Below are 57,050 nucleotides of genomic sequence, written 5' to 3'. Positions count from 1 at the left end.
GCCGGCGCCGCCGACGCCTGGGCCGCGTCGCCCACGAGCGCCGCGGGCCGCCGTACCGTCGAACTCCGCGACGGCTGGCGCTTCGCGCTGGTGAACCCGGGCGGCATCACCGACCCCACAGGCGCCTACGCCGACGCGGCCGAGCCCGGTTACGACGACACGGCATGGCGCGAAGTCGCCGTACCGCACGACTGGAGCATCGAGCTCACGCCGACCACCGAGCACGGCACCACCAGCGGCACCGGGTTCTTCCCCGGCGGCCTCGGCTGGTACCGCCACGCCTTCACCCTGCCGCCCGTTCTCGCCGGCAAGCGGATCTCGGTGGAGTTCGACGGCGTCTACATGGACTCGTACGTCTACTGCAACGGCAAGCAGGTCGGCCGGCACCCCTACGGCTACACCGGGTTCGCCTTCGACCTGACCGGCCTCCTGCACACCGACGGCAAGACCGCCAACGTCATCGCGGTCAAGGTGCAGAACCGGCTCCCCAGCAGCCGCTGGTACTCGGGCAGCGGCATTTACCGCGAGGCGCGGCTCGTCGTCACCGAGCCGGTGCACGTGCGCCGCTGGGGCACCTGTGTCACGACACCGGAGATCACCGCGGAGCGGGCGCTCGTGCGGGTCCTGACCTCGGTGGCGAACGAGTCGGGCACCGCGGGCGAGGTGGAGGTCCGCTCCCGGATCGTCGACCCCGCCGGCCGGGTGGTGGCCCGCACCCAGTCCACGGTCACCGTCGACAAGGAGCGGACGGAGACCCACGAACTCACCGTGCCCGAACCGCGGTTGTGGGACTTCGCGACCCCGCACCGCTACACCCTGGAGACCGAACTCCGCGTCGGGGGACGGATCACCGACACCTACCGCACCACCTTCGGCATCCGCTCGTTCCGCTTCGACCCCGACGAGGGATTCCACCTCAACGGCACCCACGCCAAGATCAAGGGTGTCGACCTGCACCACGACCAGGGCGCGCTCGGCGCCGCGATCAGCGTCGACGCCGTACGCCGCCAGATGACCATCATGAAGTCGATGGGCGTCAACGCCTTCCGCACTTCCCACAACCCGCCCTCGCCACAGATCATCCAGGTCTGCGAGGAACTGGGCATCGTGATGATGGTGGAGGCCTTCGACTGCTGGAAGACCGGCAAGACGGCCTACGACTACGGCCGGTTCTTCACCGAGTACGCCGACCAGGACGCCACCGAGATGGTGCTCGCGGCCCGTAACTCGCCCGCCGTGGTCCTGTGGTCCATCGGCAACGAGATACCCGACTCGACCTCCACCGCCGGGCTCGCCATGGCCGACCGGATCATCGCCGCGATCAAGGCGGTGGACGACACCCGCCCGCTCGTCATCGGCTCCGACAAGTACCGCCGCATCCCCGCCAAGGGCTCCGCGGCCGACCTCATGCTCGCCAAGCTGGACGGGCTCGGCCTCAACTACAACACCGCCGCCTCGGTGGACCAGCTGCACGCTGCCTACCCCCACCTCTTCCTCTTCGAGTCCGAGTCGTCGTCGGAGACCTCGACGCGCTCCACGTACCAGGAGCCGGAGCACCTCAACACCGGCGAGAACCACACCCCGGGCAGGCGCGCGACATCCAGTTACGACAACAACCTCGCCTCCTGGACGATGAGCGGGGAGTACGGGCACAAGAAGGACCGGGACCGGAAGTGGTTCGCCGGGCAGTTCCTGTGGTCGGGCATCGACTACATCGGGGAGCCCACGCCCTACGACGTGTTCCCGGTGAAGGCGTCCTTCTTCGGCGCGGTCGACACCGCCGGGTTCCCGAAGGACATGTACCACCTCTTCAGGAGCCAGTGGACGAGCGAGCCGATGGTCCATCTGGTGCCGATGAGCTGGAACCACCAGGAGGGCGACACGATCGAGGTCTGGGCCTACACGAACGTCGACACCGTGGAGCTCTTCCTCAACGGAAAGTCCCTGGGGACAAGGGCGTTCGACACCAAGAAGACCACCGACGGCCGCGCCTACCTGGAGACCACGGAGGCCACCGGCGACGACAGGACCGTCACCACCGGCCCCTACCCCGGCAGTTACACCAGCCCGAACGGCAGCGCGGGCAAACTGCACCTCACCTGGAAGGTGCCGTACGCGCCCGGTGAGCTGAAGGCCATCGCCCGCCAAGGCGGCCGCAAGGTCGCCACCGACGTCCTGCGCACCGCCGGGGCACCGCACGCCGTGCGGCTCACCGTGGACCGCAAGTCACTGGCCGCCGACGGCCGTTCGCTCTGCTTCGTCACCGCGGAGATCGTCGACGCGCGCGGCGCGGTCGTGCCCGACGCCGAGCACCTGATCGCCTTCGAGGTCGACGGCGGCTCGCTGGCCGGACTCGACAACGGGCGGGAGGAGAGCGCCGAGCGCTACCAGGCGAGCACCCGGACGGCCTTCCACGGCAAGGCACTCGCCATCGTCCGCGCCGGCACCAAGGCGGGCTCCCTGAGGGTACGGGCCCGCTCGGACGGGCTGCGCTCGGCAACCGCCACCGTGCACACCACCTCCGCGCGCGCGAAGGCGACCACCCCGGCCGCCGTGTTCGTCCCCGACCCGGGTCCGGGCACCCCCGGCTACCCGCTCGCCGACGCCAGTTACTCGGGCCGTACGGACACCCTCCCCGCCGCCATGGTCGACGGCGACGCGGCCACCGGCTGGTCCAACGCGTTCTTCAAGTCGGCCACCGCGCTGTTGCCCGCGTTCAACGGAGCCCGCCCGAAGGACTGGGTCTCGCTGACCTGGGCGCGCTCGCGCACCTTCGACCGCGTCGAGGTCTCCTTCACCGTCGACGCGACCCACACCCTGCCCGCCTCGATCGAGGTCGCCGTGTGGGACGGCACGGCGTACGTGCCGGTGACGGGCGCCGCCGTCGACTGGGCCACCACGTCGGACGCGCCCACGGTCGTCACCTTCGACGCGGCCCGGGGCACAGCACTCCGGCTCACCCTGACGAGCGCCCACCCGGGCGCGGCCGACGGCGCCCAGCGCATCAGCCGGCTGGAGGCACCGGTGGCCTGAGCCGGCAGTGCCCAGGACGCCCGCGCCCGCCTGGCGCGGGCGTCCCCTAATGGCGCCGTGCCTCCTCGTACTCCTCGGCCGTCGGCTTCTCGACGCGGGCGGCCTCGCCGTGGAGCCTGCGCGACAGGGCGGCACGCAGACGCAGGGAGCGGGACGCCCCGTTCGGAAGGCCGTTGGTGTCCTGGGCGGGGCCGAGTTCGAGCGGGCGCGGCTGCTCGTGCGCGGTGAGGGTGTGGAGCTCGGCGGGGGAGAGGGGCCGGTGCGCCTCGACGTACTCGCCGTGCGGCAGCCGCTTGATGACGCCGGTCTCACGGCCGTGCAGCACCAGCTCGCGGTCGCGGCGCTGGAGACCGAGGCAGAGACGACGGGTCACCACGAAGACGACGGCCGGGACCACGAACACGGCGATCCGCACCGACCAGGTCACGGTGTTGATCGACAGGTGGAAGCGGGTCGCCACGATGTCGTTGCCGCCGCCCGCCAGCAGGATCAGGTACAGGCTGACCCACGCCGTGCCGATCGACGTCCGGACCGGCCGGTTGCGCGGGCGGTCCAGCAGATGGTGCTCGCCCCGGTCGCCCGTGATCCAGGACTCCAGGAAGGGGTAGACGGCGATGAAGACCAGGAGGAGGGGGAAGACGACGACCGGGATGAGCACGCCGAGGTTCAGCGTGTGCCCCGCCGCGGTGATCTCCCAGCCAGGCATCACACGCACCAGACCTTCCGCGAAGCCCAGGTACCAGTCGGGCTGGGCGCCCGTCGACACCTGGTCCGCGCGGTAAGGACCGTACACCCAGACCGGGTTGATGGTGGCGATCGCCGAGATGAGCGCGATGACGCCGAAGACCAGGAAGAAGAAGCCGCCCGCCTTCGCCAGGTAGACCGGCATGAACGGCGCGCCCACGACGTTGCGTTCGGTCTTTCCGGGCCCCGCGAACTGGGTGTGCTTGTGGTAGACGACCAGCAGGATGTGGGCGACCACGAGGGCGGCCATGATGCCGGGGATCAGCAGGATGTGCAGCGAGTAGAAGCGGGCCACGATGTCGTGGCCGGGGAACTCCCCGCCGAAGGTGAAGAACGACAGATAGGTACCGATGATCGGCATGGACAGCAACGCGCCGTCCACGAACCGCAGTCCGGTGCCCGAGAGCAGGTCGTCGGGAAGCGAGTAGCCGAAGAGGCCCTCGAACAGGCCGAGCAGCAGCAGCGTCCAGCCGAACAGCCAGTTCACCTCACGGGGCTTGCGGAACGAGCCCGTGAAGAAGTGCCGCATCATGTGCATCAGCATGGCGGCGAGGAAGATCAATGCCGCCCAGTGGTGGATCTGCCGGATCAGCAGTCCGCCGCGGACGTCGAAGCTGATGTCGAGGGTCGAGGCGTACGCCTCCGACATCCGCACACCGTTGAGCGGGACGTAACCGCCGTGGTAGATCACCTCGTTCATCGACGGATGGAAGAACAGCGTCAGATAGACACCCGTGAGGATCAGTACGACGAAGCTGTAGAGGCAGATCTCGCCGAGGAGGAAGGACCAGTGGTCCGGGAAGACCTTGCGCAGGTACTGCCTGCCGAGGGTGTACACGCCGAGGCGGCCGTCGACCCAGTCGGCGACCCGCTCGCCCGAGGACGCCTTCCCCGCCGCTCGCGAGGCCGGTTGCGGGACAGGGGCCGGAGTCGGGGTCGCAGTCGAGGCCGGGCCAGTGCCCGGCCGGTCGGTGGTCGTCATGCCTGCCGCTCCTCCGCTTCCTGGGCCCTGCCGTCCTCCCCGCGACGCACATGCGCGAGCTTCTCGGGATTGGTGACGATGTAGACGTCGGACACCTGATCGCCGTCCGGGGTGAGGTCCATGACCATGACCGCGTACGGCGACTCGCCCTCGAACACCACCGCGGAGTCGTCGCCGTTGACGCGCCGGTAGCGGACCTCCAGGCCAGCCCCGCGGTGGGTGGCGTAGCCGGCCAGCAGGCGAGCCGCCTTGTCGCGGCCGTGCACCGGGCGCAGCCCGGCCCCACGCGCCTTGCCGCCGCCGTCCGTCCACACCGTGACGTCCGGTGCCAGGATCTCCATCAGCGCGGCGATGTCACCGCCGAGCGCGGCCTCCACGAAACGTTCCGTCGCCTGCTGCCGTACGCGCGGATGGGCGCGGTAGAGCGGACGGCGGGCGTGCACGTGCTGCCGGGCCCGGTGCGCGAGCTGGCGCACCGCCGCCGGGCTGCGGTCGAGGACCTCGGCGATCTCGGTGTGGGCGTAGCCGAACACCTCGTTGAGGACGAAGACCGCCCGCTCCAGCGGGGTGAGCGACTCCAGGACCACGAGCATCGCCAGCGACACCGACTCGGAGCGCAGAGCACGCTCGGCGGAGTTGTCGGGGGCGGCTTCGTCGAGCAGGGGCTCCGGCAGCCACGGGCCGACGTACGTCTCGCGTCGGCGGGTGATGACCGCGCGCCGCGCGAGCGCGTGGTTCACCGCGATGCGGACGAGGTAGGCGCGCGGGTTGGTGATCCCGTCGAGGGGCGAGCCGTGCCGTCGGCCCGTCCACGACAGCCATGTCTCCTGCAGAACGTCCTCGGTGTCGGCGACGCTGCCGAGCATGTTGTAGACGATCGCGAAGAGCAGCTCGCGGTGGTCGACGAACACCTGGGTCGCGGTGTCGGTCCCCTCGGACATGCCTTGCCTCCCTGGGTGGGCTCACTACTCCGAGCCGAACAGGGGGTCCGAATGTGACATCGCACGGCCAAGAGTGACGTACGTCTCACGGCGTCACGCCGCCCGCGACCGGCGCCCTCTTGAACGCGAGTCCGACCACAAGGAGACCGGCATCGTGTTCAAGAAATGGCACGGCAACCCCTGGGCGATCCTCATCACGCTCTCCCTCGGGTTCTTCATGACACTGCTCGACCTGACGATCGTGAACATCGCGATCCCCGACCTGGGGGAGGACCTGGACGCCTCCCTCGACGAGATCCTGTGGGTGGTCAACGCCTACACACTCGCCCTGGCCGTCCTGCTGATCACCGCCGGCCGCCTCGGCGACCTGCGCGGCAAGCGGAACCTGTTCATGTCCGGCGTCGCCCTGTTCACCGTGGCCAGCCTGGCCTGCGGCCTCGCGCAGGACCCGGCCCAGCTGATCGCCTTCCGCGCGGTGCAGGGCCTCGGCGCCGCGCTGCTCATGCCGCAGACCCTGTCGATCATCGCCGAGGTGTTCCCGGCCGACCGGCGCGGCGTGGCCATGGGCGTCTGGGGCGGCGTCGCGGGCATCTCCGGCGCGCTCGGTCCGATCATCGGCGGCGCGCTGATCACCCACCTCGACTGGCGGTGGATCTTCTACGTGAACCTGCCGCTCGGCGTCCTCGTCCTGGCCCTCGCGGCGGCGATCATCCCGGGCGGGCAGCGCCGCACGGTAGGCCACCGCTTCGACACCCTCGGCGTGGTCCTCGCATCGGCCGCCCTGTTCTGCCTGGCCTTCGGCCTCACCGAGGGGCAGCGCTACGACTGGAACGGCGGGATCCTCGCACTGTTCGGCGCGGCGGCGGCGCTGTTCGCCGGGTTCCTCCTCCACGAGCGCCGCCGGCAGGCCGACGAGCCGCTCGTCCCGTTCTCCCTCTTCAAGGACCGCAGCTTCACGCTCCTCAACTTCGTCGGCATCACGGTGTCGTTCGGTGTCATCGGGATGTTCCTGCCGCTGACGATCTACCTTCAGTCGGTGCTGGGCTTCAGCGCCCTCAAGTCCGGGCTCGTGCTGCTGCCCCTCGCCCTCGGTTCGTTCGTGACGGCCGGCCCGGCGGGCGTCCTGTCGGACAAGGTCGGCGGCAAGTACATCCTGATGACCGGGCTGCTGGCCTGGGCAGCGGCGCTGATCTGGATCGTCGCCGCCGTCGACACCGGTTCGAGCTGGACCGCCGTCGCCTTCCCGCTCTTCCTCGCGGGCCTGGGCGCCGGCTGCACCTTCGCACCGATGGCCACGGAGGTCATGCGCAACGTACCGGCACGTCTGTCCGGCGCGGCCTCGGGTGTCAACAACGCGCTGCGACAGGTCGGTTCGGTGCTCGCGGGCGCCCTCGTCGGCGCCGTGCTGCAGGCGCAGCTCGCCGACTCGCTGAGCGACCAGGCAAGGCAGCGTGCCGGGCAGCTGCCGGCGGCCTACCGCGACGGCTTCGTCGACGCCTTCTCCCACGCGGAGTCCGATGTCAACGCCCGGCAGTCGGGCGGCGTTCCGGCGGGTGTGCCGCACGACGTCGCCGACCGTATGAGCGCCCTCGGCGGCCAGGTCTTCGGCCATGGCTTCGTGGACGCGATGGGCCCCGCGGTCCTCGTCTCCGCCGCGGCCCTGCTGGCCGGCGCGCTCGCCTGCCTGGCCGTACGCCGCCACCGCGGGCCGTCCGCCAACCCGCACGCCCTGCCCGTGTACGAACCCGAACTGGAGGAAGCCACCTCATGACGATCGACTTCACCCCGATGTACGCCGCCCACGACGCCTTCCGGCGCGACCTGGAACGCCTCGGCAAGGCGGCGGCGGACGGCACCGCCGCCACCCCCGCGGTCCGCGCGGGATGGGACAACTTCCTGCACCAGCTGCACATCCACCACACCGCCGAGGACAGCGACCTGTGGCCGCGCGTGCAGCGCAGGGTCACCGAGCGGCCCCAGGACATCACCCTCCTCGCCGAGATGGAGGCGGAGCACGCCCGCCTCGACCCGCTGCTCACCTCCGTGGACGCGGCGCTCGCCGGCCGGTCAGGGAACCTGCCCGAACGGGTCGAGGCGCTTTCGAGCGCCCTCGACGAGCACCTCCGGCACGAGGAGGAGAGCGCCCTGCCGCTGATCCAGGAGGCGCTGACGGCCGCGGACTGGGGCGCCTTCACCGGCCGTATCCGTCGGCAGCAGGGACTGCGCGGTGCGGCGCTCTTCGTGCCGTGGATCGTCGACGGCATCCCGTCCGCCGACCGCGCCCGGTTCCTCGGGGTGCTGCCGCCGCCCGTCCGTGTCCTCAACCGGCTCTTCTGGGAGGCGGGTTACCGCCGGCGCGGGCTGTGGCGGCAGAGCTGACGGCGTGGCGCGCGGGCCCGCCGGCGGCGGGCCCGGGGCGCCCTCGTTCTCCCCGTCCCAGGACGGTTGTACCGGACTTCCACGAGATGCAGGCTCCAGACTCCGAGAGGACATCCGATGGCCGACATAGCCATGCAGCTGACCATCGAGGCCGAGGCGGACACCGTCCGGGACGCCGTCGCCACCGAGACCGGCATACGCAGCTGGCTGACCCCGGAGGCGGTGGTCGGGGAAGGCGTCGGCGCGGCACACGCGCTGACCTTCCCGGGGGAGCCGGAGTCCTGGCGCCTGCTCGTCACGGAGTCGGGCGACCGGCGCCTGGTGCTGGAGGGCGGGAACGGCCCGTGGACCGGCACCGTGCAGACGTACGAGATCGTCGACGTCCCCGAGGGCGGCGTGCTGCTGCGCTTCACCCACGCGGGCTTCCCGGACCAGCACGACGCCTACCGCAACTTCACCTACGCCTGGGCCGCCAAGTTCACCGCCCTCAAGGCGTACGCGGAGACCGGCAGGCCCGTCACCTTCTCAGGCTGAGCAAGGCGTCGGGCGTCACGCCGCGTCGTGGAAGACCAGGCCCAGCGCGTGCCGGCGGCCGGAGCGCACGGTGCTCACGCCGTGCCGCATCGCGCCGGCCGACCAGCCGCGCCGGGTGCGCACCGGGCGGTCCCGGGTCGTGAAGACCAGGCCGTGGCCCTGCGCGAGGACGGCCGTGGTGCCCCGGGACTGGGCGCGGGGGCGCTGCTCGACGAGGAGGAACTCGCCGCCCGTGTAGTCGGTGCCCTGGGCGTCCAGGCCGATCACGACCTGGAGCGGGAAGACCATGTCACCGAAGACGTCGCGGTGCAGGGCGTTCCAGTCTCCCGCCCCGTAGCGCAGCAGGATCTGTGCGGAGCGGTCCTGGCCCGCCCCGTGGCACAGGGAAAGCCACTCCTCCAGGGAGTCCGGCCATGGCGCCGGGCGGCCGAGCCGGGTCGCCCAGTCGCGGGCGATCGGCAGCAGCCGCGGGTACAGCGCGGTCCGCAGGGCGGCGACCCGGGGAGGCAGGTCGTGGGTGAAGTAGCGGTACTCGCCCGAACCGAACCGGTGCCGTGCCATGTCGACGGTGGTCCGGAACAGCTCCGGCCGCTCGTACAGTCCGACGAGGTCACGGCACTCGGCCGGGGTCAGCAGCGGGGGAGTGGACGCGCAGCCGTAGGCGTCCAGTTCCTCCGCCAGCGCCGCCCAGTCGGTGGCGTCGACCCGGCGGGCGGCCTGTGCGGGGGTGAAGGTCATGACGTGGTCCTTGGGTCGGCTCCATGGGTCGCGAGGGTCGGTCGCAACGGTCAGCCGGTGGTGAGCATCGGCTGCAGCGCGCCCTCGTGGGTGAGCAGCCGGACCTTGCGTTCGACACCGCCGGCGTAACCGCGCATCGAGCCGTCCGCCCCGATCACCCGGTGGCAGGGGCGTACCAGCAGCAGGGGGTTGGCCCCGATCGCCGCGCCCAGCGCCCGCACCTCGGCGCGCGGCACGCCGAGACGCGTGGCGAGTGCGCCGTACGTGGTCGTCGTGCCGTACGGGATCTCTTCCACCGCGCGCCACACGCGCCGTTGGAAGTCGGTGCCGGTGACGGCGAACTCCAGCTCGAAGGCGGTGAGCCGCCCCGCGAAGTACGCGGAGATCTGCCGGGCGGCCTCGGCGAACACGGAGTCGTCGCGCCGCCAGGTCCCTTGGACGGCGGGTGCATTGCGCTGCCCCGGCATGGACACCGTGGCGAGGGCGACCCCCGCGGACGCCGACCCCCGGCCGACGAGAAGCAGCTCACCGAGGGGGCTGTCGACTGTCGTGTACCTCGTGATGGTTGCGTGCGTCGTCATCGTCGCGTCCGTCATCGCTTCTCACCTCTCGTGCTGCGTGCCTCTTGACGCCTACGAGTCTGGTCCTGCGACGCGGCGGTGACCGGCGGGAATCGGACATCGCGCTCACACCCTTGCGGTACCGCAACGAATGCCCGTTGAGCTGGGAGTATTTACGAGTAAGTACCCGCGCGGTACCGTGAGGGCATGCCAGCTCTCAATGTGGAGTTCAGTGAGCGTGAGCTAGAGGACCTGCGGCAGATCGCCAAGGAGCGAGGAACGTCGATGAAGGCTCTGGTGCGCGAGGCGGCAGCCGCCGACATCGTCCGGCACAGGGCGCTGCAGGAAGGCGCGGAGGTCTTCCGGCAGTTCTTCGCCGCGCACGCGGACGAGTTCGCGGCCGCCTTCCCCGAGGACGAACCACCGGGCACGGGCGAGGGGCGGGCCGCCTGACCCATGGCCCCTGTCATCCACATCGACGTGCCCTGGCTGCTCCAGCGCCACGAAGAGGTCCTGCCCGACCAGCCCACGGTCAACGACTTCTCGGCCCTCGTCGCCGCCGTCGCCCGCCACCGCGTCGACCCGCCCAAGCTCGGCGTCGACTCCGACCCCGCCTGGCGTGCCGCCGCCCTGCTGCACACCCTCGCCCTGCTGAAGCCGCTGCCCTCGGCCAACGCCCGGTTCGCGTGCTCCACGGCGGTGGCGTACATGTTCGTCAGCGGCGTCGGCATCGACCCGCCGTACGGAGCTCTCGTGGACCTCGCCCGCGACCTGATCTCCGGCAAGGTCGACGTCTACGCAGCCGCCGACCGGCTGCGGTCCTGGCAGATCTGAGGCCTGCCGGGCGCGCGACATGACACGGTGACCGCATGCCCCTGCTCACCCGATCCGCCGCCCGGCTCTGGACGTGCGCTCCCGCGCCCGCCGACGTCCGTGTCTTCCACGCCTCCCTGCCCGGCTACGCCCCCACCCCGCTGACCGAACTCCCCGCGCTGGCCGCCGATCTGGGTGTCGCTCGGGTCTTCGTCAAGGACGAGTCGAACCGGCTCGGCCTGCCCGCCTTCAAGGTGCTGGGTGCCTCCTGGGCGATCCACCGCCTCCTCGCCGCGGCCGACGGTCCGCTCACCCTGGTGACCGCCACCGACGGCAACCACGGCCGGGCCGTGGCCCGCACCGCCCGGCTCCTCGGGCAGCGCGCCCACGTCCTCGTGCCCAAGGGCGTGCACCCGGCCGCGGCGGACGCCATCGCCACCGAAGGGGCACGCGTGACCCACGTCGACGGCCCCTACGACGAAGCGGTCCGCCGGGCCGCCGAGGTCGCCAAGGAGCCGGGCTCCGTCCTGGTGCAGGACACCGCCTGGCCGGGCTACGAGGAGATCCCGGGCTGGATCGTCGAGGGCTACTCCACCCTGTTCGCCGAGGTCGACGACCAACTGGCCGCCGCGGGGGCCGAGTCGCCCGACCTGGTGGCCGTGCCGGTCGGCGTCGGCTCGCTCGCCCAGGCGGCCGTCACGCACTACCGCAGCCGTCCCGCCCCGGGCCCGTCCCTGCTGTCCGTGGAGCCCGACGCGGCCCCCTGCGTCCTGACCGGCCTCACCCACGGCCGGCCGCTGAGCGTCCCCACCGGGGACACCGCCATGGCGGGCCTGAACTGCGGCACCCCGTCCGGCCTCGCCTGGCCCTTCCTCAGGGACGGACTGGACGCGGCCGTCGCCGTCAGCGACTCCGGGAGTGCCCGCGCGGCCCGCGACCTCGCCGCACTGGGAATCTCCAGCGGGCCATGCGGTGCCGCGTCCCTGGCGGGCGTCCGCGCCGCCGTCGCCCAGGGGCTCGTACTGGAATCCGCCGCGACCGTCGTCCTGATCAGCACCGAAGGCGCGGCCGCCAACCCCCGTTCGCACGGGACGGGGTGACGGGCGACCCGCCCTCGGGGCCGCCGACCGAGGGCGGGAGGAATCGGGGTCGGCGGCCCGTTTCGCGCGGGAGAGCCGCCGTCCTGCGCGGGGCCTCCGAGAAGGGCCGGTTCCAGTGGACTACGGGGTTGTGTGCGCCGGGAGCGTGCGCGAGGCACCGGCGCGTGCGCACGGTTCACACGGGGCGCATGGAATTTCGAAAGCCGGTGCGACGCGACCGAGTTGCCGCAGTGTCTGACTTTCTTTCAATGAGGCGGATGTTGCCCAAGTGCCTTGTTGGTCATGAGCGTGTTGTGCAAGGGTGACCTGCGCATGGTCAATGGCACGGCCCGAATCGCTGGTCGCAATTCCGGACCGCCGACGAGCTCAGAAAGCTCTTGGCCGATGGCCGTCGAGCGGCCTTCGTGGCCCGCCGTTTTCCTGGCGCACCGCCAAAAAGGTACGCACCAATCGGAAGCCCCTTTTCGGCGGGCGAACTTCTGTGTGCCACCTTGCACCTTGGAAGGACTCCGCTCTTGCACACCCCCCACCCCCCTCGTCCCCCTTATGCACCGGGCCCCGGTGCCGCTGCCGGGGAATCCGACGAAAGCCTCGCGGCCCAGCTGCGCGGCCGCCCGGAGGGAGAGGCCGCTCATCCCGTCGCCCTGCTCATGGCGCGGCACTGGCAGTCGGCGCACGACTACGCCGTCATCTGCCTCGCCTCGTCGGCGAACGTCGCCTCGATGGTCACCGCGGCCTCCTTCCACCAAGTGATCGACCACCTCGGGCAGGGGGACACCGGAGCCGCCGTGCGGCCCGACCTCCTCGTCGCGGTGCGGGACACCGTCCGTCGCTGGTCCGCGGAGGAGCGGATATCCAGCGTTCTGCCGGACTTGAGGAAACCCGCCGGAGGGCGCGGGATGCGCGCGGCGAAGTCCATGACGGCGGAAAATCGGAAGCTCACCGAGCGTTCATTCCACGCGCTCCCCGGGCTTGCCCGCTGCCTGCTGTGGCACACCGAGGTCGAGGCCGAGCACATATCCGTACCAGCTGGTCTGTCGGGCATGGATCCCGACGCGGCGTCGGTCGCTCTGGAAGGGGCCCGGGAGCAATTCCGGGAGGCCTTGGTGCGCTCCCACCGGGAACTCGCACCGACCAAGGAATGCCGATTCAACAACCGGTTGCTGGACGTCCCGATTCGCCGGGGCGGTGCCCTGCTCCCCGATGTCCAGCAGCATCTGCTGGACTGCCGGTACTGCCGTTCCGCCGCTGAGCAACTCAGCCATTTCGAGGGCGGGTTGGGTGTTCTGCTCGCCGATGCGGTGCTCGGCTGGGGCGCGCGACGGTATCTCGAATCACGCCCCGGGCGCGCACGGCAGGGAATGCGCCCCCGAGGAGGGGGGCCTTTCACCGGCAAGCGTTCGCGCGGCGGAGGCCGGTCGGGGGGCAGTGGCCGTCCCGGTGGCGGGGGCCACGCCAGTGGCGGCGGGCGTCACCGTCTGCTGGCCCAGATCCCCGCGCCGGGCCGCCGGACCCCGCCCGGGGAACGGCACGCGAAGGCACTGCTGACGGGGGCGGGACTGGTCTCGGCGGGCCTGCTCGTGACCATTCTCGCCGCCAGTCTGTGGTCCGAGGACGACGGCGGCTCCGATCCCACGGCCTCCACGGGAGCGAGCAGCACCCGCACGCTGGCACCGCCCGCGGGCTCGGGGACCCCGCCCGCCGTGTCGTCGTCACCGCCCGCCTCGAAGGGAGTGCCCACGGCCCTGGAGCAGACCCGGCTCCGCGACCTCGCTGCCGACCTGTGCATGGACATTCGGGGCGGCAAGGCGAAGTCGGGTGCCGGCACCAAACTGGCGGCGTGCTCGTCGGCGTGGACCCAGCAGTGGTCCCTGGGCGACGACGGCCTGCTGCGCAGCATCGCCGACCCCGAACTGTGCCTCGACTCCCACGAGGACGACGGCGTCGTCGTACTGAGGCGGTGCGTCGGCGAGAAGAACGCCCACGCCCAGGACGTGCGCTACGACCTCACCGTACGAGGTGAACTGCTGCCCCGCCGGAAGGAGGGCCTCGCGCTTGCGCCGACCAGTACCGATCCGGGCTCTGACATCGTAGTCAAGGTCCGCGACGGCTCCGACGCGCAACGGTGGCAGACCGACTTCTCGTCGATCGGTCGCGAGTCGCTGTCGATCGCGGGGACGGCGCAGCCTTCTTCGCATCCCGTCAGCGACCCGCCGCCCGCACCGGGTACGACCGACCTGCCCGACGCACAGGGGACGGCCGCACCCGCCGCTTCGAACACCCCGGAGGAGAACCCGCCGGAGACCTACCAGGAGCGCCGGGTGGTGACCGTCGACGACGAAGCGAGACCGGCGCCCGTGCTCCCGCTGCCCGTGCGGCTGCCCGACCTTCCCACGGGGGTGGGCCTCCAGGGGGTGTTGTGAAAGTCCCCCACAGCACCCGCGGCGCCCGGCACGCACCCTTGCCGCACCGGCCGAAGCCCCGAGTACGTCCAGTACGAGGGCCTTCGTCCGGCACGCCGAGGGCACGCACCGAACACCGCGGGCACCGCACAGGACCTTCAAAAACCCCCCTGGCGCGCACGTACTGACGATGCGTCAGGACACCACGTCCCGCGGTGGTTTGCCCGCCATGAAGTCGGCGGCGTTCTGGACGGCGGCCAGTGCGATGCGTACGAGCGTCTCGCGCGTGACCCCCGCGACGTGCGGGGAGAGCACCACGTTCGGGGCCTTGAGCAACCGCAGGGCCGGGGTGGGCGGTTCGGGGTCGAAGACGTCGAGTCCCGCCCCGGCCAGGGTGCCCGCCTCCAGGGCGTCCGCGAGGGCGTCCTGGTCGATGAGGGCGCCCCGTGCCGTGTTGACCACGAACGCGGTGGGCTTGAGCAGGGCGAGCCGCTCGGCGTTCAGCAGATGCCGGGTCTCGGGGGTGAGCGGCGCGTGCAGCGTGACGTAGTCGCTGATGCTCAGCAGTTCGTCGAGCTCGACATGGCGTGCTGCGCCGAGCCGTGCCTCGGTCTCGGCGGCGCGCGGGCCCGCGTACACGATGCTCATGTCGAAGGCGAGCGCGCGGCGGGCGACCTCCTCGCCGATGTGTCCGAGCCCGACGATGCCGAGGGTCTTGCCGGACAGCTCCGTGATGGACTGCTGCAGCCGCGGCAGTGCCCAGTCGGCGTCGACGAGTGCGGTGTGTGCCGGGACCAGCTGCTTGGCGAGGGCCAGCATCAGGGCGAAGGTCTGCTCGGCCACGTTCTGCTTCTCGGCCCCGCTGGAGCCGATGTTGCAGACCGGCACACCCTTGGCGCGGGCGGCCTCCACGTCGACGTAGTCGAAGCCGTGGCTGGCGCACTGGACGAGCTCCAGCTCCGGTGCGGCTGCGAGGTGTTCGGCCGTGACGGGGCCGAGTCCGGTGATGATGACGTGGGCCTCGCGCAGCGCGCCCGGGTCCTCGTCCGTCGCCTCGACGACGGTGACGCGGGCCTCCCCGGGGAAGACGGAGGCGAGCGCGGCCCCGGCGGTGCGCCCGCCCACATGGGGCGAGACGACGGCGAGTACGTTCCTGGGGGCGTTCTGCTCTGTGGTCATGCGGTTTCCTCGATCAGGTCGTCGGAGCCGAGCGTGCCGGGACCCGCGTGTCCGGACAGCGCCAGCGTGAGGTCGAACTCGGCGAGCAGGCAGCGGATGACGTGCTCGACGCCCGCCTGTCCGTCCAGGCCGAGCCCGTAGGCGTACGGCCGCCCGACCAGGACGGCCTTCGCTCCGAGCGCGAGCGCCTTGAAGATGTCGTCGCCCGTGCGGATCCCGCTGTCGAACAGGACGGTCAGCCGGTCGCCGACCGCCTCCACCACCCTCGGCAGCGCGTCGGCGGCCGCGACGGAGCCCGCGACCTGACGGCCGCCGTGGTTGGAGACGACCACCCCGTCCATCCCGGCGTCGGCGGCGCGGCGGGCGTCGTCCGGATGCAGGATGCCCTTGAGGACGATCGGCCCGTCCCAGTTCTCCCGCAGGAACGCGAGGTCCGGCCAGGTCTTCCCGGGGTCCGCGAACATGCCGACGAAGTGCATCACGGCCGCGTTCGGGTCCTCGTGCACCGGCTTGGCCAGGCCCGCCCGGAACGCCGGGTCGGAGAAGTAGTTGGCGGTGCCCACGCCGTGCAGGAACGGCAGGTACGCCTGGTCGAGGTCGCGCGGCCGCCATGCCAGCAGCGGGGTGTCGAGGGTGACAAAGAGCGCGGTGTAGCCCGCCGCCTTCGCGCGGTTCAGGAAGCTGCGGGTGACCTCGCGGTCCTTGGCCCAGTACAGCTGGAACCAGCGCTCCGCGTCGCCCATCGCCTCGGCGACCTGCTCGATGGGGGTGCTGGACGCCGAGGACAGGATGTACGGCACGCCCTGCGCGGCGGCGGCGCGAGCGGCAGCGGACTCGGCATCCGGGTGCATGATCGACAGCACGCCGATCGGTGCGAGGGCCACCGGCGCCGGCAGCGCCCGCCCGAGCACCTCGACGGACAGGTCGCGTTCGTGCACATCGCGCAGCATGCGCGGCACGATCCTGCGCCGGTCGAAAGCGGCCCGGTTGGCGCGGGCGGTGCTGCCGGTCCCCGCGCTGCCCGCCACATAGCCGACCGGCCCAGGGCCGAGCCGCTGTTCGGTGAGCTCCTCCAGCCGGGTCAGATCGGTGGGCAGCCGAGGTACGGCGCCCGTCATGCCGTTCAGATAGATCTCGTACTGGAAGTCGGCCCAGTGCTTGGTCATCCCGTACGTCCCGCCTCTCGTCCTTGAGACCGCGCTGTACGTCGACGATCCTGGCCACTGTGACAAGGTCCGTCCACCGTGGTACGCACATCGCGCGGCTGACATCATCAAGGTGTGACAAGCAAGCCCTCGAAGGCCCGGGCCCGTGTCCGCCAGGAGATGGTCGCCGACCCGCGGGTGGTGGAGGCCGTCGTCGCCGCGGTCCACGAACAGGTTCCGGTGTACGCCGCGCTGGACGACAGCCGACTGCCGGAGGTACGGGCGATCGCCGCCTGGGGGCTGGACCGGCTGCTGCACCTCTGGGCGACCGACTCCGCGCTGGACCCCGCCGACCTGCGCCGCTTCCGGGGCATCGCGGCGGCTCGCGCCGCGGACGGGCGACCCGTGCAGGCGGTGCTGCGCGCCTACCGCGTGGCGGCGACCGTGCTCACCGACGAGATCGCGGCCCGTGCGCCGGATCTCGTGGCCGCCGACGCCTTCGCGCTGGCCCGGATGCTGCTGAACGCGCTGGACACGCTCTCGGAGGAGATGGCCACGGCGTACGCCGCGACCAGCGAGGACCTCGCCGGGAACCGCGACCGGGCGCTGCGGCTGCTGCTCGACGACCTGATCGCCGGGCGGCACGCCTCGGTGGGCGCGCTCACGGACCGCTCGGCTCGGCTGGGCGTGCAACTCCCGGACCCTTACTGCCTTTTGGTGGCCGAACCGGCGGCCGCGGGCGGAGCGGACATGTCGTTCGAGGCCGCGACGGGACTGGCCGACGCACTGGACGGCGCGGGGCCGCTGCTGTCGACCATCCGCGGCTCGCGTGCCGTCCTGCTGTTCCCCGCCGGCGCCGTCGAGCGGGCGGAAACCGCCCTGGACCGGCAGGCCTGGCGCGGCTGTGCGATCACCGGTGAGGGGCTGGACCGCGTCGCCGTCGCCCATCGCCTCGCGGCCGACGCGCTCGACACGGCACCCGCCCACGCGCACCGGCCCGGCCGGGTCCTCACCGACGCCGACGCCCACGTCCTCGCCCTGCTCGCAGGGCACCCGGCCGCCGCGCCGGACCACATCGCCCGGCTGGTCCTCGGCCCGCTCGCCGACCCGGGCCAGGGCCACCTGCTGGCGGCGCTCACCGCGTACATCGACCGCGGTTCCGCGAACGCCGCGGCACGCGAACTCCATCTGCACCCGCAGTCCCTGCGCTACCGCCTGCGCCGCATCCACGACCTCACCGGGCGGGACCCGCGGGATCCCTGGCAGCGGCTGACGTTGGACATCGCGCGGACGATCAGGCCGTGAGCGCGCGACTCAGCGGCTACCCGACGCGGGCGACGGCCCGGACCGGGGCGCCGTCCGCTCCGGGCAGGTGCAGCGGGAAGAGGAAGACCTCGATGCTGCGCCGGCCCAGCAGCCGGTCCAGGCCGGTCAGGTTCTCGGCGATCACGCCTCCCGGGCCGCACAGCGCGCGGTGGGCGGGGAGGTCGGCGTCGCCGGTCGGGTCCACGCTGAGCGCGTCGATGCCGATCGTGCGGACGCCCGCGTTGACGACGGCCTCGGCCGCCTGCGGTGTCAGCCAGGGGTGGGCCGGATAGTCGTCGGTGCCCCAGTACGCCGACCAGCCCGTGGCGAGCAGCAGGATGGCGCCCGGCATCAACCGGAGCTGGGCGAGCGCCGGAGCGAGCAGGTCGGGCGTGATCGGCGCCCGCGCCGGCAGCCCCCGGACGTCGGCCACGACGGCAGGGCCTGTGAAGCGGTCCAGCGGCAACTGGTCCAGGGTCGGCCAGGCCGAGTTCACGTGGTACGGCGCGTCCACATGCGTGCCCGACTGCGAACCCATGTGCAGGCTCAGGACGTTGACCCCGTCCGTGGCGACCCTGAGGGCGCGGGAGACGTCGACCCGCGGGTCACCCGGATACACGGGCATCCCGGTGCCCAGCGGAACGGACAGATCGAACCAGGTCTCCATCAGCTGCCCTCGACGGCGAGTACGGGCGGAGCGTCGTTCCTCTCCGCGCCGGGCCCGGTGATCTCCGGCACCGGCACGTCCACGGTACGGGCCAGACGCGCACCCCGGGGGCCGTACACCGCCCGCGGTTCGGGGAAGATCCGCAGCAGGGCCAGATACAGGACGGCGGCGACGGCCAGCGAGAGCGGCAGGCTGATGTCGACGCCGTTCGCCAGATCGCCGAGCGGCCCGACGAACTGTCCGGGGATGTTCGTGAACAGCACGCCGATCACCGCGGCCACCCACCAGGCCGTCATGCCACGCCAGTTCCAGCCGTGCGCGAACCAGTAACGCCCGCCGCGCTGACGGCGGTTGAAGACCTGGAGCGCGTCCGGGTCGTACCAGCCGCGCCGCGTCCAGAAGCCCAGCATCATCACGACCATCCACGGAGTCGTGCAGGTGATGATCATGGTGGCGAAGGTCGAGATGGACTGCACCAGGTCGAACCCGAATCGCCCGACGAAGATGAAGGCGATCGACAACACGCCGACCAGCACGGTCGCCTGGACCCGCGACAGGCGCGGGAACACCGAGGAGAAGTCGAGCCCGGTCCCGTACAGCGACGTCGTGCCCGTCGACATGCCACCGATCAGCGCCAGCAGACACACCGGCAGGAAGAACCAGCTCGGCGAGACGGCGAGCAGCCCGCCCACGAAGTCGGGGGCCGCGGGGTCGACGTACTTCGGCGCCTGCTTCGCGATGATGCTCGCCGTCGCCAGGCCGAACACGAACGGGAGCAGGGTCGCGATCTGCGATAGGAACGCGGCGCCGATCACCGTACGGCGCGGGGCGCTCGCGGGGATGTAGCGCGACCAGTCGCCGAGGAAGGCGCCGAAGGACACGGGGTTGGACAGCACGATCAGCGCGGCGCCGATGAACGACGGCCAGAACATCGACCGCGTCGCCGCGTCGGCGGAGTCCGTGAAGACACCGGTGTACGAGGGGTCGAAGTCACCGGCGAAGGCGATCGCGCCGAGCAGGAACAGCAGGGTCGCCGAGGTCACCGCGATCTTGTTGACGAACAGCATGAACCGGAAGCCGTAGACGCAGACCACGAGCACCAGGGCGGCGAACAGCGCGTACGCGACGACGTAGGCAAGGGTGCTGCGCTCCAGGCCGAAGAGGCGGTGGGCGCCGCCGACCAGGGCGTCGCCGGAGCTCCACACGGAGATGGAGAAGAAGGCGACGGCCGTGAGCAGTGAGAGGAACGAGCCGACCACACGGCCGTGCACGCCCAGGTGCGCGGAGGACGAGACCGCGTTGTTCGTGCCGTTGACCGGACCGAAGACGGCCATCGGGCACAGGATCAGCGCACCCGCCACGACGCCGAGGAGGGTGGCGGCGAGTCCCTGCCAGAAGGACAGGCCGAAGAGGATGGGGAAGGCGCCGAGCACGCAGGTGGAGAAGGTGTTCGCGCCGCCGAAGGCGACACGGAACAGATCCAGCGGCGTCGCGGTGCGGTCCGCGTCGGGGATGCGCTCGACGCCGTGCGTCTCGACCTCGGTGAGGGACGGGGGCGGGGTGGCGGGGGCGTTGTCGGGCAGGGAGGACAAGGGGGCTCCAGCTCAGGGGCGGCGGCGGAGCGCGTGGTGGCGCGGTGGAGCGGACGGCCGGCCGGTGACGGCGGGGGTGTGCGGCCCGAGCGGATGCCGTCCTCAAGGGGTCTGCCGACGTTAAAGCGCCGCGCAGGACCCGCACCAGAGGACGGTTCATCCATCTTTCGTGCCGTCAGTGGACGAATACGCCGGCCGAATCGGTCATTCCGCGTTGGGTGGCGTGTCCTTGGGCCCGGTCTCCTGCGGTTCCGCGTCCGGCCCCTGAGCCCGTACGCGCTGCACGTGTTCCAGTGAGTCCCGCAGCTCCGTGAGCCAGTCGTCGGTGTGCCGCTGGACCAGGCGTACGCACCAGGCGAGGGCGTCGCTGCGGCTGCGGGCGACGCCGGCGGCGATGAGCGTGTCGAGCACCTGGCGCTCGGGCTGGCGCAGTCGGGTCATGACGGGCGCGGCGATGTGCGTGAACAGCGCGCGCTCGCCGTCGCACTCCACGCCCCAGGAGACCTTCTTGCGGAACCGGTGCTCCGCTTCGCGCGCCACCGCGACCCGCTCCTCGCGGGTGCGCTCCCTGAATTCCTGGATCCGTGCCTCGACGGCCGCGTCCGTCTCGGCCTCCGAGGCGCCTTCGGCGAGCCGGGGCCGGGGGATGCGGCCGATGACGGTGATCTCCTCGCGGTCGACCGTCACCTCCACCAGCGTCTCGAAGAGGTCGTCGGGCAGGCGGCCGGCGAACCAGCCGCGCAGCTTCTCGTTCTGCTCCGTTGTAATCATGTAATGAGCATTACTCTGCAGTGAGCGCGGAGCAAGGGATGAGGCCAAGGTCCGCCGAGGGCTGAACCGGAATGTTTCAGGCCTATTGCAGAGCCGCGCAAAACCGGCCAGTGAACCGCTTTCGAAGATCAGTGGCCGCCTGGTTACAGGGCGTGCATGTTCGAATTCCGTAACTTCGCGCCACTGATTCAATACTGAAGGTTACTGAAACCCATGGGGTCGATGTGTGTTTCCGCCCCGGACTCGGCAGACTCGCGCTCGCCGCACCGGCACTCAACCGAGCTGGTACGGCGTTCAATTGAGCGGAAGGATGCACACAATGCCGAACACCGCGCGCTGGGCAGCGACTCTCACCTTGACGGCCACCGCCGTCTGCGGGCCCCTCGCCGGGGGAGCCCACGCCGCCCCCCACCCGGCCTCGTCCGGGCTCTACGCCCCGTCCGCCCTGGTTCTCACCGTGGGCCACGGGTACAGCGCCGCCACCGCCACCCCCGAGCGTGCCGTCACGTTGAACTGCGCGCCGACCGCGTCCGGAACCCATCCGGCCGCGATCGAGGCCTGCGCGGAACTTCGCGCGTACGGCGGGGACTTCGACGCCCTCTCCGGCAGAGACGAGGCGATGTGTACGAAGCAGTTCGACCCCGTGGTCGTCACCGCCGTCGGCGTCTGGCAGGGCAAGCGCGTCTCCTATGAGCGCACCTTCGCCAACGAGTGCGTGAAGAACTCCTCCGGGATGACCGTCTTCACGTTCTGAGGGACCGGGGTCACGCGGTTTCTGTGGGCGTCGATCGAGAGCTCGTAGCTGGGGAGTGCGGGCCTCGCAGCGGGCGCCGCGTGATCTCGCAACGGGGGCCGGCCGGACGGAGTGGGGCCGTCGGCCGGCCCTCGGCAACAAACGGGAACCTGAGGAGAACCTCTCAGGTTCCCGATCCGTGTTTGGGTCCCCTTTGCGACCCCCTCTCCGGGTCGGATGCCGGGGGAAGGTCCGCCAGGGGCGGAAAACGACCGAGCAGGCCCGCGGCGCCGAGCAGGCGGTGGATGCGGGGCCGGTCGCAGACGATCCGCAGACGACCCCCGCGCTCCCGTGCCCCGGACTCGGCGCGGCACAGCGCGCGCAGGCCCGAGCCGTCGAAGAACGCGACCCCGCGCAGGTCCACCAGTACGTCCGGTACGGGCCGTTCGGCGGCCGCCCGGAGGTGCTCGGCCAGGGAGCCCACCGTCGCCATGTCGAGCTCACCCGAGACCTCGACCACGGTGAACCGGCCGTGCGGATAGCTGTGGGCGTAGGGGTTCGCCGCCGGTGACCCGGACGCGTCGGCCGTGCCCTCGGGCGGGTCGGCGGCGCGGTCCTGGGGTTCCGGCGGCATGGCGGCTCCACCTCGGCAGGGGAGGGTTTGTTCGATCTGCGTAGCTACCCCGGCGCCGCCGAAGCATCCCTGTATCGCGACCGGGCAAGATCCGGTTCACTCGTCCAGGTGAAATCGCACCCGGAAGTATTGACTTCCGATGGCACGCTCTGGCGCAACATGCCCTGTTCAAGGCGGAGTTCGGGGTCGTAGAGTCGCTGTGCCGCCCCAGTCCCCGGCCGCAGCGCTGTCCTGTCCGTTGTGGTGTCCGTCTTGGCTGAATCAGGGGGTGGCGGTGGGAACCCCGATCAGTCCCCCCTCGAAGGGGCCCCCGCTCCTGACGGAGTGCGGCCTCCTGGAACCCGCGCTGGAGATGGGGTTCACCGCCCACTTCGCCCGCGCGGACGGGGAGTTGGCGGTGGAGGCCGCCGCGGCGGCGGTGACGAGGGTGATCGACGCGCCCGGCTGGTTCATCGCCCCCGTGCGTGACGCCGGGCACTCCGTGAGCCGCTGCCTTCTGGAGCGGACCACGGCCGACGCCTGCCGGATCGTGCTCACCGCCGACGACGTGGGCATCACGGTGGCGGCCACCGACGACACCGTGGTGACCCTGGACGCGGCCGGCCACGGCAGCGCCCGGAACCTCCCGCTCCTGGCCGTCGTCGACGGACTGCGCGTCCACCACGGGCCCGACGGCCATGTGTGGGTCGTATGGCAGGGGACCTGGCGGCGGACGGGCCTGGCCTGACCGGTCCCGGCGGGCAGGGGCTCGCGGGCACGGGTGTGTGCGGTTCAGGGCCCCGGACGGCTGCGGCGGTGGCTCGTGTCGCACCAGGGATAGGTACGGCTGCGGCGGCACATGCACAGGGCCACGCGGAAGCGGTCGGACGACACGACAGTGCCGTCCTCCAGTTCGACTTCGACCGGGCCCTCCACGAGGAGCGGCCCGCGGCGCTGCAGGCTGACCCGGCGGGGTGCGTCAGCTCGGTCGTTCGGCACGGATGACCACCAGTTCCTCCCTGTCGTCGTCACTGGCCAGCATGCCGCGCTCTCGCAGCCAGCCCTCCCGGGCGCGCAGGACCGGCCCGTAGGCGATCCGGCGACGCCGGGCCACAGCGGCCTTCAGCCCGGCCGCGCGCAACTGTTCCAGGGTGCCGGCGGGTCCGCTGAGCGCGGAGTGGACCATGAGCAGCACGCCACCGGGGCGCAGCCGTTGCGGTGCGTCCCGGCAGATCCGGTCCAGCACGAGACGGCCGTCGCCGCCCGCGTTCCACGCCCGGGTCCGGCCCCGTCGCGCCGTCTCGGTGGCGGGCGTCGGTACGTAGGGCGGGTTGGCGAGGATCAGGTCGAAGGACTGTCCGGCCACGGGGTCGAAGAGATTGCCCCGCAGGACGCGTACGGGGCGACGCGCCAGCCGCGCGTTGAGCCGCGCCGTGCACACCGCAGGCCACGAGACGTCCACCGCGGTCACGCGGGTCCCGCGCCGCGCGGCCGCGAGGGCCAGGGCGCCGCTGCCCGTGCCCACATCGAGAACGTGGGCGGCCGGGGCGAGCGGTTCGTCGCAGAGCGCGTCGGCCAGCAGTGCCGTGTCCTGCTGCGGGGCGTAGACACCCGGAAGGACAAGGGGTGCGAGGGGCGCGAGGGACGCGAAAGGAGTGAGGTATCCAAGGGGCATCACGCGTCAACGAGTACCCGACATATCAGGAAGTATCGGCATCCCGAAGTGATGAGCGCCCCGCCCGCCATGCGGTCAGCAATCGCGCGGCGAAGCGGTCCTCCAGATGGCCCGTGGCGTCGATGCCGAAGGCGATGTCGGGCGCGAGGTGCGGTTCGCTCTGCAGGAGGCCGCCGATGACGTCATGACGTACGACCTGTTCGTGGACCGCGTCGGCCTCCACGTGCTCGTCGTAGAAGAACTCGGCGGCCGGCCCCGCGCCCGTGCGCCGCATCGCCTCCGCGAGCCGCCGGGATCCCGGCGACGAGGTGATCTCGACCGCCGCGAAGTGACCGACCAGCGCGCCGCGCAGGGACCGGTGCAGGCCGAACAGCGACATCAGGTTCACGGTGGCCAGCATCTCCGCGGACGCGGCGTCCAGATAGCGGCCGTACGCCGTGTCCAGGCCGAGGCCCGTCATCATGTCGGCGAACAGCCGTGCGTGCACGCGTTCGGGCCGGCCGCCGCCGTATTCGTCGAACTCCACCGCCGCCATGCCCGCCTTGGCCCGCCCCCACAGGCGGGGCAGGACCCAGGCGTGCGGGTCGGCCTCCTTGAGGTGGTAGAGCGAGCGCTGCGTCACGTACTCGCGTATCTGCCGCAGGGAGCCCTCGTCGCGCAGGTAGTGGCTCACGCCCGTTCCGTCGGCGGGTTCCACCAGCAGCTCCTTCAGCGCGGCGTCGAGGCTGTCGTGGGCCGGGGTGTCCGTGCGCAGGGCCGCCAGGAACCGCTGTTCCAGGGCGCCCCGGGTCCTCAGCAGGTCGGCGTCCCACTCCGTGTCGGGATCGACTCCGGCGAAGCCGCGGTAGTGCAGTTCGTAGCAGAGGTAGAGGGCCAGCTGCAGATCGTCGCCGTACGCCGACGCGTCGTGGACGTCCTCGTCGGCGGGAAGCGGCCCCGTCCCCGTCAGGTGTGCGCCTACGGCTGCGGAGACAGGGCCCCGGCTCGGCGGCAGCGTCGGTCCGTCCTGGTCGTGAGTCATGCGCGCCGGGTACCCGGTACGGCGCGGGCGACCCGCGGCGGACGCCGACGAGCGCGGCCGGGCGAGGTCGCGGCGCGCCGGGCCACCGAGGCCGTGGTCAGCGTGCCGGTGTCGCGATACGAAGGGGGACGGCGCCGACGCCCGAGGGCGTGTCATCGCCCCCCTGGGTGCTGACCTCCGCCCACCAGGCGCCGCCGTCCTCGATGTGCCGCAGCAGTACGCCCTCCCGGATCGCCCAGGGGCAGATGGTGACCGACTTCAGGCCGGTCAGCGTCATGGCCGTGTGGCCGACCACCGCACCGGCCAGGCTCTGGGCGGCCCGCGGGGCGGAGATGCCGGGCAGCCGGTGGCGTTCGGCGGCCGGGAGGGCGGCGAGGCGTTCCATGCCGCGACGCAGTTCGGTGCGGTGCAACTCCCGTTCCACGAACGGTCCGTGGCGCCCCGGCGCGGCGCCGCACAGTCGCGCCAGCTGCTGGAACGTCCGGGAGGTCGCCGCGGCGGTGCGCGGTCCCTCCCAGCGGACCCGCGCCGCCACGTCCCGTAGTTGATGACGGATCCTGCGGCGCAGCGCCTTCATCGCCTCCGGCGACGGCAGCGGCTGGCCCGCCAGGAACTCCTGGGTGAGCCGGTTGGCGCCGAGCGGCAAGGACGCCACGAAGTCCGGCAACCTGCCCCGCCCGAAGGCGACTTCGAGGGAACCGCCGCCGATGTCCAGCAGGGCGAGCGGTCCCGACCTCCACCCCATCCACCGGCGGGCGCCGAGGAACGTCAACTCGGCTTCCACCTCGCCGGGGAGGGTGCACAGTTGGACGCCGGTCTGCGCCCGGACGGTCCGCAGGACCTCCTGTCGGTTCGGGGCGTTGCGCACCACCGCGGTCGCGAACGCCAACGGGCCTGCCGCGCCCCACCGGTGAGCGGTCTTCCCCGCCGCGGTGACCGCTTCGACCAGTTGTCTCACCGCCTCGTCGGGGATTCTTCCGCCCGGATCGACGTGCTCGGACAGTCGCAGCTTCCATTTCGCGGTGTGCACCGGCAGCGGTACTCCGCCCTCGGCGTCCGCCACCACGAGCCGGACAGTGTTGGATCCCACGTCAATCACGCTGAGTCGCATGCCCGGGGGAGTACCCGTATGCGGCGGCGGCACGCCTGTACCGGCGGTCGGGGTGCCGCCGCGCCACCCGGGGGCCGCGTTGAACCGGTTGGGCAGCGATGAGGGGCCGCCGTCTCCCTGAAGACGGCGGCCCCTCGGTCGGGAGCGGCTCCCTGCGGGCGACCGGTGCGGTGCAAAACCGCGGCCGGTCGGTGCGGTGCCTACATGTGGACGACCTGCACGGCGTCGGCGTCCTGCTCCTGCGCCCCGCGGCGGTAGAGCACGAAGGCGATCAGGGCGCCCGCCACGAAGAAGCCCGCCGACCACCAGAAGGCGGTGGTGTAGCTCTCGATCGTGGCCTGGGCCTGGACGAGCTTGCTGGTCGCGTCCTTGCCGGACAGGTAGCTCGTCGCGGCGCTCGCGGCCAGGGTGTTCAGCAGCGCGGTGCCGATCGAACCGCCGACCTGCTGCATGGTGTTGACCGTCGCGGAGGCGACACCCGCGTCCTCGGGTGCGATCCCGCTGGTGGCGAGCGACATGGCGGGCGGCATCACCATGCCGAGGCCGGCGCCGATCAGCAGCAGCGGCGGCAGCACGGCGGTCGAGAACGACGAGCCGATGCCGATGCCGGTCAGCCAGGCCATGCCGACCGCGGCGATGGCGAAGCCCGCCGGGATGACGGCCTTGGGTCCGATGCGCGGCACGAGCATCGTGGTGGCGACCTGGGCCATGACCATCAGGGCCGCCATCATCGGCAGGAAGGCGACGCCGGTCTTGGTGGGGCTGAAGCCGAGGTTCAGTTGCAGGTAGTAGGTGAGGAAGAGGAACACACCGAACATGCCCGCGCCGGTGATCAGAACGGTGAGGAACGAGGCGGCACGGTTGCGGTCGAGCAGGACGCGCATCGGCAGCAGCGGGTGCGCGGCGCGGGTCTGCCACCACGCGAAGGCCGCCAGGAGCAGGGTGCCCGCGGTCAGGAAGCCCCAGGTCTGGGGCGAACTCCAGTCGTGCGTCTCGGCGTTGGAGAAGCCGTAGACCACGGAGAAGAGACCGGTGGCGACCAGGACCGTACCCGGCACGTCCAGCTTGGAGTTGGCGGCGTCCCGGTGGTTGCTCAGCAGGACCCAGCCGCCGGCGAAGGCGACGACGGCGAAGACGACGTTGACGTACAGCGTCATGCGCCAGTCGAAGGCGTCGGTGAGCACGCCGCCGAGGAGCAGTCCGACCGCGCCGCCGGCGCCGGCGATCGCGCCGTACACGCTGAACGCCTTGGCGCGTTCCTTGGCCTCGGTGAAGGTCGTGTTCAGCAGCGAGAGTGCGGCGGGCGCGAGGAGTGCGCCGAAGACGCCCTGCAGGGCGCGTGCGGTGACCAGCATGCCGAAGCCGTTGGAGATGCCGCCGAGGACGGAGGCTCCGGCGAAGCCGACGATGCCGACGAGGAACGCGGTCTTGCGCCCGAAGAGGTCGGCGATCCGGCCGCCGAGCAGCAGCAGGGAGGCGAAGGCCAGGGAGTAGGCGGTGACGATCCACTGCCGGTTGCCGTCGGAGAAGCCGAGGTCGGCCTGGGCGGAGGGCAGGGCTATGTTCACGATGGTGGCGTCGAGGACCACCATCAGCTGGGCGATCCCGATGATCGCGAGGATCCACCACCGCTTGGACGACGGCGCCTCGGACGGCGCGGTCGGGGCGCCGGTGCGGGCGCCCTTGGACAGAGTCTGGGACATCGGAGCATCACTCCAGGGAAAGTTCGCTCGAGAAGGCAGCGCCTAAACGAAACCGTTTCGTACACGTGGAGCGTAGAGCACTTTCATCGAAACGGCAACGTTTCGCTAGGTGGCCCGCTTCATGGAGGCTTCGGCCCGCCCCGTGGTATGTGCCTTGACGGGCATATAACTGCAGAGGCATATTGGAACCATGTCCGACACCCTCCTCTGGGCCGCGCTCTCGGACCCGCACCGCCGGGCGATCGTCGCGCTGCTCCTGGAGCGGCCGCGGCCCGTCGGTGAGATAGCCGAGGCCTGCGGTCTGAGCCAGCCCGGCACGTCGAAGCATCTGCGGGTGCTGCGGGAGGCGGGGCTGGTCCGGGTCCGGCAGGACGCACAGCGCCGTGTCTACGCCCTCGACCCGGCCCCGATCGCCGAGCTCGACGCCTGGCTGGCCCCGTACCGCACGCTGTGGAACACCGGCCTCGACGCCCTCGGGCGGCGCCTCGACGAGGCGCCGGACGACACCAAGGCACCCTCTTCGAAGGACTGATCCGCCATGTCCGCCGACCTCACAGGCACCTACCTCACCCTGGACGACGGCCGCCCCGCCGTCCGCTTCAGCCGCACCTACGACCATCCCGTCGACCGCGTCTGGCAGTTCGTGACCGACCCGGACGAGCTGGCCCACTGGTTCCCGTCCCGCGCGGAGATCGACCTGCGCCCCGGTGGCACGATCAGGTTCAGCGGGGACCCGCACATGCCCGAGTCCACCGGCCGGGTCCTCGCCGTCGACGCGCCCCGGCACCTCTCCTTCGACTGGGGCGGCGAAGAGCTGCACTTCGACCTCGAAGCCCTCGACGAGAAACGCACCCGCTTCACCCTCACCGACGTCCTGGCGGCCGAGGACACCGCCGCCCGCAACGGCGCCGGCTGGGAGGTGTGCCTCACCGCCCTCGACGCACGCGCCCGGGGCGAACGGCACGACGGCCCGCACGCCGGAACCGGTGCGCCGTGGAAGGAGTTCTACCGCGGATACCTGGACGCCGGAGTCCCCTCCGGCGCCCCCGTCCCGGGGCTCGACTGAGCGGTCACTGCATCTGACGCCGCACCAGTTCGTGCAGCCGCCCGCCCGTGTCCGCGAGGAGCTGAGCGGGCGGACCCTGCTGGGCGACCCGGCCGTCCTCCATCACGATGACCCGGTCCGCGTCCATCACCGTGGACAGCCGGTGCGCGATCACCACGCGGGTGGCGTTCAGCGCCCGGGTGCTCTCGATGACCGTGCGCTGCGTCTCGTTGTCGAGCGCGCTGGTCGCCTCGTCGAAGAAGAGGATGCGCGGACGGCGGATCAGCGCCTGGGCGATCATCAGACGCTGCCGCTGGCCGCCCGACACGGCTCCGCTGCCCGAGACGATGGTGTGCAGCCCCATCGGCATCCGCCTGATGTCCTCCGCGAGACCGGCCATCTCGGCGGCCGCCATCGCCTCCTCGGGCGTGTAGGGCTCGGTGCCGCAGATGCAGTCCAGGATCGATCCGGTGAACGGCTGCGCGTGCTGGAGCACGACACCGCACTGGCGGCGTACGGCGGACTGGTCGAGGGCCGCCAGATCCTGGCCGTCGTACAGGACGCTTCCCGAGAGCGGCTTGTCGAAGCCGATCAGCAGCCGCAGCAGCGTCGACTTGCCACAGCCGCTCGGACCGACGATCGCCACGAACTCGCCGGGCCGCACGGCGAACGACACGTCATCGAGGACGAGGGGACCGTCGTCGGCGTACCGGAAGGAGAGCCGGCGCGCCTCAAGTCCGCCCAGCAGCGGGCCCGGGCGGGTGCTCGCCCCGCGCACCTCCGGCGTGGCGTCGAGCACCGGCCTGATCTCCTCGAACATCGGCAGCGCGGCCGCCGCCGACACGAACGCGCCGGTCAGCTGGGTGACCGAGGTCAGCAGCATGGTCACCGAGGTGTTGAAGGTGAGGAACGCGGCCGCCGACAGCGAGCCCCGGGCCGGACCCGCGAGGAGCATGAACATCAGCAGGGAGCACAGCGGGAGGTACACCGCGCCCAGCACCGTCGTCAGGTTCTTGATGCGACCGACCCTCTGCTGCAGCTCACGGCTGCGCGCGAACTCGCCCGCCCAGGCCGCGTACGCGTAGTTCTCCGCCGCCGCCACCCGCAGCTTGGGCAGGCCGCGCAGGGTCTGGAACGCCTGGTTGTTGAGCTTGTTGCTCAGCACCACCAGACGGCGCTGCCAGCGCACCTGCCACAGACCCAGGGCCAGGAAGACGGCCCCGATGACCACCAGCATGCCGATCGCCGCCAGCGCCATCGGGACGCTGTACCAGAACAGCAGCCCCAGGTTCATCGCGCCGACCGTGCCGGCCTGGGCGACCGTCGGGCCGACACCCGCGAGCAGTCGACGGATCGCGCTGATGCCCATGGCGGCGCTGGCCAGTTCACCGGTGGAGCGTGAGGTGAAGAACTTGGTGGGCAGGCGCAGCAGCCGGTCCCACACGGCGGGCTGGAGCGTCGCCTCGATCCGCCCCTCCATCCGCAGCAGCGTCAGGTTCTGCAGCAGCATGAACGCGGCCGACACCACGCTGGTGACCATGAGGGCCAGACAGACCTGCACAATCAGGCTGTGCTGGGCCTTCGGCACGTACTCGCCCAGGACCTTGCCGGTCGCGATCGGCACCAGCGCGCCGATCACCACGGTGACCAGACCGCTGACGGCCAGGTTGCGCAGATCCCCGCCGGTCCCCTGCAGACAGAACCGCAGCAGCCGCAGCGGGCTCAGCTTCCGTTCCGGCAGCGGACGGTAGAACATCACGGCACGCGGCTCGAACTCCTCCGCGTTGGCCTTCTCCACCGGCGTCTCGCGTCCCGACGACGGCTGCACCGCCACGTATCCGCCGCGCCGCCACAGCAGCGCGACCGGACTGCCCGACACGGCACGCCGGCCCACCAGCGGGCCGACGTTGTCGCGCCACCAGCGCCCGTCGAGGCGTACGGCACGGGTGCGCACGCGCGAGGCGAGGGCGACGAGCTCGACGGGGTCGAGCCGGTCGCTCTCCGCGCCGTTGTGCGACGGCTCGGCGAGCGTGATGCCGGCCGCCTGCGCCACCAGCCTGCACGCCGCGTACGTGGCGTCCGCGTCGGCCGCCGTGGGCCGCTTCGCCGACTGCTTGCCGATCGACGCCAGCAGCGTCCGGTCGGCCTGCGCGCGGACGGCCTCGCCCGCCTTGATGCCCGCCGCCGTACGGTGCTCGTGGCTGGCCTCCAGCTGTTCGATCCAGCGGTCCAGCGTGGCCAGCAGCCGGTACTGCTGGTCGACCATGCCCTGCCAGACACCGGGTTCCATCAGCAGGTCGGCCGCCGCCTCCGCGCCGTACAGCGAGCCGTACTGCACACTGCCGGGCGGCACCTGCATCCAGAAGACGTCGTCGTCGGTCAGGGCCGCGGCGTCCTCCGTGGCCATCGGGGCCTGGAAGAGGATGGACAGGCTCCGGCCGACGCCGAGAGCGAGGGCGTACTCCAGCGGGCTCGTGGTCGGGGGTACGTACTGGGGGTTGCCGTAGGCGTCGTAGGACCAGGTCTCGGTGTTGACCGGCTGGTACAGCTCACGCAGCCCGATCCGGTGCACCACGCAGCCTCTGAGAGGCCGCCCGACGAGCGTGTGCTGAGGGCCGGCGACCGGGCCGAGCAGCAGCGAGCCCGCTTCGAGGCGGCCGAGGTGGTGCCAGTGACCCTGCTGCGCGGCGTCGACCGCGAACAGGTCCATCGCGCCCGCCGCGACCAGCCACAGCACCTGCGGGCCTTCCAGGTCGAGCCGGTTGAGGCCGGAGCAGTCGATCGGCGTACCCATGCCGCCGAGGGCACCGAGGACGAGGTCGCCCTCGTGAACTGTCGTCATCTCAACGCTCCTTGACCAGCTCGGCGTACGGTCCGCCGGCCGCCACCAGGGCTTCGTGACGCCCGCGTTCCACGATCGTGCCGTGCTGCAGCACCACGATCTCGTCGCTGTCGCGCACGGTGCTGAGCCGGTGCGCGATCACCACACAGGCGCAGCCGCGCTTGCGCAGGTTGTCGATGACGGTCTGCTCGGTCTCCGCGTCCAGCGCGCTGGTCACCTCGTCGAGGACCAGGATGCTGGGTCGGCGCACCAACGCCCGGGCGATCTCCAGGCGTTGACGCTGCCCACCGGAGAAGTTGCGGCCGTCCTGCTCGACCCGGCTGTGGATCCCGCCGGGGCGGCGCACCACGACGTCGTACAGGGCCGCGTCCTCCAGCGCCGCCACGACGGCGTCGTCCGGGATCGACGGGTCCCACAGCGCCACGTTGTCCCGGACCGTCCCCTCGAAGAGGAAGACGTCCTGGTCGACGAAGGAGACGGAGGCCGCGAGCGCGCCGCGTGGGATGTCCTCCAGACGCGTCCCGTCGATGCGGATCACGCCCTCCCAGGGGGTGTAGAGGCCCGAAATCAGCCTGGACACCGTCGACTTGCCGCTGCCGGAGCCGCCCACCAGGGCGACCTGCTGGCCCGGTCCCACCGTCAGCGAGAAGCCGGTGAGCAGTGGCTTGTCGAGGGGGCTGTAGCCGAAGGTGATGTTCTCCAGCTCGACATGGCCGTGCAGCCGGCGCGTCGACCCGCTTCCGTCGGGGCGGGCGTACAGCGGGTCCGCCTTGAAGTTCTCGACGTCCTTGAGGCGCGCGACGTCGGCCGCGAAGTCCTGGATGCGGCCCGCGACGCCGTTGAGCCGGGTGAGCGGCGCGGTGAAGCGGGTCACCAGCGCCTGGAAGGCGACCAGCAGACCGACCGAGATGTGTCCCTCGACGGCCCGCATGCCACCGATCCACAGGATCAGCGCGCTGTTGAGCGTGGCCAGCGTCGGTGCGACGATCCCGAGCCAGGCGCTCGGCACGCCGAGGCGCTGCTCCTCCTCAAGGGTGGTGGCGTGCTGGCCCGCCCACTTGCGGAAGTAGCCGTCCTCGCCGCCGGTCGCCTTCATCGTCTCGATCAACTGCAGCCCGGTGTATGCCGTGTTGGTCAGCCGGGCGCTGTCGGCGCGCAGCTTCGCCGTACGCGTCGCGCGCAGCCGGATCACCACCCGCATCGCGACGACGTTGAGCAGGGCCACGCCGATGCCCACGGCCGTGAGCTGCGGGTCGTAGGTGTAGAGCAGGACCGCGTAGAGCACCACCACGACCGCGTCCACACCGGCCGCGGCGAGGTCGCGGGCCAGCGTCTCGGCCACCGCGTCGTTGGACTGGAGGCGTTGTACCAGGTCGGCGGGGCTGCGCTGGGAGAAGAACGTGACGGGCAGCCGCAGCAGGTGGCGCAGGAACCGTGCGCTGCTGAGCGTGGAGGAGATGATGCGGCCGCGCAGCAGGTTCGTCTGCTGCAGCCAGGTCAGGACGACGGTCAGCGCGACCGATGCGCCCATGGACGCGAACAGCACGCCCAGCAGAGAGGTCTGACCGCCGATCAGGAACAGGTCGATGTAGGTGCGGCTGAGCGCGGGCACGGCGGCGCCGACCACCACGAGCAGCAGACTCGCGAGCACGGCCGCGGGCATCGTGCCCGACGTTCCGCGCAGCCGGGCCGGCATGGCGCCGAGCACGCCGGGCTTGCGGCCGCCCCTGCTGAACTCGGGGCCCGGCTCCATCACGAGCACGACGCCGGTGAAGCTGGTGTCGAAGTCCTCCATCGGGACGAAACGACGGCCCTTGCCGGGGTCGTTGATGTGCACGCCTCGCCGCCCGAAGCGGCGCCCCATGCCGTCGTAGACGACGTAGTGGTTGAACTCCCAGAACAGGACGGCGGGCCCCTGCACCTCGGCGAGTGCCGCCGTGTCCATCTGCATGCCCTTGGCCGTGAGGCCGTAACTGCGGGCCGCCTTCAGGAGATTGCTCGCACGCGAGCCGTCCCGGGAGACGCCGCAGGCGATGCGCAGCTCTTCGAGGGGGATGTGCCGTCCGTAGTGGCCGAGCACCATGGCGAGGGAGGCGGCGCCGCACTCGACGGCCTCCATCTGGAGGACGGTGGGGGTGCGGACGGTTTTGCGGCGGCCTTTGGGCACCGTCCGCTTGGGCGGGGCGGCACGGCGTCTGCCGCGGGTGTCCTGTGCGGCGGTCACGGCAGCAGCCAATCGACGGGACGCTGATCTGCCAGCCGGATGGAGGCCGTGGCCGACGTCATGGAGGTGAGGGTGAAGGGGGGCCCGTCCGCCGAGGACCACTTGTAGCCGGACTTCGTGCCGGACCCGCGGTCGAGCCGGACCAGCACGGCCACCGGCCTGCCCTTCTTCGTGAACTGCGCGCCCAACTGGCTGTCACCGAGGAAGGCGGCGATCTGCTGCTGCGACTGCACGGCCCGGTCGACGGACTTCACATGCCCGCGCAGGACGCCGTACTGCTGGGTCGGCACCGACTGGACGGTGAGGTCCACCGCGGCGTTCTCGGGAATCGTGGAGGCGTTCTCGGCGGGGACGTACACCGTCGCGTACAGGGGGTCGCCGCTGTGGGCGACCTTCTCGACGGCCGCGACGTTCGCGCCGGTGGAGATGATCGCGCCGATGGAGGCGGCGAGCGCGGTGATCCGTCCGGCGGCGACAGTGCGCACGACCGTCTCGCCCTGCTGTGTGCGGACCTTGAGGACGGGGGCGTTCGCGGCCAGCCGTTCGCCCTCCTTGGCGAGGACTGCGGTGACCTGGCCCGCGACAGGGCTCTGCAGGATGTAGCTGCCCTCACCGTGCGTGAGGATGGCCGGCGCTGCGACCGTGGACGCGACCGTGCCCGTCACCGCCCACACGGACGCCACCGCCATCACGACCACCGTCACGGCCAGCACGAGCCAGCCCTGGGGGCGCGCGAAGCGCACCGGAAGGTCGAGATCTTCGGGTGACTGCAGCTTGGCGAGGGCCTGTTGGCGGAACTGCACGGGACTTCCCTCACCTGTTCGAGAGATTTACGGCACCCGAGAGTCCCGGAACCGGGGAACGGTTCCGGGACTCCCGGCACACGGTGAAGCCAAGATCGCGTGAAGCGATCAGAGACCGGCAACCAGGCCCGTGACCGGGGCGGTGTTCAGGCCGGTGACGCCCTCGACGGTGCCGACGGCGGTGCCGACGATGCCGGAGACCGGGGCAACCGAGTCCACGAGGCCCGTGACGGTGCCAACGGCGTTCAGGGACAGACCGCCGGAGACGGCGTCGAGGGCGGCGTCCGAGATCTCGGCGGTCTCAACCTGGGGGGTGGAGTTCATGATGGAACTTCCCTTCGTATGGGTATTCATAAGGGGGAGAGCGGCCCCCCTCTGGGGACAGATGGTCGGCCGCGCACACGGGCGTCAGGAACCCGTTGCCGGGGAACCTTCGTGCGACCCCCGCGGTGCAACGGATCAAAGCACGGCGGCGCGGCGCGCTTCCAATCAACCAGGGCTCTCACCAGGGCACTTGAGGCGCACGGGCGGTGAACCGTGCAGGCGCGCGCACGGCTTGAGGGCGACTTCTTCACAGGGTGGGCGACATCGGCCCCCTTCGCTCCGGCACCGTGTGACCCCGAATCGGACACTCCCGTCCCAATGGGTGCGGCGGGCTGCGCAGGGTTGTGCACGTCTGCTGTGCGAGGTGCCTCGCTTGCGCATTCGATGTGCAGATTCGCTGAAGCCGGGATTCCGGTAGTGCTCGGGGACTGAGGGTTACCGATCGGTAGCGGAACGTGTGGCCCATGGTGCGCGAGGTGCGCGCTGCAGCCCCTGCGCGAATGAAGCCCGTGGGATTCAGCCCAGCAGCGCGTACACCGTGCTCGCCCGGGCCGCGATCTCCTCCGAGCCGGCCGCGGTCATCGTGATGTCGGCGAAGGCCATCCGGCGGCCGAGCTTGGTGAGGACCGCCTCGACCAGGACGTCCGCGTCCGTGACCGCGCGCTGGAAGCTGATGGACTGCTGAACCGTCGTCATCGGGACGAAGCCGCCGCGCGCCGCCGACACCGCGATCACGGTGGCCGTGTCCGCGGCGGCCATCAGGGCCTGGCCGCAGAGCGAGCCGCCCTCGCGGGCGAGATGCCCGGACCAGGGCAGCCGCAGGACCGCGCGGCCCTCACCCACCTCCTGCACCGACAGGCCCAGGTCCCGTACCCAGGGTGCGAAGTGGGCGGCGAGGAGCTTGTCGGCTTCCTCGGGCGTCGGCGTCACGGGGTGCGTCATGGAGTGATGGTGCCCGCCCCTGGGCGCGAGCAGGCGTGATTGCCGGACATTCCATGCTTTCGGTCGCGTCAACCCAGAGATTTGCAAAGGCAGTTGAACACCTCACCCGACCCGCGCGTATCAACAGGCATCCAGGCGCCCCCCAGTCAGCTGCCGGACGGCGGCATTCGACCCCGTCCCAGGAGGTTCAGAGTTGAGTCACAAACGCATACCCAAGCGCAAGGCCGCGATCGCGGCAGGAAGCGTGGCGGCGCTCGGAGCGGCGGCCCTTCTGCTGCCCAACGCCAACGCGTCGCAGACGGACGCGGACGACGCGGCTCCCAGAACGTTCAAGTCCTCCGACGTGTCGGACCTCGCCTCGCAGCTGGCCTCCCGGCTCGGCGACGCCTTCGCCGGGTCTTACTACGACGCCGACAAGCAGCAGGTCGTCGTCAACGTCGTCGGTAACAACAGCAACGTCGTCAACGAGATCAAGAGGGCCGGCGCCGTCCCCAACGAGGTGCAGAACAGCACCTCCACGCTGAAGGCCGCCGCCAAGACGCTGAAGACCGACGCGACGGTCCCGGGCACGTCCTGGTCCGTCGACCCGAAGACGAACGAGATCCGGGTCACCGCGGACAGCACCGTCACGGGTGCCAAGTGGGACACCGTCGAGGCGACGGTCAAGAGCCTCGGCACGGACGTGGCGACGCTCAAGAAGTCCGCGGGGACGTTCAAGACGTTCGTGTCGGGCGGCGACGCCATCTTCGGCGGTGGCGCCCGCTGCTCGCTGGGCTTCAACGTCGTGACGGGCGACGGCAGCCCCGCCTTCCTGACCGCCGGCCACTGCGGTGTCGCGGCGGCCCAGTGGTCCGACGCCCAGGACGGGGCGCCCATCGCGACCGTCGACAAGGCCACCTTCCCCGGGGACGGCGACTTCGCACTCGTCAAGTACGACGACCCGAACACGCAGGCCGTCAGCGAGGTCAACGTCGGGGGCGGGCAGACCGTCCAGATCTCCCAGGCCGCGGACGCCACCGTGGGCCAGCAGGTCCTGCGGATGGGCAGCACCACCGGCCTGAACGACGGCAACGTCACCGGCCTCGACGCCACCGTCAACTACCCCGAGGGCACGGTCACCGGTCTCATCCAGACCGACGTCTGCGCAGAGCCCGGCGACAGCGGCGGCTCCCTGTTCACCCAGGACGGCAGCGCGATCGGCCTCACCTCCGGCGGCAGCGGTGACTGCACCGTCGGCGGCGAGACCTTCTTCCAGCCGGTCACGACCGCGCTGGCAGCGGTCGGCGCGACGATCGGCGCCGGTGACGCGGGCGGTGCGGGTGCCGGTGACGCGGGTGCGGGTGCGGGCGATGCGGGTGCCGGTGACGCGGGTGCCGGCGCGGGCGATGCGGGTGCCGGCGCGGGCGATGCGGGTGCCGGAGACGCAGGTGCCGGAGACCAGGCCGGCGGCGGCGCCGACGACCAGGCGGGCGGCGCCGGTGACCAGGCCGGTGACCAGAGCGGTGCCGTGGGCGACCAGAGCGGCACCGGCGACGACACCGGCGCGGGCACAGGCACCGGTGACGACACGGGCGCAGGCACAGGTAACGGTGCCGCCGACGGATCCGGGCTGACCGAGAGCCACTGACCCGGCAGCGGTCCCAGCAGCCCAGGCCGACAGTGGAAGGTCCGGCCCTCCGGCGGGAGGGCCGGACCGCTTGCGTGCCAGGGGCCGACCGGTGGTCAGTCCGCCGCCCGGGCGCGCAGCAGAAGCAGCGCCACGTCGTCGAGCCGCTCCGGTGACGTCGAGGAGCTGTACTGGAGGAGGCGGTCGGCCAGCTCGTCCAGCGGCAGATCCCCGATCTCGGCGAGCACTCGGCCCAGCTCGGCCAGTGCGTCCTCGATGTCGACGCCGGGGGATTCGATGAGCCCGTCGGTGTAGAGGGCGAGCACGGAACCGGGGGCGAGATCCACCTCGGTCGTCGGATACGAGGCGGCGGCGTCGATCCCGAGGAGGGGCCCGCCGGCGAGGTCGAGGACCCGGACCTGTCCGTCGGGCTTGCGCAGCAGGGGCGGCGGGTGGCCCGCGCGGGACATCACCGCCCGGCCCCGGGCGGGGTCCAGCCGCAGGTACAGACAGCTCGCGAACAACTCGGTCCCGAGGTCGATGAGCAGCCGGTTGGTGCTGCGCATGACCTCTGTCGGCGGCTTGCCCACGGTCGTGTACGCGCGGACGGCGGTGCGGATCTGCCCCATCAGGCCCGCCGCCGTCACGTTGTGCCCCTGCACGTCACCGATCACTGCCGCGGCCAGGCCCTCCGAAGGCACCAGGTCGTAGAAGTCGCCGCCGATGTCCATGCCCTGCGTGGCCGGGAGATAGCGGGCGGCCGCCTCGATGCCCGGCAGCTGCGGCAGGGAAGTAGGCAGCAGGGCGGCCTGCAGTCCGTGCGCGAGCCGGTGCTTGGCGTCGTAGAGGAGGGCCCGTTCCAGGGCCTGGGCGATGAGACTGCTGAGGCTGGTGAGGACGGCGCGCTCGTCCGCCGGGAAGGGATGCGGCTCCGTGTACGCGAGGACGCAGGTCCCCACCGGCCGCCCGGACGCGACGAGCGGGAGATACGCCCACGCGGCCATGCCATCGGGTGTCGCGTGCCGTGACGGATACAGGCGCTCCAGCTGCCCGCGGGAGTCGAAGAAGGCGGGCACCCCGCTGTTCAGCGCCTGCGTGCCCGGGGTGTGGGCCGTCAACGGCATCCCGTCGAAGCGCTCCACGACATGCGCGTCGGGATACCCGTGATGGCCGAGCACGTGCAGGCGTCCGGCCCGTGAGCCGAGGACGACGAGGGCCTGGCTGCCGGCCGCCGGGGCGATCTCGTCCGCGACCAGCTGCACCACGTCCTGCACACTCGCCGCCTCGGTGAGCGCGCCCGCCAGGCTCAGCACCTGCGAGATGGTCACCAGTCGCGAGGTGCCGTCGCCCGCGGTCACCGCGGACCTGCCCATCTCGGAGACCGCGCGGGCGCGCGAGATACGCACGCTCAGCCCGTTCGTACCGGGGTAGAGGCGGAACGACAGCCAGTCCCCGGGCGGCCGCAGCGCCACGAAGGACGTCACGTGCTGGCTGATCAGGGCGGCGCGGTAGCGGTCCTCGTAAACGGGGTCGTTGAGCCACGGCAGGGCCGCCCACAACTGGGTACCCAGCAGCCCGCTGACCTGGACGCCGAGCAGCTCGGCCGCGGCCGGGTTGGCGTAGCTGATGCGCCCGTGCAGGTCCAGGGCGCACAGGCCGTACGGCAGCCGTGCCACCATCCGCGCCGCCTCCACCGTGCCCAGCGTTCCCGCCACCGTGGCCGTGGCCGCGGGCGCGAGCAGATCCGGCTCGGGGTGCACCGGGCGCTGCTCCTCGGCGGCGCGCCGCAGCCGCAGCGCGAGCCGGTCGCAGGCCGCGGTGAGATGCTCGCGCTCGCGGTCGGACAGGTCGGGCGGGTGGGCGCCGGGCCAGGTCACGAAGACGGCGCCGTACACCGTGTCAGATGTCGCCACCGGGAGCGCGGCCAGCGAGAAGGGGTAGGGGAGGACCACCGCGATGCGGGGATAGCGGCGGGCCATCTGCTGCTCGCCGCTGACCCAGATCAGCTGTCGTTCCCGTGCGGCTTCGGCAACCGGAACCGGCGCGTTGAGTCCGACCCGTTCCCAGGGTGCGGCGAAGGCCCGGGGAAGCCCCGCCATGACCGCCATCTCCAGGACCGGCTCGCCCGGCGCCAGCAGATAGACCGCGCCGGAGTGCGCGTGGACGCCGTCCAGCATGGACGCGAGCGCCAGCGACAGCATGGGCCGGCCGACCGGCGCCGCGGTGGAGTCCGCCTTCCGTCCGGAACCCTGCCAGTCGGACACGCCGACCACCTCCTCGCAGGGCCTCGCGACCAGTCCCAGGGATCAGGCTCTCTCCTGGCGGCCTTTCGCGCACGGCGAGGAGCGGCGGTGGGCGTGGGCGCGGGCGGCGACGGTCGGGGCAACCTCTACCCCGTCGATCCGGAGTCATGCCCCTCGTGTCGAAGCGCGGAGTGTCCAAGGGGCGCTCCTTGTGCGCCCCCGCGCCCCCTCTTGGCCGGTTCTTCGCGCACCGGATCGGTGACATGCGCCAAACAATGGGCAGTCGCTGATGGCGGAGCAACCGGCAATCGGCAAGTGACGCAGACACCGGCGAGCGGCGAGCTGAGGGGCGGACGTGATCCGGGTACTTCTGGTGCACGACGAATGTCTGGTGCGACTGGCGCTGGCGGAGTGGCTGCGTCGTGAGCCCGACTTCGCGGTGTTCGACGCGCCGTGGCGCAGTGCGTCGGGACGGATGCGCACGGTACGGCCGGACGTCTGCGCGGCGGATCTGGAGTGCGCGGACTCCTACCGGCTGCCTCCGCTCGCCGATCTCTGCTCCCGGCGCCCGGGCAGCCCGGTGCCACGCCTTCTCGTGTTGGCCAGTGCGAACCGGCCCGGGCTGCTGAAGCGGGCCGCAGAGGCCGGGGCGCTCGGGTACGTCGCCAAGGAGGGCTCGCCGGATCGGCTGGTGTTCGGCATCCGGCGGGTCGCCGAGGGACAGCGGTATGTCGACGACTCGCTCGGCTTCGGCTTCCTCAAGGCCGCCGAGATGCCGCTGACCCGGCGGGAGCTGAGCGTGTTATCGCTCGCCGCCGAGGGGGCCTCCGTCGCGGAGATCGCCGGAAGCCTCCATCTGTCCCACGGGACCGTGCGCAACTACATGGCGGCCATCACCCGTAAGACCGGGGCGCGCAACCGGGTCGACGCCATCCGGATCTCCCAGGGCGAGGGGTGGCTGTGACGGCGCGGTCCTGACGGCGGTCGACCAGGTGCCGACCAGGTCGCGGTAGAGCGGTGAGCTGCGGGTCAGCGTGTCGTGGTCGCCGTACACCGCGTGCAGGCCGTCCATGACGAGGACGCGGTCGGCGCGGCGGGCCGAGCTGATGCGGTGGGCGACGACGACGAGCGTGGTGCCCGGCCGGTCCGCGAAGGCACGCTCCGCGCGTTCCTCGGCCACCGCGTCCAGGTGGCAGGTGGCCTCGTCCAGCAGGACGACCGGTGCGCAGGAGAGATAGGCCCGGGTCAGCGCGATCAGCTGCCGCTCGCCGGCCGACAGCTTTCCGGGGTCGATTGGGGCCGCCGGTCCGCCCCACTCGCGCAGCAGCGGGGCCAGCCCGACTGCCTCCGCCGCTGCCAGCAGTTCCGCCTCGGGCACGGGATCCGGCCGTAGTTGACCGAGGTTTTCTTCGACGGATCCGCTGAAGACGTACGCCTCCTGCGGGATGAGGACGCGAAGCGCCGAGGATGTGGGACCGGGCACCGCATATCCGCACAAGCGGACGCTTCCCTGCCGCGGTTCCAGCATTCCCGCGACCAGTCCGGCGAGGGTGGACTTGCCGATGCCGCTCGGTCCCACGACGGCGAGGTGCGTGCCCTGCGGGACGGTGAGGGTGAGGTCCTGGATCACGGGGTCACTGACGGGACCGTAGGCGAAGGTGAGTGAGGAGAGGGCGATCGCCTGGATGTGGGGCGGCGGTGCGGGGCACGGCGACGCGCGGTCCGGGACGGCATGTAGTACGGGGGCTTCGCGTACTGCCGTGCTGCTCCTGGACGGGTCGGCGTGGTCCGGGTACGTCGCGTCCCCGGCGTTGTCCGCACCCGTCTCCGGCGTGAGACGGCGCAGCACGACCGCGAGGCGGGAGCCGCTCGTGCCCAGGCCGTGCACGAGGTTCTGCAGGGCGGGCAGCAGGGACTGGGTGACGTAGGCGAGGGCGCCGACCAGGGCGCCCGGAGTGACACCGCGGTGCAGCAGCCACGGGGCGGTGGCGAGCAGCAGGACGATCGGGAGCTGGCCGCCGACGGCGAGGGACATGACGCGCACGACACCCCAGCGGGCCAGTGAGCGCGCGGCGCGCAGTTCGGCGTCGATGCGGTCGCCGACCTCGGCGGCGACCGCCGTCTCCGCGCCGCCCGCGGTGATGTCCCGCAACCCCGGGCAGACGGCGCCCAGATGGACGGCGATCTCCTCGTCGGCCACGAGGAAGGCCTCCTGACGGTGGGCCAGCGGCCGCAGCGTGGCGGCGAAGAGCGCGACCCCCGCGGCGAGCGGAGGCGCGACCACCAGGAGGAGCAGCGGGTCGAGGGAGAAGAGCCCGACGAGGGCGCCCGCGGCGGTGAACAGGAACGAGCGCGAGACCATCACCAGCCCGGCGAAGGTGTCCCGCGCGATCTCCACCTGCTGGGTGAGCCCGGACAGTGCCCCGCCGTCCGCCTCCCGCACCCCGCGTTCCACGACATGCCGAACCAGCCGGTCGCGCAACGGCTCGACCAGCGCCGCGACGGCCCCGTACACCCGCCCCGTGCCGTACGCCCCGGCGACCACGGCGAGCGCACCGACCCCCAGCCACGCAAGGCCCACGCCCGTCCGCCCGGCCAGGAACCCCTTGTCCAGGCCGCGCGCCAGGGCGTATCCCATGAGGAACGTCTGCCCCGTCTCCAGCACGGACCACGCGGCGAGCCGTCCGACCACGGGCCATCGCTCGCGCAGAAACCGCAGCCCGCGTCCACGCACACTGCCAGGGCCTCCGGTCAGGGGTCGCCGCCTTCCTGTCATGAGGTGCCGCCCGCCCGTTCCGAGTCCCCGGCTTCGTGCTCGGTGTCGTCGTCCAGGGTGGGTTCCGCGTCCCCGAACACCGCCCGGTACGCCGGTATCCGCCACAGCTGCGCATGAGAGCCCAGCGCTCGCACCCGCCCTCCGTCCAGCCAGGCCACCGCGTCGGCCCGGGCCGCGGTGGAGACCCGGTGCGCGACGATCAGACGGCTGCCGGGGGCGCTGTGGTGGAAGAGGGCCTGCGTGATGTGGTGTTCGGTGACGGTGTCGAGGCTGGAGAGGGCGTCGTCGAGGATGAGCAGACGGCCGTCGTGGGCGAACGCCCGGGCGAGGCCGAGGCGTTGGCGCTCGCCGCCCGAGAGGGGAGCGTCGGCGCAGGCGGTGGCGTAACCCTCGGGCAGTCGGCGCACGAAGGTGTCCGCGCAGGCCGTGCGGGCGGCCTCCCTGACGCGCGGGACCGGCGGTGACGTGACGCCGAAACCGATCGTGCCCTCGATGCTCCCGCCGAGCAGGGCAGGCCGCTCGAAGGCGTATCCGACCGCGCGGCGCAGTTCTTCGGGGTCCAGTTCGCGCAGGGGCACCCCGTCGAGGAGCACGTCGCCCCCGTCCGGGTCGGCGAGCCGGCCCGCGAGCGCGGCGAGGACCGACTTGCCCGCACCCGAGCGGCCCACCACGGCGAGGGTGGTTCCACCCGGGACGACCAGATCGACCCCGTTCAGTACGGTGCGTGCGCCGCGCCGGGCGATCACCCCGCGCAGCTCCAACTTCCCTTGCCCCGACGGTAGTCGGCGTGTCCCGTAGGCGATCGCGGGCTCGTCGAGAACCTCGCCCAGCCGCCCGGCCGCCGCCCGTGCCCGTACGAGCCCCGAGAGCTGCCCGACCAGGACGCCCACCCCGCTCGCCAGGACCGCGTAACGGGACGCCGCGAGCAGATCGCCGACCGACAGCCGGTGGTGGACGAGCAGGACGCCCGCCACGGCGAGCACGCCCAGTTGCAGCAACGGCGCCACGGCGACGGCCTGGGCTGCGGCACGACCCTGGACCTGCCACATGCGGTGGCCCTCACGGGAGAGTTCGGGAAGCGGCCGCAGAATGCGCGCGACCTCCTTGTCGGCGGTGCCGCCCGCCGCGATGGTCCGGAATCCGCCGATCGCCTCCGACAGAGCGCCCGCGAGCCGCCCCTGCACCACCTGGTAGCGCGCCACGCACTGCGAGGAGTCACGTGCGAAGGTGCGCAGCAGCAGGGTCAGCAGGGGTGCCCCGCCGAGGAACACCGCCGCCAGCCAGGGATCGATCAGTCCGAGCGCCACCACCGCGCCGGCCGGCGCGGCGATCGCCGCGAGCAGCGCGGCGAACGCGGCGGGTGCCGTCCCCGCCTGCGCGGCGTTGCCGACCAGCCTGGCCACCAGCTCACCGGACCCGAACCGGGACACCGCCCGCGGTCCCACGGCCAGGACATGCCCGGTCAGGCGCTCGCGCAGCCACGCCGTGGCGCGCGCGTTCGTCGTTCCGCCGAGTACGGTCTCGCACACGTCCAGCACCGCGAGCAGCAGCACGAGGCCGGTGCACCACAGCACCCAGCGCGTGGCCCGCGTCCCGCCGGGATCCGTCAGCAGGAGATCGAGGGCCCGGCCCAGGGCGGCCGGCAGGAGCAGGCCCGCCGCCGTGGCGGCCGTGGTGGCGAGGCCCAGGGCGAGACAGCGGACCCCGCTGTGCCGGGTGGCCGCGCGCAGCAGCGCGCCGGAGGCGCCGGAGGGCGCGGGGCGCGCGGGTTCGTCGGGTGCGGAAGCCGTTGTGTCGGCCGAAGTCTTCGTGCCGGCGGGAGTCGTCGTGTCGGCGGGAGTCGTCATGCGGCGGGCCCCTCGTATCCCTGTCCCTGGCACGGGGAAGGACCCCGGGCGGTTCCTCCCACGAAACGGGAGGGAACCGCCCGGAGCCGTGCCGGCTTCGGTGCCGTCAGAGGCAGAGCAGAATGCTCGCCGCGGACACACAGGAGAGCAGGCTCACCGTGCTGGCGCCGCCGCCTCCGCCGGTCATCTCGTCGGATTCCATCGTCTGCAGGTCGAGGAGTGCCATCTCGTTGTCCTTTCCTAGGTGGGGACGGGGTGTTGGGCCACGACTCCGTCGTGCGGAGCCGCGTATCAGGGCCGCCGAAGCGGCGGAAGGAACGGCAGTCGGGCCGGGGCCTCGTTGTCGAGGGCCGCGCCGAGCGCGAGCAGGCACCCTGCCGTTCCGGTGGAGAGGTCCATGGAGAGCCGCATCATCTGGTGCCCGGGGAAGGCCAGTTGGCCCTGGTAGGGCATCGCGAACCAGCCGAGGGCGGCGACCTGTTCGGCCAGCCGCTCCGTGGTGGCACCCGGCGTGGTGGTGCGGCTGAGGTGCAGAATCGTTCCGGCTCGGCCTTGGAAGAGACCGGGCTGCGCGTAGAAGCGTGAGGTCGCGGCGGTGAGGATGCCCGCGCGGGCCTTGCCGAAGTCCGCGGCGCCCTCGGTGCTGTCAGTGCTCTCGGTGTCGTGCCCACCGAGCGCGAGGAAGTCGTCGATCACCATGCCCAGGCCCGCGCTGCCGTCGCCGAGATACGGCAGGGTCCGCCAGCCTTCGTCGACTTCCAGGCCTCCGCCCTTCTGCACGACACAGCAGTCCAGTTCCCGGCGCAGCGCCTCGGCGGCCGCCTCCAGCAGCACGGGCTCACCGGTGCTCTCGTACTGCCGCAGCAGGAACAGCGCGGGTCCGCTCGCGCCCCGCAGCAGGCCCGCGCGCCTGCGGGGGGTGTCGGGCCGCGGTTCGGCGAGCCGTTGGACGAGCAGTCCGGCGGCCTCCGCAGCCCGCTCTCCGAGCTCCTTCTCGCCGGTCGTGTGCGCCAGGTCCGCGAGGACCAGCCCGAGTCCGGCGAGCCCGCCCCGCAGGTCGGACGACAGCCGCTGCCACCGCTCCTTGAGGATGCCGTCGATCAGGTCGAGGGCCCGCTCCCGGTGCCCGAGCCGCTCCAGGACGTAGGCGACGCCCGCGATCCCGTCGTAGAGGCCGAGCGGCGTTCCCACCGGCACCGGAGCGGTGTGCTCCAGCAGCCAGCGCTCGCCCTCCTCGTACCGCTCGGCCCCCGTCTCGGCCAGCGCGTACAGCACACCCGCGGCCCCGTACGCGATCCCGAGTCCGCCGCCGTCGGAGAACTGGGCGATGTCACCGGGGAAGAGCCGGTCGTCGCGCTCGGGGGTGGCAGAGGCCAGGATCGCCTTGACCATCGAGTCGCGGCTGTTGGGCCAGTCGCCCGGTTCGGGGAGCGAGGTGAACGGCGAGGAGGCCGGGGACGGCGCCGGTGCGCCGCCGGCGGGACGGTCCGCGCTGCGAGTGATCTCGGCGACCGCCTCGTCCAGGAACTCCCGCGGCACATCGGGAAACTGCCGCGCGATGACGTCGGCCAGATGCGCGGCCTTGTCCCGGTCGACGACGAACAGCGTGGTGACCGGCATGAACAGCGCCAGCCGCAGACACGCGAGGGCGTAGCGGTCGACGGCCGCTCCCGTCCGGTCCGGCGGCGCGAAGAAGCCCGGGTGGGCGACCACTTGGCGGCCGTTCTCCTCGACGGGTGCCGCCGCCTCGAAGTCGAGCAGGGAGACCGACTCCTCGTCGGGGCCGACCATGATGTTGAACACGTGCAGGTCGTTGAAGACGATCCCGCGCGCGTGCACCGCCTCCACGGCCTCCTCGACCCTGCGATGGATGCGCAGCGCCCACGCCGTGTACGCGGCGACCGCCTCCGGGTCCGGTTCGGGGGTGAGCAGCGGATGCCGCTCGCCGAAGAACGAGTTGAGGGGGCGTCCCTCCAGGAAGTCCATCACGAGGAAGCAGTGGTCGCCGAGGGTGAACCAGTCCCGCACCTGCGGTACGACCCCGATCCCCGCCAGCCGCTCCAAAGCGTCCCTCTCCCGCTCCAGCCGGGCGATCGCGTCGGCCCCGTCCGAGGCCAGTCCCGCGTGCGGCCGGCCCTCCTTGAGGACGACCTTGCGTCCGTCACGGGTGTCGGTGCCCATGTACACCCCGCCGCCGTTGGAGAAGTGCAGCGCCTTCTCGATGCGGTACGGCAGCTCGCCGACCGTCGTCGTGTTGCGCGCCGCGAGCTGCGGCTGGAGGAAGGCGGGCAGCGTCACCCACTCGGGCACCTGGAACGACGGCTGCCGCCGGTCCGGCACCAGCTTGCCCGCGCCGTCGCGGACCGCCGGGACCAGGGAGCCGCGCTCGTCCACGACGAAGGAGCGCGCGAAGGCGCCGTAGCGGACGTACAGCGGCCCGTCGTTCCAGCGCAGGTCGGTGAGGATGTACGGCCCCTCCAGGCCGTCCAGCAGATCGCCGAGCTCGCGCAGCACCGTGTGCAGCTGCTCCTCGTCGGCCGGATAGACGGTGACGAACTTGCCGCTCGTGTCACGGGCCGCGTACTTCGCGTTGCGCAGATGCAGCAGATGCGGACCCGGCACGAACTTGAACGGGATCCGCCGCGGCACGCAGTAGTCCCACACCGTCGCGGCGATCTGCTCCGCGTTCGCCCGGGTGGCGGAGGCGTGGATCTTCCAGCCCTGGGCGGGTCCGGGATGTGCGTTCCCCCCGGGGTCGAGCGGGGTCAGCGTCAGCCAGTCACCGATGCGTGCCGAGCGCCAGCCCTCCGGTACCGCGCGGCGGGCCGTCTCGTACGAGGGCGCGGCGCTCCGTTCGCTCCCGGACAGCCGGTCCGGCGTCTCGTAGAAGTGTCTGTCCGCCAGCGCGTACACCTCGTACCGCTCGTCCATGCCCATTCCCCCTCGGCCAGGTGGCTCCGAGAGTTCCAGTCCGCCCCGGGCCCGGGACAGTCACGGCTGTCACGAGATCACCGTGAGGTACGCATGCGTAAAGTCATGTTCGGACCCTTTCGAGCCGCCGCGGTGGCGGACGGGACCGACGGCCGCGGTGCTGCGCGGGCGAAGGCCCCCTCCGGCACCGGCCGCAAGGCCCCGGAACAGTCACAGGGGCTGCGCGAGCGTCTCGGAAGCGCTGTAATGACGGACGTGGTCAGTGAGGGCGCTATGGGACGCAGAACGAGAACGCTGCGTGTCGAACTTGCCCTCAAGACGCTCGCAGCCGACCTGGACCCCCGCGAACGACTGCACCGCGTCCTCGAACAGGTGCTCGTTTTTGTGAGTGCGACCGTCGCCGCCGTCTACTCGCCCAGCGAGAACGGCGAGGCGCTCTACCTCGCGGAGTCGGCCGGCGTACCGAGGACGCTGTACGGACTGCGCGACAGCTACGACGTCTCCGGAGGTTCTCCCGCCGCCGACGTGTACCGCTCACGGCAGCCCGTGTGGCTCGGCCCGGAGGAACTGGAGCGCTGCGCCGACTCCCGGCGGCTGCCGTCGGCGGACTTCTCGCTGGCCGTCCTGCCCCTGCGCGACGACGGCTGCCTGGTGGCCGTCAGCGAGCACCCGGAGGGCTTCGCCGCCGAGGACCGGCAGTGCCTGGTCCTCCTCGCCGACGCCGTCGTGTGCCCGCCGCCCGCCTCCGCCGCAGGCACCGACGACCTGCCCGCCAGCTCGTTCAGCCTCGCCATGGACACCGGGCACGTCGAGGTCGACGACGAGATGCTGCAACTCTTCGGACTGGGCCCGGAGGAATTCGACGGCAAGGTCGAGACGCTGCTGTCGCTGACCGTCCCGGAAGACCTCCCCTCGCTGATGTCCGTGGTCGAGGCGGACCACATCTCCGTCGGCGACCGGGAGCTGGAGTTCCGGATCCTGCAGCCCTCCGGCGAGCCGAAGTGGCTGCGGCTGCGCGGACGCCTCCTGCCCGGCGGCGGGGGGCTGCCGGCCCGCCTCGTCGGCACCGTCGCCGACGCCTCGAAGCTGCGCTCCGGGGTCAACGAAGTGGCCCGCGTCCAACGGCTCGCCGCCGCTCTGGCCACCGCCGGCACGGTCCGGGACGTGGGCCGTGCCGTGGTCACCGCGCTGCGCAGGCCCCTGCAGGCCGACCGGATCGCCCTCGCCGGGCTGGAGGGCGACCGCCTCGTCGTCACCGTCCTGGACCCGCCCCAGCCCGAAGCCTGGCCCGAGGTGTGGCGCACCGAGTGGCGCTCGGAGTGGCCCGACGCGCCCGTACGCGCCATGCCGACCCTCGCGGCGGCCCTGAGCGAGGGACGGGCCGCGATCTGGCCCGCCGGGGCGGACCTCGAACCCGCGCTCGCCGACGTGGGCCCGGGCGGCCTCGCCGTCCTGCCGCTGCCCGCCGGCGGACGCATCGCCGGTGCCTGCCTGATCGGCTGGGACACCCCGCACGAGTTCGGCCCCGACGAACGCGCCCTGCTCACCGCGTCCGCGGGCCTCGCCGGCCAGGCCTTGATGCGCGCCCACGCCTTCGACGCCGAACACGAACTGGTCGGCATGCTCCAGCGCACCCTGCTCCCGCGCCGGCTGCCCACACTGCCGGGCGCGGTCGCCGTCGCCCGCTACCTGCCGACCACGGCCGGTCTGGAGGTGGGCGGCGACTGGTACGACGTGATCCCGCTGGCCGACAACCACGTCGCCCTCGTCATCGGCGACGTCCAGGGACACAACGCGCAGGCCGCGACCGTCATGGGCCAGATGCGCACGGCCCTGCGCGCCTACGCCGTGGAGGGACACCCGCCGGACGTGGTCGTCTCGCACGCCAACCGCCTCCTGATGGACCTGGAGACCGACCTCTTCGCCACCTGTTGCTACGTCGACGTCGACATGGAGGAGGGATCCGCCTGGTACGTCCGTGCCGGACACCTCCCCCCGGTGCTGCGCCACCCGGACGGCAGTACGGAGGTCGTCGAATCCGAAGGCGGACCACCACTCGGTGTCATCACCCAGGCGGACTTCCCGATGAGCCCGCTGCGACTGCAGCCCGGCACGCTGGTCGCCCTCACCACGGACGGGCTCGTCGAGTCCGTCGAGGTCGACATGGAGGACGGCCTGGCCCGCCTCGCCGGAGAACTCGCCACGTCCGACCCGACCAACCTCGGACCGGTCGCCGACGGGCTGCTCGCCGGAGCCAACCGCAGCGACGACGTGGCGCTGCTCCTCATGCGCTACGACGGCATGTCGCTGCGCCCGCTCAGGGAGAGCTGGACGGTCTGGCGCGTCCCCGAAGCCGTGCGGCACGCCCGACGTTTCACCAGGCGCACGCTGCGCACCTGGGGTGTGGTCGCCGACCCCGACGCCGTACTCCTCGTCGTCTCGGAACTCGTCACCAACGCGCTCGTGCACACGGACGGACAGGTCAGGCTCGACCTCACCCTCATCAACGACCGCCTGCGGATCTCCGTCGCCGACAGCTCCGCGCGGACGCCCATCAAGCCCACCAGCATCGGCTGGGAGGCCACCGGAGGCCGCGGCATCCTGCTGGTCGAGGCCATGTCGGTGGTCTGGGGATCCGTGCCGGTCAGCGGCGGCAAGCAGGTGTGGAGCGAGATCGTCCTGCGGTGACACCCTGACAGGGTGCGTCTGCTGCTGATGTCCGACACCCACCTGCCGAGGCGCGCCAAGGCGCTCCCCGCGCAGCTCCTCGCCGAACTGCCGCTCGCCGACGTGGTCGTCCACGCCGGCGACTGGGTGGACACCGCCACCCTCGACCTCCTGGAGAGCCGCTCCCGCAGGTTCGTCGGCGTGTACGGCAACAACGACGGCCCGGCCCTGCGCGCCCGCCTCCCCGAGATCGCCCGCACCGAGCTGGGCGGCCTGCGCCTCGGGGTCGTCCACGAGACCGGCCCTGCCCAGGGCCGCGAACGCCGCTGCGCGGAACGGTTTCCCGATCTCGACGTGCTCGTCTTCGGCCACAGTCACATCCCCTGGGACACGGCGACGCAGACGGGCCTGCGCCTGCTCAACCCCGGCTCCCCGACCGACCGGAGGCGTCAGCCGCACTGCACGTACATGACGGCGACCGTCACGGACGGCCGGCTGCACGATGTGACCCTGCACCGCCTCCCGCCCCGTACCACCTCATCGTCCTGAGCACCGACCCCAACACATTCCCGGAGTCACCTCAGGCACCCGGGGTACGCGAAAAACATGGCTGGTACATCCGAAGCGGTGCCACGGCGAGCGGTGCACTCCACCGGTCAACGGGGCTCACCCCGCGCCGTCCTCGTCGTCATGTGCGCCGGGTACTTCCTGGTGCTGCTCGACGTGACCATCGTCAACGTCGCACTGCCACAGATCGGCTCCGGGCTCGGCACCGACGTCGGCGGGCTGCAATGGGTCGTCGACGGCTATGCGCTGGCGCTCGCCGCGCTGATGCTGACCAGCGGCACGGCCGGGGACCTGTACGGCCACAAACGCGTCGTGCTGAGCGGACTCGTCGTCTTCGGCGCGGGGTCCCTCGCCTGCGGACTCGCCCCGGGCGTCGGCGCACTCGTGGCCGCCAGGGTGGTCCAGGGCATCGGCGCCGCACTGCTGCTGCCGGGCACGCTCGCCCTCATCGGCCGCGCGTTTCCCGACGGCGCCGGGCAGGCGCGGGCGATCGGGATCTGGGCGGGCATCGGCAGCCTGGCCCTGCCCGCCGGACCCCTGCTCGGCGGCGCGCTCACCGAGGCCTTCGGCTGGCGCGCGATCTTCCTGCTCAACGTCCCGATCGTGTGCGCGGCCCTGGTCTGCACCGCGGGACTCGTCCGGGAGAGCCGCGAAGCGCGGACGGGACGCCTCGACCTGCCCGGGCTGCTGCTCGGCAGCCTGCTCCTGCTCACGACGACGTATGCGTTCATCGAGGGCGGGCGCACCGGCCCGGGCTCCCCTGCGGTCCTGACGGCCGTGGTCCTGGCCGTGCTCGCCCTGTCGGCGCTGGTCGTGGCCGAGCTGCGGCGCGGGGACGACGCGATGCTGCCGCCGGCCCTGCTCCGGCGGCCGGCTTTCGGCGCCGCGAACGTGGTCGCCGGGATCATGAACCTGGGAACCCTGGGCATGTTGTTCGTGCTGATGCTGTTCCTGCAGTCCGTCCAGCACCGCTCGTCGCTCCTCGCGGGCCTGGCAGTCGTCCCCCTGTTCGCGCCGCTCGCGGTCATGGCCCCCTTCGGAGGGCGGATCACCAGCCGGGTCGGATCGCGCCTGCCGGCCGCCGCCGGACTGGTGCTCGCCGCGATCGGACTCGCCCTGCTCCTGCGCGCCGCACCGCACTGCGGATACCCGGTTCTGCTCCCGGCGTTCCTGCTGTGGGGCATCGGCCTGGGCCTGCTGACCCCGGCGGTCGTCGCGGCCGCCATCGCCGCCGTTCCCGGCGAACGCTCCGGCCTCGCCTCCGCCGTCAACAACACCGCGCGCCAGACCAGCGGGGCGATCGGCATCGCGGTGGCGGGCGCGGTCACGGGCCCGCCCGGCGACACCGCACGTTTCGTGCGCGGCTTCCACACCGTCGCTCTCGGCTCGGCCTGCCTCTACCTGGCCGCAGCGGCCCTCGCGCTGACGCTGCTGCCGGGCGCGCTGCTGCCCCGCGACGACTGAGGCATCCGGCCCCGACGAACCGTCAACTCCGCCTCCCACCAACGCAATTCGATGGACACGCCGGGTCCGGCTCGCTGTGATGGGCACTGTGCTGATCGACACCGCTCTCGTGCGCCGCCTGCTCGCCGCCCAGTTCCCGCAGTACGCCGAACTCCCGCTCTCGCCCGTCCCGTTGAGCGGCATGGACAACGCCACCTTCCGGCTCGGCGACGACCTGTCCGTACGCCTGCCGCGCTTCCCCCGATGGGTCGGTCAGGTGGAGCGGGAGCACCGCTGGCTGCCCCGACTTGCCCCGCACCTGCCGCTGCCGGTGTCCGAGCCGGTCGCGAAGGGGGAGCCGGGGGAGGGCTACCCGTACCCGTGGTCGGTGTACCGGTGGCTGGACGGCGAGACGGCCACCACCGAAGGCCTGGCAGACCCCGACCGAACAGCCCTGGCACTCGCGGAGTTCATCCACGCCCTGCAGAAGGTCGACGCCGCGGGCGGCCCGGGCCCCGAGTGGAGCAACGCCTTCCGAGGGGTGCCCATGGGGGACGGCAGGGACTCGCTCGCCTCCGAGGCACGGGTCCGCCCCAAGATCGCGGCCCTGGAGGGCCTGGTGGACACCGCCGCGGTCACGGCCGTATGGGAGGCGGCACTCGCCGCACCCGCCTGGGACCGGCCGCCGGTGTGGATTCACGGCGACCTCGCGACCGGCAACCTCCTCGCCCTCGACGGCCGGTTGAGCGCCGTCATCGACTTCGGGACCCTCGCCGTCGGCGACCCGGCCGTCGACCTGCTCCCGGCGTGGAACTTCCTGCCCGACCGGGCCCGTGGCGTCTTCCGCGCGGCACTAGGCGTGGACGACGCGACCTGGGCCCGCGGCCGGGGCTGGGCGCTCGCAGGGTCCCTGCCGGTCCCCGACGACCCCTTCTTCCAGAAGGACCGGGCCCGGGTGACGGCGGCGCTGCACCACTTGGAGCAGTTGATCGCGGATCACCGCGAGGAGGCGGCCTGAGGCACGGGTCGGCGGGCGTCGGTGAGGGCGCCCGCCCGCCTGCACGGCCCCCCGGGCCGACCCCGTTCGAAATGGGACGGTGCGCCGGAGGAAGCCGGGCCTGCTTCAACGCACACGTCCCCGCCGTCGCCTCAGGCGTGCGTACGCCACCCCCATCACGCCCACCGCGACGGCCACCACGCCCAGCCGCTTGACCACGGCGGCCCCCGCCACCCTTACGAGATCGATCGCGCCGGATTCCCGAGGCGCGGCCACCGCTGGGTCCGCGGCCTCCTCCGAACGCCCGGAATCCGTCGGCTCATCGGACTCGTGCGACTCTCTGAGCTGCTCGGCCAGACAGTCCGCGAACCGGCCGATCAGCTTGTCGCCGACCTCCGCCATGACCCCGCGGCCGAACTGCGCAGGACGTCCGGTCACCAAGAGATCGGTGTGCACGGACACGGCGGTGCCGCCGTCGCGTGCGGTCAAGGTGCCGGTGATCGTCGCGCGAGCGGTGCCCTGGCCGCGGGTCTCCTTGCCGGCGGCGATGAGCACGAGCCGATGCTCGGCCTCGTCCTGCTCCTCGAAGACGGCGGTGCCCCGGTAGGTCACGCTGATCGGACCTACCTTGACCTTCACCGCCCCGCTCACGGTCTTCCCGTCGTACTCCTCCACCGTCGCCCCGGGCATGCACGGTGCCACCCGCTCGATGTCGAGCAGCACCGGCCAGGCGTCCTCGACCGGGACGGGCACGGTGAACTCGTGATGCAACTCCATCTCTGCTCCTCACAACAGGTTCGGTCGATGGATCGCCCCACCCGTCGCCGCGAGCGGCGCGCCGCTGCCGCCCCAGCGCAGGGCGACGATCTCGGCGGCGACGGAGACCGCGACCTCCTCGGGCGTACGCGCGCCGAGGTCGAGGCCGATCGGGGAGCGCAGTCGGGACAACTGGTCGTCGCCGAGGCCCGACTCCCGGAGGCGGTTCGTGCGGTCGTCGTGGGTGCGACGGCTGCCCATCGCTCCGATGTAGGCGGCCGGACGGCGCAGGGCCTCCTCCAGGAGGGGCACGTCGAACTTCGGGTCGTGGGTGAGAACACAGATCACCGTGCGGTCGTCCGTGGCCGTCTCGCGCAGATAGCGATGGGGCCAGTCGACGACGACCTCCACGCCGTCCGGGAAGCGCTTCGGGGTGGCGAAGACGGGGCGGGCGTCGCAGACCGTCACCCGGTAGCCGAGGAAGTCGCCGATGCGGGCCACGGCCGCCGCGTAGTCGATCGCGCCGAAGACCAGCATGCGCGGCGGCGGCGCGAAGGAGTTCAGGAAGACGGTGACGGCGTCCTCGCGCCGTTCGCCGCCCGAACCGTAGTGCCGCAGTCCGGTGGCGCCCAGGGCGAGTTCGCCGCGCGCGTCCGCGGTGACCGCCGCATCGAGGCCCCTCGAGCCGAGGGAGCCCGCCGCACCGTCCGGCCACACGGCGAGCGAGGCCCCGCGCGGCGCAGGTCCGTCGAGCACCGTGGCCACGGTCACCGGGCGGGCCGCCGCCACCGACTCGGCGACCGCCCCGAAGGAGGGATCGTCGGCGGGGGACACCCGGCGCACCAGGAGGGTGATCTCACCACCGCAGGTGAGCCCGACGGCGAACGCGTCCTCGTCGCTGTACCCGAACGTCTCCGAACGAGCCTCACCGGACGCCATCACTTCCTGGGCCAGTTCGAAGACCGCGCCCTCCACACAGCCGCCGGACACACTGCCCACGACCTCGTCGCCCGGTCCCACCGCCATGGCCGCGCCGGGATCGCGCGGCGCGCTGCGGCTCACCGAGACGACCGTGGCCAGACCGAACGGCTCGCCCGCCGCGTACCACCGGTGCAGCGCCGGAAGGATGTCACGCATCGTCCGCTCCTCTCACCACCGCCGCCAGACGCTCCAGGGCGGCCAGGCTGTGCCCCTCGACGAACGCGTCCACGCTCGGCAGAGCCGCCGCCATACCGGCGGCCAGGGGCGCGTACCCGGGGCGGGCCTTGCGGGGATTGGCCCAGATCACCCGGTGCGCGAGCCGCCGCAAGCGTCGCATCTGGCTCGCGAGCAGGGCGGGATCGCCACGCTCCCAGCCGTCGGAGAGCAGCACCACGACCGCGCCGCGCGCCATGCCGCGCCGGCCCCACCGGTCCAGGAACGCGCGCAGCGTCTCACCGAGCCGGGTCCCGCCGCTCCAGTCCGGCACGGCCGCCGCGAGCGCCGCCATGGCCGTGTCCGGGTCGCGGTGCGTCAGCTCGCGGGTCACCCGGGTCAGCCGGGTGCCGATCGTGAACACCTCCGGACGGGTACCGCGCGAGGCAGCTTGGGCGAAGCGCAGCAGCGCGTCCGCGTACGGGGCCATGGAGCCGCTGACGTCCACCAGCAGCACGACCCGGCGCGGCCGGTCGGCACGCGCGTGCATGCGCAGCCGGGCCGGTTCGCCCCCGCGGCGCAGCAACTCCCGTACGGTGCGCCGCCGATCGACGCCGCCGCGCCGGGCCGGATGCCGCCGCGCGGTGCGCCTCTCCTCACCGCGCAGGGTGAACGCGGCCAGCAGTCGCCGTAGTTGCTCCCGCTCGGCGGCGGTCAGCCGGGCGATGTCGCGGTGTCGCAGCACCTCCGTGGCGCCGGCCAGCGCGGGGACCGGAAGCGTGGCATCGGACCGGGCCTCCGTGCCGGGGTCGGGACCCGCGTTCCGTACGACCATGCGCAGCCGCGGCGGCGCAGGCATCCGCGGCGTAGCCGTGCCGTCGGACGCGGCATCGAAGTACGCCGCGAAGACGCGCTCGTAGCGCTCCAGGTCGTCCCGGCTCCCGCACAGGGTGAGCCGCCCGGCCCAGTACACCTCCGCGCGTACGCCGGGATCGAGGGCGCCGAGCGCGCCGAGGAACGCCTGCACACGGTCGGGTCCGGCATCGACCCCCGCCGCCCGCAACGCGCGGGCGAACCCGACGAGGACGGCGGACGCGTCGAGCGGCGCGGGTGCCGGGCTTCCCCCGGGCCCGGGGGCGTGGCGGCCCGCCATGTCCTCAGGCCCCGCGCACTGCGAGGATCGCCGACAGGTCCAGACCCCGGGCCCGCTCCGCGTCCTCCCGGTATTTCAGGACCGACCCGAGCGTGGCCACCGCCAGCTCGGCGTCCAGTTCGGTCGCGCCCAGCGCATCCAGGGCCTCCGCCCAGTCGATCGTCTCCGCCACGCCGGGCGGCTTGAGCAGGTCCTCGGCGCGCAGGGCCTGCACGAGCGCGGTCACCTGCTCGGCCAGCCGGGCCGTCACACCCGGCAACCTCCTTCGGACGATGGCGAGTTCGCGGACGAAGCCCGGATGGTCGAACCAGTGGTAGAGGCAGCGTCGCTTCAGCGCGTCGTGCACGTCGCGCGTACGGTTCGACGTCAGGACGACGACAGGTGGCAACTCGGCTCGCAGCGTGCCCAGTTCGGGAATCGTGACCGCGTACTCCGACAGCAGCTCCAGCAGAAACGCCTCGAACTCGTCGTCCGCGCGGTCGACTTCGTCGATGAGGAGCACGCAGGGCTGGGTCTCCAGCGCCCGGAGCAGGGGCCGCGCGATGAGGAACCGCCGGTCGTACAGCTCCCCCTCCAGACGGTCGGCGTCTGCGACACCCGCTGCCTCGGCGGCCCGCAGATGCAGCAGCTGGCGTGGGAAGTCCCAGTCGTACAGGGCCTGGGAGGCGTCGATGCCCTCGTAGCACTGCAACCGGATCAGCGGGGCGCCGATCGCCTGAGCGAGGGCGGAGGCGAGCGCGGTCTTGCCCACGCCCGCATCGCCCTCGCAGAAGAGCGGCCGGTGCAGCCGCAGCGCAAGGAAGCAGGCGACGGCCAGCCCCTCGTCGAGGAGGTACCCCGTCCGCTCCAGCCGGGCGCGCACCTCGTCCGGACCCGTCAGGCCGTAACCGCCGCCGCCCTTGTCCGCCATGGTCTCGACGGGCCCCTCACCCCAGCCCGGCGGCGGCCATCACCGCACGCCGGGTGAGCACCCGGGCGAGATGGGCCCGGTAGGCGGGCGACCCCGAGG

47 protein-coding genes and 1 pseudogene (1 of these 48 running past the window's edge) are annotated in these 57,050 nt (G+C 72.1%); 19 read left to right on the top strand and 29 right to left on the bottom strand.

Translation table 11 applies throughout. The features are described 5' to 3' along the window. Positions 1 to 3,033: the 3' portion of a glycoside hydrolase family 2 TIM barrel-domain containing protein gene (locus ABZS97_RS11295; RefSeq protein WP_356136168.1), read on the top strand. The gene continues 63 nt to the left of window position 1, outside the view; only the last 3,033 of its 3,096 coding nucleotides appear in the window; its start codon lies beyond the left edge, outside the window; it ends in the stop codon at positions 3,031 to 3,033. A 46-nt stretch (positions 3,034 to 3,079) separates the two neighbouring features. Here ABZS97_RS11295 and ABZS97_RS11290 read toward each other — a convergent pair whose 3' ends face one another. After that, complete coding sequence (locus ABZS97_RS11290) at positions 3,080 to 4,759, bottom strand: cytochrome bc complex cytochrome b subunit (RefSeq protein WP_356136166.1); 1,680 nt, start codon at positions 4,757 to 4,759, stop codon at positions 3,080 to 3,082. Next, complete coding sequence (gene sigJ / locus ABZS97_RS11285; protein WP_356136164.1) at positions 4,756 to 5,700, bottom strand: RNA polymerase sigma factor SigJ; 945 nt, start codon at positions 5,698 to 5,700, stop codon at positions 4,756 to 4,758. Before sigJ ends, ABZS97_RS11290 begins: the two co-directional genes overlap by 4 nt. 154 nt (positions 5,701 to 5,854) lie before the next feature. Between sigJ and ABZS97_RS11280 the strand changes: the two genes are divergently transcribed. The 3 genes from ABZS97_RS11280 (at position 5,855) to ABZS97_RS11270 (ending at position 8,613) form a co-directional block, all read left to right on the top strand. Continuing rightward, positions 5,855 to 7,471, top strand: coding sequence for an MFS transporter (locus tag ABZS97_RS11280; protein WP_356136162.1), 1,617 nt, complete (start codon positions 5,855 to 5,857; stop codon positions 7,469 to 7,471). Next, positions 7,468 to 8,079, top strand: coding sequence for a hemerythrin domain-containing protein (locus ABZS97_RS11275; RefSeq protein ID WP_356136160.1), 612 nt, complete (start codon positions 7,468 to 7,470; stop codon positions 8,077 to 8,079). Before ABZS97_RS11280 ends, ABZS97_RS11275 begins: the two co-directional genes overlap by 4 nt. A 117-nt stretch (positions 8,080 to 8,196) precedes the next feature. Beyond that, a complete protein-coding gene (locus ABZS97_RS11270) occupies positions 8,197 to 8,613 on the top strand; it encodes an SRPBCC domain-containing protein (RefSeq protein WP_356136159.1) in 417 nt (138 codons plus the stop codon). Between the two features lie 15 nt (positions 8,614 to 8,628). Here the strand turns inward: ABZS97_RS11270 and ABZS97_RS11265 are convergent, their stop codons facing one another. After that, positions 8,629 to 9,351 carry a 2OG-Fe(II) oxygenase gene (locus ABZS97_RS11265; protein WP_356136157.1) on the bottom strand — a complete coding sequence of 241 codons (723 nt, stop codon included), beginning with the start codon at positions 9,349 to 9,351 and terminating at the stop codon, positions 8,629 to 8,631. 50 nt (positions 9,352 to 9,401) lie between these two features. Beyond that, on the bottom strand, positions 9,402 to 9,947 hold the full coding sequence (locus ABZS97_RS11260) for a methylated-DNA--[protein]-cysteine S-methyltransferase (RefSeq protein WP_356136155.1): 546 nt from the start codon (positions 9,945 to 9,947) through the stop codon (positions 9,402 to 9,404). A 171-nt stretch (positions 9,948 to 10,118) separates the two neighbouring features. On the opposite strand from ABZS97_RS11260, the gene ABZS97_RS11255 reads away from it, so the two are divergent. The 4 genes from ABZS97_RS11255 (at position 10,119) to ABZS97_RS11240 (ending at position 14,247) form a co-directional block, all read left to right on the top strand. After that, positions 10,119 to 10,364, top strand: a complete 246-nt coding sequence (locus ABZS97_RS11255) for a hypothetical protein (RefSeq protein WP_356136153.1) — start codon at positions 10,119 to 10,121, stop codon at positions 10,362 to 10,364. 3 nt (positions 10,365 to 10,367) lie between these two features. Further along, on the top strand, positions 10,368 to 10,745 hold the full coding sequence (locus ABZS97_RS11250; RefSeq protein ID WP_356136151.1) for a toxin Doc: 378 nt from the start codon (positions 10,368 to 10,370) through the stop codon (positions 10,743 to 10,745). Between the two features lie 35 nt (positions 10,746 to 10,780). Next, positions 10,781 to 11,824, top strand: coding sequence for a pyridoxal-phosphate dependent enzyme (locus tag ABZS97_RS11245; protein ID WP_356136148.1), 1,044 nt, complete (start codon positions 10,781 to 10,783; stop codon positions 11,822 to 11,824). Between the two features lie 515 nt (positions 11,825 to 12,339). Continuing rightward, entirely contained in the window at positions 12,340 to 14,247 is a 1,908-nt protein-coding gene (locus tag ABZS97_RS11240) for an RICIN domain-containing protein (RefSeq protein WP_356136146.1), read from the top strand. 174 nt (positions 14,248 to 14,421) lie between these two features. Here the strand turns inward: ABZS97_RS11240 and ABZS97_RS11235 are convergent, their stop codons facing one another. Together ABZS97_RS11235 and ABZS97_RS11230 are read right to left on the bottom strand one after the other, a co-directional pair. Further along, a complete protein-coding gene (locus ABZS97_RS11235) occupies positions 14,422 to 15,405 on the bottom strand; it encodes an NAD(P)-dependent oxidoreductase (RefSeq protein ID WP_356136145.1) in 984 nt (327 codons plus the stop codon). Further along, the gene (locus ABZS97_RS11230; protein WP_356136144.1) at positions 15,402 to 16,571 is read right to left on the bottom strand and encodes a lactate 2-monooxygenase; all 1,170 of its coding nucleotides are present in this window, start codon (positions 16,569 to 16,571) and stop codon (positions 15,402 to 15,404) included. Before ABZS97_RS11230 ends, ABZS97_RS11235 begins: the two co-directional genes overlap by 4 nt. A gap of 114 nt (positions 16,572 to 16,685) precedes the next feature. Between ABZS97_RS11230 and ABZS97_RS11225 the strand changes: the two genes are divergently transcribed. Next, positions 16,686 to 17,855, top strand: a complete 1,170-nt coding sequence (locus ABZS97_RS11225) for a helix-turn-helix domain-containing protein (protein ID WP_356136142.1) — start codon at positions 16,686 to 16,688, stop codon at positions 17,853 to 17,855. Between the two features lie 16 nt (positions 17,856 to 17,871). Here the strand turns inward: ABZS97_RS11225 and ABZS97_RS11220 are convergent, their stop codons facing one another. The 3 genes from ABZS97_RS11220 to ABZS97_RS11210 form a co-directional block, all read right to left on the bottom strand. After that, entirely contained in the window at positions 17,872 to 18,522 is a 651-nt protein-coding gene (locus ABZS97_RS11220; RefSeq protein ID WP_356136140.1) for a cyclase family protein, read from the bottom strand. After that, positions 18,522 to 20,114 carry a cytosine permease gene (locus tag ABZS97_RS11215; protein WP_356136138.1) on the bottom strand — a complete coding sequence of 531 codons (1,593 nt, stop codon included), beginning with the start codon at positions 20,112 to 20,114 and terminating at the stop codon, positions 18,522 to 18,524. The genes ABZS97_RS11220 and ABZS97_RS11215 overlap by 1 nt, the downstream gene beginning before the upstream one ends. A gap of 204 nt (positions 20,115 to 20,318) precedes the next feature. Next, positions 20,319 to 20,885, bottom strand: a complete 567-nt coding sequence (locus ABZS97_RS11210) for a hypothetical protein (RefSeq protein WP_356136136.1) — start codon at positions 20,883 to 20,885, stop codon at positions 20,319 to 20,321. Between the two features lie 319 nt (positions 20,886 to 21,204). Between ABZS97_RS11210 and ABZS97_RS11205 the strand changes: the two genes are divergently transcribed. Continuing rightward, on the top strand, positions 21,205 to 21,639 hold the full coding sequence (locus tag ABZS97_RS11205; protein ID WP_356136134.1) for a protease inhibitor: 435 nt from the start codon (positions 21,205 to 21,207) through the stop codon (positions 21,637 to 21,639). A 163-nt stretch (positions 21,640 to 21,802) separates the two neighbouring features. On the opposite strand, the gene ABZS97_RS11200 is transcribed toward ABZS97_RS11205, so the two are convergent. Further along, on the bottom strand, positions 21,803 to 22,252 hold the full coding sequence (locus ABZS97_RS11200) for an STAS domain-containing protein (RefSeq protein WP_356136132.1): 450 nt from the start codon (positions 22,250 to 22,252) through the stop codon (positions 21,803 to 21,805). Between the two features lie 274 nt (positions 22,253 to 22,526). On the opposite strand from ABZS97_RS11200, the gene ABZS97_RS11195 reads away from it, so the two are divergent. After that, positions 22,527 to 22,979 (top strand): hypothetical protein, encoded by a 453-nt coding sequence (locus ABZS97_RS11195; RefSeq protein ID WP_356136130.1) that lies wholly within the window; start codon positions 22,527 to 22,529, stop codon positions 22,977 to 22,979. A 44-nt stretch (positions 22,980 to 23,023) separates the two neighbouring features. Here the strand turns inward: ABZS97_RS11195 and ABZS97_RS11190 are convergent, their stop codons facing one another. The 5 genes from ABZS97_RS11190 to ABZS97_RS11170 form a co-directional block, all read right to left on the bottom strand. Beyond that, entirely contained in the window at positions 23,024 to 23,230 is a 207-nt protein-coding gene (locus ABZS97_RS11190; RefSeq protein ID WP_356136128.1) for a CDGSH iron-sulfur domain-containing protein, read from the bottom strand. Beyond that, positions 23,211 to 23,906 carry a HemK2/MTQ2 family protein methyltransferase gene (locus tag ABZS97_RS11185; protein ID WP_356136215.1) on the bottom strand — a complete coding sequence of 232 codons (696 nt, stop codon included), beginning with the start codon at positions 23,904 to 23,906 and terminating at the stop codon, positions 23,211 to 23,213. Before ABZS97_RS11185 ends, ABZS97_RS11190 begins: the two co-directional genes overlap by 20 nt. Positions 23,907 to 23,931: 25 nt before the next feature. Beyond that, positions 23,932 to 24,927: an iron-containing redox enzyme family protein gene (locus ABZS97_RS11180; RefSeq protein WP_356136126.1), complete on the bottom strand. Its 996-nt coding sequence runs from the start codon at positions 24,925 to 24,927 to the stop codon at positions 23,932 to 23,934. Positions 24,928 to 25,024: 97 nt separating this feature from the next. After that, the gene (locus ABZS97_RS11175) at positions 25,025 to 26,038 is read right to left on the bottom strand and encodes a Ppx/GppA family phosphatase (protein ID WP_356136124.1); all 1,014 of its coding nucleotides are present in this window, start codon (positions 26,036 to 26,038) and stop codon (positions 25,025 to 25,027) included. 200 nt (positions 26,039 to 26,238) lie between these two features. Further along, positions 26,239 to 27,741 (bottom strand): MFS transporter, encoded by a 1,503-nt coding sequence (locus ABZS97_RS11170; RefSeq protein ID WP_356136122.1) that lies wholly within the window; start codon positions 27,739 to 27,741, stop codon positions 26,239 to 26,241. 190 nt (positions 27,742 to 27,931) lie between these two features. Between ABZS97_RS11170 and ABZS97_RS11165 the strand changes: the two genes are divergently transcribed. Together ABZS97_RS11165 and ABZS97_RS11160 are read left to right on the top strand one after the other, a co-directional pair. Next, positions 27,932 to 28,273 (top strand): metalloregulator ArsR/SmtB family transcription factor, encoded by a 342-nt coding sequence (locus ABZS97_RS11165; RefSeq protein ID WP_356136120.1) that lies wholly within the window; start codon positions 27,932 to 27,934, stop codon positions 28,271 to 28,273. Between the two features lie 6 nt (positions 28,274 to 28,279). Continuing rightward, a complete protein-coding gene (locus ABZS97_RS11160) occupies positions 28,280 to 28,807 on the top strand; it encodes an SRPBCC family protein (RefSeq protein WP_356136118.1) in 528 nt (175 codons plus the stop codon). Between the two features lie 4 nt (positions 28,808 to 28,811). Here the strand turns inward: ABZS97_RS11160 and ABZS97_RS11155 are convergent, their stop codons facing one another. The 5 genes from ABZS97_RS11155 to ABZS97_RS11135 form a co-directional block, all read right to left on the bottom strand. After that, positions 28,812 to 31,628 (bottom strand): NHLP bacteriocin export ABC transporter permease/ATPase subunit, encoded by a 2,817-nt coding sequence (locus tag ABZS97_RS11155; protein ID WP_356136116.1) that lies wholly within the window; start codon positions 31,626 to 31,628, stop codon positions 28,812 to 28,814. A 1-nt stretch (position 31,629) separates the two neighbouring features. Then, entirely contained in the window at positions 31,630 to 33,852 is a 2,223-nt protein-coding gene (locus ABZS97_RS11150) for an NHLP family bacteriocin export ABC transporter peptidase/permease/ATPase subunit (RefSeq protein WP_356136114.1), read from the bottom strand. Beyond that, on the bottom strand, positions 33,849 to 34,655 hold the full coding sequence (locus ABZS97_RS11145) for an HlyD family efflux transporter periplasmic adaptor subunit (RefSeq protein WP_356136112.1): 807 nt from the start codon (positions 34,653 to 34,655) through the stop codon (positions 33,849 to 33,851). The genes ABZS97_RS11150 and ABZS97_RS11145 overlap by 4 nt, the downstream gene beginning before the upstream one ends. 108 nt (positions 34,656 to 34,763) lie before the next feature. Further along, entirely contained in the window at positions 34,764 to 34,979 is a 216-nt protein-coding gene (locus tag ABZS97_RS11140; RefSeq protein ID WP_356136110.1) for a type A2 lantipeptide, read from the bottom strand. Positions 34,980 to 35,495: 516 nt separating this feature from the next. After that, positions 35,496 to 35,909, bottom strand: a complete 414-nt coding sequence (locus ABZS97_RS11135; protein WP_356136213.1) for a PaaI family thioesterase — start codon at positions 35,907 to 35,909, stop codon at positions 35,496 to 35,498. Between the two features lie 205 nt (positions 35,910 to 36,114). On the opposite strand from ABZS97_RS11135, the gene ABZS97_RS11130 reads away from it, so the two are divergent. Further along, entirely contained in the window at positions 36,115 to 37,548 is a 1,434-nt protein-coding gene (locus tag ABZS97_RS11130) for a S1 family peptidase (RefSeq protein ID WP_356136108.1), read from the top strand. Positions 37,549 to 37,643: 95 nt separating this feature from the next. Here the strand turns inward: ABZS97_RS11130 and ABZS97_RS11125 are convergent, their stop codons facing one another. Next, a complete protein-coding gene (locus ABZS97_RS11125; protein ID WP_356136211.1) occupies positions 37,644 to 39,728 on the bottom strand; it encodes a SpoIIE family protein phosphatase in 2,085 nt (694 codons plus the stop codon). 517 nt (positions 39,729 to 40,245) lie between these two features. Here ABZS97_RS11125 and ABZS97_RS11120 point away from each other — a divergent pair. Beyond that, positions 40,246 to 40,650 (top strand): annotated as a pseudogene (locus tag ABZS97_RS11120) (response regulator transcription factor); the annotation flags it as partial. On the opposite strand, the gene ABZS97_RS11115 reads toward ABZS97_RS11120, so the two are convergent. From ABZS97_RS11115 to lanKC, 4 genes are all read right to left on the bottom strand, one after another. Further along, positions 40,573 to 42,546: an ABC transporter ATP-binding protein gene (locus ABZS97_RS11115; protein WP_356136106.1), complete on the bottom strand. Its 1,974-nt coding sequence runs from the start codon at positions 42,544 to 42,546 to the stop codon at positions 40,573 to 40,575. The pseudogene ABZS97_RS11120 and the gene ABZS97_RS11115 sit on opposite strands and share 78 nt — an antisense overlap. Continuing rightward, a complete protein-coding gene (locus tag ABZS97_RS11110) occupies positions 42,543 to 44,393 on the bottom strand; it encodes an ABC transporter ATP-binding protein (protein ID WP_356136104.1) in 1,851 nt (616 codons plus the stop codon). The genes ABZS97_RS11115 and ABZS97_RS11110 overlap by 4 nt, the downstream gene beginning before the upstream one ends. Positions 44,394 to 44,499: 106 nt before the next feature. After that, on the bottom strand, positions 44,500 to 44,619 hold the full coding sequence (locus tag ABZS97_RS11105; RefSeq protein ID WP_356136102.1) for a SapB/AmfS family lanthipeptide: 120 nt from the start codon (positions 44,617 to 44,619) through the stop codon (positions 44,500 to 44,502). Positions 44,620 to 44,684: 65 nt separating this feature from the next. Beyond that, complete coding sequence (gene lanKC / locus ABZS97_RS11100; protein ID WP_356136100.1) at positions 44,685 to 47,324, bottom strand: class III lanthionine synthetase LanKC; 2,640 nt, start codon at positions 47,322 to 47,324, stop codon at positions 44,685 to 44,687. Positions 47,325 to 47,570: 246 nt separating this feature from the next. On the opposite strand from lanKC, the gene ABZS97_RS11095 reads away from it, so the two are divergent. The 4 genes from ABZS97_RS11095 (at position 47,571) to ABZS97_RS11080 (ending at position 53,019) form a co-directional block, all read left to right on the top strand. Further along, positions 47,571 to 50,012 (top strand): SpoIIE family protein phosphatase, encoded by a 2,442-nt coding sequence (locus tag ABZS97_RS11095; RefSeq protein WP_356136209.1) that lies wholly within the window; start codon positions 47,571 to 47,573, stop codon positions 50,010 to 50,012. A 12-nt stretch (positions 50,013 to 50,024) separates the two neighbouring features. Further along, positions 50,025 to 50,540: a metallophosphoesterase gene (locus ABZS97_RS11090; protein ID WP_356136098.1), complete on the top strand. Its 516-nt coding sequence runs from the start codon at positions 50,025 to 50,027 to the stop codon at positions 50,538 to 50,540. A gap of 57 nt (positions 50,541 to 50,597) precedes the next feature. Further along, a complete protein-coding gene (locus tag ABZS97_RS11085; RefSeq protein WP_356136096.1) occupies positions 50,598 to 52,022 on the top strand; it encodes an MFS transporter in 1,425 nt (474 codons plus the stop codon). 79 nt (positions 52,023 to 52,101) lie between these two features. Next, entirely contained in the window at positions 52,102 to 53,019 is a 918-nt protein-coding gene (locus tag ABZS97_RS11080) for an aminoglycoside phosphotransferase family protein (RefSeq protein ID WP_356136094.1), read from the top strand. Between the two features lie 105 nt (positions 53,020 to 53,124). Here the strand turns inward: ABZS97_RS11080 and ABZS97_RS11075 are convergent, their stop codons facing one another. The 4 genes from ABZS97_RS11075 to ABZS97_RS11060 are packed head-to-tail and all read right to left on the bottom strand — an operon-like array spanning position 53,125 to position 56,951. After that, positions 53,125 to 53,775, bottom strand: a complete 651-nt coding sequence (locus ABZS97_RS11075; protein WP_356136092.1) for an SRPBCC family protein — start codon at positions 53,773 to 53,775, stop codon at positions 53,125 to 53,127. A 9-nt stretch (positions 53,776 to 53,784) separates the two neighbouring features. Then, entirely contained in the window at positions 53,785 to 54,891 is a 1,107-nt protein-coding gene (locus ABZS97_RS11070) for an XdhC family protein (RefSeq protein ID WP_356136090.1), read from the bottom strand. Then, a complete protein-coding gene (locus tag ABZS97_RS11065; protein WP_356136088.1) occupies positions 54,884 to 56,041 on the bottom strand; it encodes a VWA domain-containing protein in 1,158 nt (385 codons plus the stop codon). The genes ABZS97_RS11070 and ABZS97_RS11065 overlap by 8 nt, the downstream gene beginning before the upstream one ends. A gap of 4 nt (positions 56,042 to 56,045) precedes the next feature. After that, complete coding sequence (locus ABZS97_RS11060; protein WP_356136086.1) at positions 56,046 to 56,951, bottom strand: MoxR family ATPase; 906 nt, start codon at positions 56,949 to 56,951, stop codon at positions 56,046 to 56,048. Positions 56,952 to 57,050 lie beyond the last annotated feature (99 nt).

It is taken from the genome of Streptomyces sp. NPDC005485 (genome assembly GCF_040606085.1).
Lineage (GTDB): Bacteria > Actinomycetota > Actinomycetes > Streptomycetales > Streptomycetaceae > Streptomyces.
This window is presented reverse-complemented; position numbering and strand designations above follow the sequence as displayed.

Coding starts and splice junctions, on each gene's coding strand:
- ABZS97_RS11140 (WP_356136110.1), bottom strand. CDS start 34,979: ATGAACTCCACCCCCCAGGTTGAGACCGCCGAGATCTCGGACGCCGCC.
- ABZS97_RS11220 (WP_356136140.1), bottom strand. CDS start 18,522: ATGGAGACCTGGTTCGATCTGTCCGTTCCGCTGGGCACCGGGATGCCC.
- ABZS97_RS11155 (WP_356136116.1), bottom strand. CDS start 31,628: ATGACGACAGTTCACGAGGGCGACCTCGTCCTCGGTGCCCTCGGCGGC.
- ABZS97_RS11105 (WP_356136102.1), bottom strand. CDS start 44,619: ATGGCACTCCTCGACCTGCAGACGATGGAATCCGACGAGATGACCGGC.
- ABZS97_RS11245 (WP_356136148.1), top strand. CDS start 10,781: ATGCCCCTGCTCACCCGATCCGCCGCCCGGCTCTGGACGTGCGCTCCC.
- ABZS97_RS11160 (WP_356136118.1), top strand. CDS start 28,280: ATGTCCGCCGACCTCACAGGCACCTACCTCACCCTGGACGACGGCCGC.
- lanKC (WP_356136100.1), bottom strand. CDS start 47,324: ATGGACGAGCGGTACGAGGTGTACGCGCTGGCGGACAGACACTTCTAC.
- ABZS97_RS11235 (WP_356136145.1), bottom strand. CDS start 15,405: ATGACCACAGAGCAGAACGCCCCCAGGAACGTACTCGCCGTCGTCTCG.
- ABZS97_RS11255 (WP_356136153.1), top strand. CDS start 10,119: ATGCCAGCTCTCAATGTGGAGTTCAGTGAGCGTGAGCTAGAGGACCTG.
- ABZS97_RS11085 (WP_356136096.1), top strand. CDS start 50,598: ATGGCTGGTACATCCGAAGCGGTGCCACGGCGAGCGGTGCACTCCACC.
- ABZS97_RS11175 (WP_356136124.1), bottom strand. CDS start 26,038: ATGCGACTCAGCGTGATTGACGTGGGATCCAACACTGTCCGGCTCGTG.
- ABZS97_RS11270 (WP_356136159.1), top strand. CDS start 8,197: ATGGCCGACATAGCCATGCAGCTGACCATCGAGGCCGAGGCGGACACC.
- ABZS97_RS11080 (WP_356136094.1), top strand. CDS start 52,102: ATGGGCACTGTGCTGATCGACACCGCTCTCGTGCGCCGCCTGCTCGCC.
- ABZS97_RS11205 (WP_356136134.1), top strand. CDS start 21,205: ATGCCGAACACCGCGCGCTGGGCAGCGACTCTCACCTTGACGGCCACC.
- ABZS97_RS11110 (WP_356136104.1), bottom strand. CDS start 44,393: ATGACGACTCCCGCCGACACGACGACTCCCGCCGGCACGAAGACTTCG.
- sigJ (WP_356136164.1), bottom strand. CDS start 5,700: ATGTCCGAGGGGACCGACACCGCGACCCAGGTGTTCGTCGACCACCGC.
- ABZS97_RS11170 (WP_356136122.1), bottom strand. CDS start 27,741: ATGTCCCAGACTCTGTCCAAGGGCGCCCGCACCGGCGCCCCGACCGCG.
- ABZS97_RS11165 (WP_356136120.1), top strand. CDS start 27,932: ATGTCCGACACCCTCCTCTGGGCCGCGCTCTCGGACCCGCACCGCCGG.
- ABZS97_RS11260 (WP_356136155.1), bottom strand. CDS start 9,947: ATGACGGACGCGACGATGACGACGCACGCAACCATCACGAGGTACACG.
- ABZS97_RS11200 (WP_356136132.1), bottom strand. CDS start 22,252: ATGCCGCCGGAACCCCAGGACCGCGCCGCCGACCCGCCCGAGGGCACG.
- ABZS97_RS11060 (WP_356136086.1), bottom strand. CDS start 56,951: ATGGCGGACAAGGGCGGCGGCGGTTACGGCCTGACGGGTCCGGACGAG.
- ABZS97_RS11115 (WP_356136106.1), bottom strand. CDS start 42,546: ATGACAGGAAGGCGGCGACCCCTGACCGGAGGCCCTGGCAGTGTGCGT.
- ABZS97_RS11275 (WP_356136160.1), top strand. CDS start 7,468: ATGACGATCGACTTCACCCCGATGTACGCCGCCCACGACGCCTTCCGG.
- ABZS97_RS11265 (WP_356136157.1), bottom strand. CDS start 9,351: ATGACCTTCACCCCCGCACAGGCCGCCCGCCGGGTCGACGCCACCGAC.
- ABZS97_RS11290 (WP_356136166.1), bottom strand. CDS start 4,759: ATGACGACCACCGACCGGCCGGGCACTGGCCCGGCCTCGACTGCGACC.
- ABZS97_RS11065 (WP_356136088.1), bottom strand. CDS start 56,041: ATGGCGGGCCGCCACGCCCCCGGGCCCGGGGGAAGCCCGGCACCCGCG.
- ABZS97_RS11070 (WP_356136090.1), bottom strand. CDS start 54,891: ATGCGTGACATCCTTCCGGCGCTGCACCGGTGGTACGCGGCGGGCGAG.
- ABZS97_RS11125 (WP_356136211.1), bottom strand. CDS start 39,728: ATGCTGTCGCTGGCGCTCGCGTCCATGCTGGACGGCGTCCACGCGCAC.
- ABZS97_RS11185 (WP_356136215.1), bottom strand. CDS start 23,906: ATGCCCCTTGGATACCTCACTCCTTTCGCGTCCCTCGCGCCCCTCGCA.
- ABZS97_RS11230 (WP_356136144.1), bottom strand. CDS start 16,571: ATGACCAAGCACTGGGCCGACTTCCAGTACGAGATCTATCTGAACGGC.
- ABZS97_RS11095 (WP_356136209.1), top strand. CDS start 47,571: ATGACGGACGTGGTCAGTGAGGGCGCTATGGGACGCAGAACGAGAACG.
- ABZS97_RS11180 (WP_356136126.1), bottom strand. CDS start 24,927: ATGACTCACGACCAGGACGGACCGACGCTGCCGCCGAGCCGGGGCCCT.
- ABZS97_RS11210 (WP_356136136.1), bottom strand. CDS start 20,885: ATGATTACAACGGAGCAGAACGAGAAGCTGCGCGGCTGGTTCGCCGGC.
- ABZS97_RS11250 (WP_356136151.1), top strand. CDS start 10,368: ATGGCCCCTGTCATCCACATCGACGTGCCCTGGCTGCTCCAGCGCCAC.
- ABZS97_RS11075 (WP_356136092.1), bottom strand. CDS start 53,775: ATGGAGTTGCATCACGAGTTCACCGTGCCCGTCCCGGTCGAGGACGCC.